The following is a 51,741-nucleotide window of genomic DNA, read 5'->3' on the forward strand; positions in this document are numbered from 1 at the left end:
CGCAGCCAACTCCTCACTCAGCACACACGGTCAACGAAACGACCGATCAAGAAGACACGCCATCACGGACCGCACATGACCAAGCACTACTAGGGGTGGTGCCCGCGGGCTGCTCCTGGCGGCGGGCCTGCTGAGGGATCACCAGCCCGAACTGCGCGGCAGCTGCCGCGCCGCGGTACGCGGCGGCCGCCGCCCGCAACAGCGCCGCGCACCGTGCCGCCGCACGGTCGTCTCGGGTGAATCCGGATATCGCGGCAGCGGTGGAGCGACAGACCGCCGCGCTGCGGGAGCTGTCCCGCCGCGCGTTCCTCGAGCCCGACGTCGTCGCGGACGATGCGCCGGGCCCCGAGTGCACCGGTACCGCCGGGGTCGTCCCGCCGTTGGAACGGGCCGTGTGACTCGCGAAGCAGCAAGGTCTGCGCTCGGGCGGTCGCGCCGTCCAGAGAATCGACTCGCGTTGCGCGCTGAACCGGGCTGCTGCTGGGTCGTCATCTACCGCCTCGTACGGCGCCTTCTACTTCTTCGCCCGCCCGTTGATGTTCGCCGGAGTCGTTGTTGGTGCTTCTGCACCTGATGTGGGTCGCGCCTCCTTCACGACGGCGGGGTTTGTCCCCGACGCTGATCGAGGACGCGGCCGCGACCAGAATCCGCAGCACGGTAGGAGTGCTGGTATCGACGCTCCATACCGTCTCCGGTACGGGCCAGGATCCCTGCGATTCCTTCTGGCCGGGGGCGGATCCCTTCGCCGGCGTGGAGGGGCCGGGCAACTGTCCGTCTGTGTCTGCTCGTACCACCAGGCTGCGGCGTCGTTCTCGCCGAGGGACAGGCGGTGCAGATACAGGCAGTAGGACGCGGCCCTGTCTCCGGCTCCGGAGGCGTACTGCCACCACGACCGGGCCCCGTCCTCCGACTCGGCGAGCTGGAGGATGCAGCCCAGCACCCGGGCTCCGCCCGGATCGGGCAGTGCCCCACTCTGCCCTCACGCCGACCGGCAGCCGGTCCAGGTCGGCGAGCACCGCGAGGCGGGCTGCTTCAGCAGTGTGCTCGGGCAGCGGGCTGGTGGCGATGTCCTCCATCACCATGCGGGTGACCAGGTGGGCCCGGTTGTCGCCGGCACCCCGTCTGCACCAGGCCACCGCAGAGCTCGCCGCGCTCGGGCGCACCCTGCCCTGGTCCGTGGAGCCGCACGAACGCTGGCCAGGGAAGGAGCATTCACACACTGGTGAGGTCACGGTCGGCCGGCCACCATCGCCTGGCTGGATGGACGAGCAGAAGGCGACCGTCGGCGGGCTCCGCCAGGAGTGCCTGCCCCTGTCGGAAACCGTCAGTACCCACCCGTACTGGAAGTCGCTCACCGGCGAGGAGCTGGTGAAACGGCGGATGGAACTCAAGTCGACCACTCGGCTGGAGGCTGTGCCCGCAGCCGGCGCAGCCCGACCCCGGGGCCCCTGCGGCGAGACCGGAAGGCCGGATGGCCGTGCCCGCCCCGTTCCTCCGGACAGAAGCGCTCGCCCCTTCGCCCTCGGCGCCCGTTCCCGGAGCGCCGGAAGGTTCAGGACCGAACCAGGGCAGAGGCCCCGATGGCGGCCACCGGGATGTACCGGAACGGTACGGTACGGGCATGGCTCTGACTGACGAGAATACTGAGGTGACGCAGTCCATCACCTACCGCGTGGCGGAGAGTGAGAGGGACAAGTCCGCCGTCATCAAAGGCGAGTTCACCTCGGACAGCGTCTTTGAAGTGGTGGGATCCGAGAGCGGATTCACCATCCGGCCCGCCCGACTGGTCCCGCCGGTCCACAAGGTCTTCCCCGACGACGAGCCCGACGACGATGACACGTCACGGGACGGGCGCCGGTTCGTTGCGCTGGATGGCGATCACGTGTGCGGCTATGTGGACACGGAGTACGAGCCCTGGAACCGGCGGCTGATCATTGCTGACATCGAGGTGGCCGGACCGTACCAGGGCCGGGGAATCGGGCGCACGCTGATGAGCCACGCCATGGAGCGGGCCCGGGAATGTGGCGCAGGGCATGTGTGGCTGGAAGTGACGAACATCAACGCCCCGGCCATCCGTATCTACCAGCGGATGGGCTTCAGCTTCTGCGGCCTGGACACATCCCTCTACAGCGGTACCGTGTCCGAGGGGGAGACCGCGCTGTACATGAGTCGCTGCCTTGGCTGAACCCGCCCCTTCCTGGACGGTTGCCGGTGAAGATCGAAGGTCCTTCACCGACAACCGGCGCACGGTCAGTCCGTCTCGCTGCCCGATGCCGCGAGCGCGTGCCAGAGCAGCCCCGACGTGGCCCAGGCCGAGGTCTCGTCGCCGAACCACTCCTGGGCCGACCTGACCGTCAGCGGTGACCTCTCGTTCCTCGACGCTTCGCGCAGGCGCCCCATTTCGTCGGTGGTGAGCCGCACGGTGACCAGACCCGTCCTGCGCAGCGAGGAATCACGGTCCGGCTGCGACGAGCGGTGGGTCCGGGAAAAGCGGTCGAAGAACGGCAAGCGGCCCGGGCCGCCGGTGCACGACGACCTAGTCCGGCGTGACTTCACCGCGAGCGCGGTGAACGTGCTGTGGCTGACCGACACCATCGAACACGCCACCGATGAGGGCAAGGTGTGCCTGTGCGCGGTCAAGGACGCCTTCTCCGGCCGGATCATCGGCTACTCCATCAGCAGCCGGATGCAGGCACAGCTCGCGGTGAACGCGCTGAACAACACGGTCGCACGGAGGGGAGACTCGGCCGGCTGCGTCGTCCACTCGGATCGCGGGCCGCCCGGTACACCGCGGCCGCCTTCGCCGACGTCTGCAGCTGGCACGGCATCCGTCGCAGCACGGGCCGGGTCGGCCCGAGCTATGGCAATGCCCTCGCCGAGTCGTTCTTCCAGGGCCTCAAGCGCGAGTTGCTCCACGGGAGGAGCTGGACCTCCAAGGCACAGACCCGGCTCGAGCTGTTCCGCCGGCTGTCGTACTACAACCGGCGCCGTCGGCATTCCGCGCTCAGCTACCTCACACCAGCCGAGTTCGAACAGCAACTGATCACGTCACGTACGCTGTCACTCGTTGCACGAAACCCGGTGTCCACTCCCGGGGATCAACATCAGTCGGCGCGATCGGCGTCCTGGTCGACAACGCCGGGCAGGTCATCTGGGCGCCGACCGAGGAGAGGAAGGTCTCCGACTACGACGCGATGTTCGCCAGCAACGTCCGCACACCGTTCTTCCTCGTGGCGGCTTTCGCCCCGGCGATGACGGCGAAGGGATCAGGAAGCCTGATCAACATCGGCAGCATGGCCGGCAGCCCCGGCCTGGCCACCGGCGCCGCGTACGGCGCGACCAAGGCCGCGTTGGTGTCACTGACGCGAGGCTGGAACGGCCGAGTACAGCGGCCGCGGCGTCCGCTTCAACACCGTCGCCCCCCGGCCCCGTCTACACCCGCCCCGAGGCTCGCGACCTGTTCGACGCACTCGCCGAGACCACTGCGATGAAGCGGGCGGCCGAGCCCGCCGAGATCGCCGAAGTCGTCGCATTCCTCGCCTCGCCGAAGGCCGGCTACGTCACCGGCGCGACCGTCGCCGCACCGCCATCTGAGCCCGCCCGCTCTGACAGGAAAGCTCGTGAGCAACGCCGCGTGCGGCCTGAGCGTCGACGCCGACGACGAGAGACTCGCCCACTTCTGGTCGAGGCACCCGGGAGGGATGTTGCCTCAGGTGCGAGCCCCGGATTCGCCACACCCGACCCGTGCGGGGCACCCCGCAAGGAGGGCCACCGTACGCACCGCGCGCGGGGTGGGGCGACGCGTCGGCCCCTATACGTCGCGGGCGATGGTGATGAATCGTTCGAGTTCGCCGGGGATGTCGGGGCCGGTGGGCTGGTAGGCGATTTCGGTGATGCCGTCCCGGGCGTAGGCGCTGAGCCTGTCGCGGATGCGGTCGGGGATACCGGTAACGGTGGTGGAGGTGATGGCCTGCCAGCTTCCTGCGTTCCAGGCAGCGATGTCGGCCGCGTTGAGGTCGGTGAGGTGCTGGTCGTGCACGGCCAAGTGGCGTTGGGCGCGGGGATGGGCGGTGATGGCGTCGAGCCAGGCTTTTCCGCCGGGCAGGGCGGTGGGGTCGCCGCCGAATTCGTAGGCGGCGTGGTGGGCCAGAGCGTTGCCGGGTCCGGCGGCGGCGCGGACGCGCAGGGAGTCGAGTGGTTCGTCCTCGCCCAGGACGGTGCCGTGGATGGCCAGGGCAGCCCAGGTGAATTCGTGGGCGTGGGTGGTCTCGCCGTTGACGCTGAAGAGGCCGTCAGCGATCTCGCGGGTGACAGCGAGACCTTTGGGGCCGAGCGCGGAGACCAGCACCGGAATGTCGATGGGGCGCTGCGGTGCGTTCGTGTCGGGATGCATCATGCGCATGGGGGCCCCGTCCCATTCCACAGTCTCACCGCGCAGCAGACCGCGTACCGTCCGGACGTAGGCACCGAGATAGGACCAGGTGGCCGGAGGTGCGCCGAGGGCGCGCGTGCCGTTGAAGCCAGTGCCGAAGGCGAGGGTCACTCGGCCGGGTGCGAGGGCGGCGAGGGTGGCGGCGCCGGAGGCGTTGACCATCGGATGGCGCAGTGTCGGGACGAGGACACCGGGGGCGAGGCCGATGCGATGGGTGCGTTCGGCGGCCAGTGCCAGCATCGCCCACACGTCGGGGCTTTGGGCGGGAGTGTCGTGAAGCCAGGCGCGGTGGTAGCCCAACTGATCGGCGACGGCGATGTGTTCGGGCGAGTGCAGGGATGTGGCGAACTGACAGGAGATGTCCATCGGCCAGGCTCCTTGGACTGGAAGGAAATTTCCAGTTGCGTTATCAGATTTGCGCTCTGCCGCCATCAACGAAAAGTTCGATTCCCGTGACGAAGCTGGAGTCGTCCGAGGCCAGGAAAAGCGCCGCCTTGGCGACTTCGTCGGGCTCCCCCATGCGGCCCATCGGGATGGTGGACGCAATCCTCTCGATGGCGTCCTGGGGCTGCGCCGCCACAAGCGGCGTTTCGATCGGGCCAGGGCTGAGGACGTTGGACCGGATACGGCGATCCTTCAGCTCTACCGTCCATCCTCGAACGAAATTTCGGATGGCAGCCTTGCTGGCGCCGTAGACCGAGAACCCGGGGGTTCCTTTGACGCTCGCAACGGATCCCGCGAGAATGACAGAAGCTCTGTCATTCAATAGCGGTAGGGCCTTCTGTACCGTAAAGAGCGCCCCCTTCACGTTGATGTCGAAAATTTTGTCGAAATGGTCTTCCGTGATGTCTTCCAGCGAAGCGAACTCACCCAGACCGGCGTTGGCGAAAACGACATCGATCCGACCCTTCGCCTTGACGGTCTCGTAGAGGCGGTCAAGGTCGGCCAGTTCGGCGACGTCGCCCTGAACGCCGGTTACGTTGCCGCCGATTGCCTGTACGCCTTCATCGAGTTCTTTCTGGCGGCGGCCCGTGATGAAGACATAGGCGCCCTCTCTGACGAAGAGCTTCGCTGTGGCCAGCCCGATCCCTGTGGTGCCACCGGTGATGACCGCAATCTTTCCCTGCAGCTTGCCCATGGTTACTGCTCCCGATAGTGGCGGATACGGATGGTCGGACGGCCCGGGTTCGCCCCGGAGGATGTAATCATCATTCGGAAAGATCAGGTTGAGTCGATACACCCACGCCCAATGGCGAATTAATCCACCGAGCGGCTGCAGGTCCGGACCCCGCTCCGCGATGGTTCTCCCGGGTGGTCATGGGGGCGGGATCATCCGGGGCGGGTAGTCAGGGATCTGTACCACCAGTTCCTTTCCCCTACTCGCCCCTTTGAGGAGCCGTCGTGAAATTCGGGGTCTCGACCTTCATCACCGACCAGGGCATCAGCCCGACCTCGCTCGGAACCGCCCTTGAGGAACGCACATTCGACTCGTTGTTCATCGCCGAGCACAGCCATATCCCGGCGAGCCGCGAGACGCCCTACCCGGGGGGTGGTGAGCTGCCGGAGATCTACTACCGCACCCTCGATCCCTTCGTGGCCCTGACCGCGATCGGTGTGGTGACCGAGCGACTGCTACTGGGGACCGGCATCGCGCTGATCCCGCAGCGCGACCCGATCATCACGGCGAAGGAGGTGGCCTCACTCGACCTGGTCTCCGGTGGCCGCGTGATTCTCGGCGTCGGTGTCGGCTGGAACCGTGAGGAGATGAGGAACCACGGCACCGACCCCTCCACCCGCGGCCGGCTCGCCGACGAGCGGCTGCGTGCCATGCGGGAGCTGTGGACCGCGGAGAAGGCCGAGTTCCACGGCGAGTTCGTGAACTTCGATCCGGTCTTCGCCTGGCCCAAGCCCGTGCAGCGCCCCCACCCACCGATCTACGTCGGCGGCGGCGAGGGCGCGTTCCGACGGGTGGCGCAGCTCGGCGACGCGTGGCTGGCCAACAGCGTGTCGCCGCAGGAGCTCGGTCCGCAGATCCAGCGGCTGCGCGCCGTCGCCGACCGCGAGGTGCCGGTGACGGTGTACGCGGCTCCCGACGATCCCGAGCAGATCGAGGGCTACATCGGTCTGGGGGTCGAGCGGCTGCTGTTCTATGTACCGACGATGCCTGAACGGGAGACGCTGGAGTACCTGGACCAACTGGCCGAAGTCGCTGCCCGGTACCGCTGAGGCGCCAGGAATGCGGGACCGGTTTGCGATTCCGTACCGCCGTAACTATCGAGGTGGGGTGCGATGCCCGCTCTGACGGGAGCCGAGGCCCGGGAGCGGTTCGCCGCGGTGCGCATCGCCCACCTCGCGACGGCCGACACGGAGGGCCGCCCGCACCTGGTTCCGGTGGTGTTCGCTCTGGACGGCGACACGGTGATGCTGGCCGTGGACCACAAACCGAAGCGGACGACGCGGCTGAAACGTCTGGCCAACATCACCTCCAACCCGTCGGTCTGTCTGCTCACCGACCACTACGAGGATGACTGGGACCGCCTGTGGTGGGCCCGGGCCGATGGCGAAGCCCGAGTGCTTCCGCCGGCGGACCGGTCCCCCGAAGCGGTCCGCTGCATCAGCCTACTCACGGCGAAGTACCAGCAGTACGCCGACCGGCCACCCGGCGGACCGGTGGTCGAGGTCTCGGTCCTGCGCTGGAGCGGCTGGCGGGCGTCGTGACAGCACGTCGTCAGAGAGTGCGAGCACTTCGGCCTTCAAATCCAGGAGGCGGGCCGGGCCCCTGCGGGCGAGCAGCCGCGCTGTCGCGCGCCTGATGCCGACTTCGGCGTGAAGCGGATCTGCCGGGTTCTGGGCGTCTCCCGCTCCGGCTACTACCAGCACCGGGCCACTGCGGACGCCCGCGCCGAACAAGCCGTCGAGGAAGAGCGAACAGTGTCGGAGATCCGACAGATCCATGCCGACCACCAGGGCACCTATGGCGCCCTGCGCGTCCATGCCGAACCCCGTTCCCGCGGGAGAGGGATCAACCGCAAGCGCGTGAGCAGACCGATGAGGATCAACCGCATCGCCGGACGGCACCTGCGGCACAAGAAGCGCATGACCATTCAGGACAAGACTGCCCCGCCTGTGCCGGACCTGGTGATGCGTGACCTCACGGCGCATATGCAACACCAAGTGGTGCGGCGACATGACGTACGTCGCCGTCGCTCGACCTGGGCATTCGCCACGGCCATCGACATCTGCCCGCGGCGCGTGATCGGCTGGTCGATCGCGGACCACATGCGCACCTCGCTGGTCACCGACGCGATCGAGATGGCCGTGGCCGCCCGCGGCGGGCAGGTCCGCGGCGTCGTCTTTCACACGGACAGGGGCGCGCGATATGGATCGGCCGCCCTCGCCGAGTCGTTCTTCCAGGGCCTCAAGCGCGAGTTGCTGCACGGAAGGCGCTGGACCTCGAAGGCGCAGACACGGCTGGAGCTGTTCAGGTGGCTGTCGTACTACAACCGGCGCCGCCGCCACTCAGCCCTCGGCTACCTCTCGCCGGCCGAGTACGAACAGCAATTGCTCACGTCACGTACGCTGTCACTCGTCGCGTGAAACCCGGTGTCCACCCCCGGGGATCAACCTCACAGGGCCGACCTCAAGCCGGACCCTGAGAATCGCCCACCAGAAGAACAACGCGACGCCGACGGCCAGCCCCGACCACAGCCCAGCCAACCGCGCCGTCTCCGCTCCCGGAGAAGAAACCCACCCAGCCCAACCGAAGAGCGCCTTCACCCCTACGACAGCCGGGATCACATAGCCCGCCACGCGAGCCGCCCCACCCACCCGCCACACCGGCACCGAGTCCCCACCCTGGTCATCCATGCCCGCATTGTGAGCCACACAGCTTGACCAAACACATAGGGGCACCCCCACCCAGGGGCGCCAGGCCCCCGAACCGACCCAGTGTTCCCAGATGTGCGTTGGTCACGCGCCTGCGGTGTCCCGGATCTTCCTGACCCGGTTGCGGTGTGCGGTCTGCTTCGCGCGGTTGCCGCAGATCGCCATGCTGCACCACCTGCGGACGCGCCCGCGGGTGTGGTCAACGAACATGAGTGTGCATGCCGGGCCTTCGCAGGCCTTGACGTCGGAGAAGTCCTCCTCGCTGAGGAGTCTCGCCAGCGCTTCGCCGATGGGCAGCAACAATGAGTCCGGTGAGCGCCAACGGCGTGTCCTCCGCAGTTGGAAACCTGGTCCGTTCTGCTGTTTCGCGAAGTCGAGTTGGAAGAATCCCTCGTCTCCTGCGAGCAGTCGGTTCAGGGGCGCCAGTTCTGCCAGGGTCTCCGCCTCCAGGGGCCTGCCCTTGTGTTCGCGGACGAATGTTCGGAACTCCTCGCGGAGGCTCCGCGCCTGGGCGGCGACTGTGTCGAGCTCGCCGGGCATGGCCTGCTCCCGCAGTGACGCGAGTGTGTTGGGTGAAACCAGCTCCGCCTGCCCCAGCCAAGCCAGCAGGCCGACGCCGTCCTCGATCCAGTCGATCTGTGTGCCGACAGGTGTCGCGACCGAGTTGAGGAAGTCCAGACCTGGAGAATCGGCCAGGAAAAGAGCCGGAGTGTGTGGGGCCATCCTGGCTGCCCTTCCCGTGCGTGAGTGTGTGGCGTCAGCGGTGGAACGCGGCAGTAACCCCCCTGAGCCGCTTTGACAAGTTACCACGACGCTCGTAACCTCGAAATTGAGATCAGGGCGGTTACTTCTTAGAGTACGCCAACTCGCCGAGCAGGCCGTCCCGGAAGGGACAGTCAATGTCTGAGAGCAACGTCGGAGTGGTGCTGGCCCACGGGGCGTGGACCGACGGGTCAAGCTGGAACAAGGTGATCGCCGGGCTCGGATCCGAAGAGGTGAAGGCGGTTGCCGCGCCGCTGCCGCTGACCTCACTGGCCGACGACATCACGGCGCTCGACCGGACACTGGAATTGGTCGACGGTCCGGTGGTGCTGGTCGGTCACGCCTACGCCGGCGCGGTCATCGCCTCGACGAACGACGAGAAGGTCGCCGCACTGGTGTACATCGCCGCACTCGCACCGGAACAGGGCGAGACGGTGGCCGATGTCTTCTACCGAGCGGAGCCGCACCCCCAGGCACCCAGGATCGCCCCCGATCGCCACGAACTGATCTGGCTGCCCGAGGATGCCTTCGCCAACGCATTCGCCCAGAACGCCTCGGGGCAGGAGCAGGCACAACTGGCCGCTACGCAGCGGCCCCTCGCGGCTGCGGCCATCGGAGTCCCGGTGGGGCGTCCGGCCTGGAAGGACCGGCCCAGCTGGTTCCTGGTGGCCGAGGAGGACCGCATGACCCCCCGGACACCCAGCGGTTCATGGCCCGGCGGATGAAGGCCCGGGTGCGCACGGCCCGCGTCGATCACCTTCCCATGCTCACGGCGCCGGGAGCGGTCGTCGACATCGTGATGGAAGCCGTGCGCGAGGTCGGGTCGGAGAGGTGTCGGATCCGGCGAAGGTGGCGGTCATCCGAAAACGCACAGGCGGATAACCCTTCAAGCGCCGTTTGAACAGTCATTGATGGAGTCGATTTCAGTAGTTCTCGCGGCCACGCTCCGTTGGCTGCCCAGAAAAAAGGGGGAACGTCATGGTTGACATTGCATACCGCACGGCTGACGTGGACGGCCTGAAGGTGTTCTACCGGGAAGCCGGGGCACCGGATGCGCCCACGCTGGTCCTGCTGCACGGTTTCCCCTCCTCGAGCCACATGTTCCGCGAGCTGATACCCCTGCTCGCCGACAGGTTCCACATCGTCGCCCCTGACCTGCCCGGCTTCGGCAAGTCGGACATGCCCCCACGAGACGACTTCGACTACAGCTTCGAACACATCACGGATGTGATCGACCGTCTGACGGAGGTACTGAGCCTGGATCGCTTCGCACTGTATGTGTTCGACTACGGCGCGCCGGTCGGATTCCGGATCGCCGCCCGCCATCCCGAGCGGATCAGCGCGATCGTGTCGCAGAACGGCAACGCGTACCAGGAAGGCCTGAGCGAGAACTGGAATCCGGTGCAGGCGTACTGGAGGGCCCCGTCGACAGCCAACCGGGAAGCGATCCGGACGCTCGTACAGCCGGAGACGACGGTCTGGCAGTACCAGCACGGCGTGCCCGACGAAACGCGGGTCAGCCCGGACGGCTACGAGCTGGACAACCACTACCTCGCGCGCACCGGCGCGGACGAGATCCAGCTCGATCTCTTCCTCGACTACGCGAGTAACGTCGCTTTGTGCCCCACATTCCAGGAGTACTTCCGGACCAGGAGGCCGCGACTGCTCGCGGTGTGGGGCAGGAACGATCCGTTCTTCCTGCCCGCCGGGGCCGAAGCCTTCAAGCGCGACATCCCCGAAGCCGACGTGCGATTCGTCGACACCGGCCACTTCGCCCTGGAAACCCATGTCGAGGAGATCGCGACGGCGATTCGCGGCTTCCTCACCAGCTAGGCAGCGAGCGGTCGGTGTGCGGATCGCGCACGGCAGGGGGCCCCGGTGACCACTGCTCGAGGCACTCGTCATCGACCTGGACCTGTCGGACCGGGCGGCGGCCGCAACGGTGGTCGGGCAAACCCTCGATGCCTTCAAACGCATCGACACTCTGGTCAACATCGCAGGTGCGGTCCCCCAGATCGATCTCTTCGAGATGACGGACGAGCAGTGGGACGCGGGCCTGGGCCTCAAGCTACACGGGGCCCGGCGACTGACGATCGAGGCATGGCCGGCGCTGACCGAGACCAAGGGTTCCGTCGTGCTGATGTCGGGTAACTCCGCCATCTTTCCCAAGGCGCCCTACGCGGCGGTGGGCACGATCAACGCGGCGATCACCGCCCTCGCGAAGGCCTTCTCCGACCGTGGCATTGCCGACGGCGTCCAGGTCAACAGCGTCATGCCGGGCGCTGTCATGACGGATCGCCGCCGCTCGTACCTCGAGCACTGGGCGCCCATCCACGGCATGACCGTCGAGGAAGCGACCGACAAGTTCCCGCAGAAGGCCGAGATCGGACGCTACGGCCGCCGAGTCGCGCACCGCAGTCTCGGTCAGATCGAAATCCTTGGCGATCTGACCGACCGAGCGGTCACCGCGTCGGCCCAGTTCGACGACCTCGGCTTTGAACTCCGGCGTGAACGAGCGGCGACGGCGAGGCCTCTTCTTCCCCATGCTCTCCATGATGGACATCCTCCCGGGGGCTGAACCCCTGATCTCGAATGTCCGTCAAAGCGGATCAAGTTCACTCCGAAGCCGTCCTGGCTACCGGTCTCGCGCCGTCCGGCCTGCCGGAGCAGGTCGCCCCCGCCCGGTTTCAGGCCGGACGGGGGCGCCTTTGTCATACAGGGACGTCAACTCACAGAGCTACGGAGATCACGGAGCGAGGAGGTGGCCTGCGGCAACCGCCGACGCCACCGTCCCTCCGGTCACCACCGCCGAGGCCGCGTACAGCGGAACCCTTGGCGCCCACTTCCGCAGCGTCCTGGAGCGGGAGACGCGGTCCAGTAGGGCGTCCCGGCCACGCAACACGATCAGGCCGACGCCTGTGAGCGTCAGCGCCATGCCGAGGCCGAAGGCGACAACCATCGCAAGGGCGATGCCGACCTTGTCGGTCAGCAGGCCGGTGAGCAGGACGAGGAAGGCGGATGGCGAGGGGAGCAGGCCGCCCGACGCGCCGAGAAGCACGAGGCCTCGCCAGGTGAGGAGGGACGGGGCATCCGGGATGTGATGGCTGTGTCCGTGATCGTGCCCATGCCCATGCCCGTGTCCATGTCCATGTCCATGTCCATGTCCGTGATCGTGATCAGGCCCGTGATGGGAATGGTGGTGGCTTCGGTGGCGCAGATGCCGCCGCAGCAGGCTCACCCCCACCCCGGCCACCACCAGCGCGGCGATCAGCTGGAGCCACCCCGTCAGCGCCGCGATGTCCGGCGTGCTGTTCGCCGCCAGCCACCAGCCGACCGCCAGCGCGGCGACCGAGAACGTGTGCATCACTGCGACGATCCCGCCCAGCCACACCGCGTCGCGCGGCCTGCCCTTGGCGCCCACCAGATACCCGGCGGCCAGCGACTTCCCGTGCCCCGGCGCGCAGGCGTGGAGCGCACCCACGGCCGCGGCCACGAGCAGAGCCAGCGGGAGGGCCGCGCCGTGGTCGAGCAGTGAGGTCAGGTCGGTTGTCCAGGCCCGCCAGCCCGAAGCGGCCGGTGAAGCCACGGCGGTCCCCGCGGCCGCCGGTTTCAGGGTCAGCGTCCGCGTCGGCTCCTGCGCCGTGTGCAGCCCGCCGGAGCCCGTGCCCGTCACCGACAGTGTCCGGTACGCCGGGTCGACGTCCGCCAGCGCCGTGACCGTCAGTTCGATGCGGTCGACCGGCCGCGGGCAGACGAAGTGGAGCTTCACGCCGTCCGCCCGGTTCACACGGCAGGGGCGGCCGTCCTGGCGTACGACGATGTGCGAGCGCAGATAGCCCGCCTCGTCACCGCCGGACTCGTTCTTCAGGACGGCGATGTCGTCCCGCTGCGCGGACCAGGTCGCGTCGACGGCGGTGCCCGCCGCCTCGATCTTCACGACGGGAGGGGTTCCGAAGGGGTGCGCCTGCGCCGTCCCCGCGCTGCCCAGGAGCAGCGTGAGGACGGCAGCCAGCAGGAGCAGCACCCCGCTGCGAGGTGATCGCACGGTGGTGCTTCCCCTCTACTTCCGGCGTGCGGCGAGCGCGTGGACTGTGCCGTCGTCCGTGAGGGCGAAGACCCAGTCACCGCTCACGGAGAGGGCCGAGGCCACTCCCGCGCCGAGGTTGTACGAGGCGACCTGCGTCCCGCTTGCCCGGTCCAGTACGAGCAGGCGACCGTCCCACGTCCCGACGTACACATGGGACTTCGTCACCAGCGGGTGCATGGTCGGCGAACCGGCACCGGACGAACAGCCCATGGCGACCCGCCACTTGTCGTCCAGCGGGCTCTCCCCCGCTAGATAGCCGGACTTGGTCTCCCACACCGGCTTCGACGGATCGGTCGCACCCGTGTCGTACGCGCGTACGACGCCGTCCCGGCCCGCGACATAGGCTATGTCGCCCCGCACGGCCGGACTGGTGAGCGGAGCGCGCCCCGGCTCGCAGGTGCTGCCGCCGCCCAGCTTGGACTCCCAGGTCACCGCGCCCGTCTTCGGGTCGTGTCCGCGGACGCCGTACGCCGTGAACGTCACCAGCTTCGCCTCGCCCGTGGCCGGGTCGGTCAGGACGGGCGAGGAGTGGCTGTCGATGTCGCCCGCGGTGTCCTTCACCCACAGCCGGGTGCAGGTCGCGAGGTCCATGCCGATGACGGTGTTGCTCGACATGGACTGCAGGTAGGCGGTGTTGGAGCCGGGCTCCCGGATCACTGTGCTGTGGGCCTGACCCCAGGAGAACGCGGCGTCGAAGCCGCCGGGCAGCATCCCGCCGGTCTCGGCGTCCCGGCAGCGGACCGTGTAGGCGTCCTGGTAGACGGCGACCGAGCGGCTCTCCGCGCCCGCCAGCGCGAAGACGCTGACAGGTCCGCCCGCGCGGCCGTATCGGCGCACGGTGTCCCCGTGGGTCTCCTCTCGGTCGATCGACTGCCAGGCTATGCGGCCACTCGCCGCGTCCAGCGCGTAGATCCGGCCGACGCCGGTGGTCAGATAGACCATGCCGCCGTGGAGCGTCGGCGCCGACTCGGCATCACCGTCCAGGTACGTACGCCACAGCTCACGCCCGGAGGCGATGTCGTACGCGAGCATCATGCTGTACGGCGAGTCGAAGGCGCGGGACGAGACAATGAGCTTGTCGTCCGCGACCACCGAGCCGTTGAGGTTGAACTGCTCACCGGTGTGGCGGGCCCACCTGAGGTCGAGCTTCGCGCCGGGCTCGTCGCCGCTCGCGGACCGCCCGGCCTCGTCGCCTCCCTGCCGCAGCCAGTCCTGCCCGGTCCTGGGCTTCGCGAGCTCGGAGTCGCGCACGATCTCGAAGGTGTTCTTCATGGCGGGGAACCGCTTGCCCCGGGTGTCGTACGCGACCGACTCGGCGGTGTACGTGCCGGGCCGCAGCCCGTGCAGTGTGCCGCTCGCCCGTGTCCAGGCCCCGCGTGCGTCGGGGCATGGCTCCGGCGTGCCACCGGCCGGGGTGTAGCAGTTCTCGATGCCGGGTCGGGACGCCCCCTTGCCGAAGCGCACGTCCTGACGCTTCACCGGGTAACCTCGGCTGTCGCGGACGGTGAGTACCGCCTTGACAGGCGTGCGGCCGTCATCCTCCGCGTACACCTCGACGGGCACCGCGGCCTTGGCGCCGTGCACGCTGCCCTGCGCGGGGCTGACCAGCGCGGCGTCGTCGTCGATTTCGAACTGCCGGTGGATGCCGGTCACATGGCCGGTGTCCTCGTTGCGGTGCGTGCGCGGATCGTCCGTGATCGCGCTGAAGTCGAGCACCTTGTAGTCGGGGTGGGCACCGTCGATGCCGTACGTGCCCTGGTTGTTGATCTCGACGGACCGTTCGAAGGCGCCGCGCCGGAACTCGGCCTGCTGGTTGTGACCGGCGGCGACCATCCGTACGTCGTACTCGGCGAGCTCGTCGATCGTCGGCTGCATGCCGGCGCCCGGGCCCCACTGGGTGAACAGAGAGCGGTGAGCGAAGACGAACACCTGCTTGCCGACGGCGTGCCGGGCGAGGTCCCGACGCAGCCACTCGAGCTGCGGCTTCAGCCCGCTCGCGTCGTAGTTGTCCTCGAGGACGACGATGTGGCGGCCGTCGCGATCGAAGCTGTACCACTCGGGGCCAATGTTGCGGCGGTAGTACTCCATGCTGCCGGCGTATCCCTGGGAGGTCGCCGTGCCGCCGAAGTCGTGGTTGCCCATCACCGGATAGAAGGGGTGACCGAGCCGCCCCTCCTCGAGGCCCTTGCTGAACATGTCGTACCCGCCCTGGCGGCGCGGCTCGTCGGCGTAGTCCGTGACGGTGAGGTCACCGGTCGCGATCTGCATCGTCGCGCCGTCGACTTCGGACATCGCCTGGACCTGGCCGGTCCACTGGGGCAGGGCGCCCCGGGCCTGGGCGTCGGAGGTGTTGCTGACTTCGGGGTCGGAGTTCATGACCCACTTCTCGGTGGGATTCGAGGCGTTGCGGTCGGGTACGAGCGCGAAGTCGACGCCTCTGCCGCCGGTCTCGGGGACCTTGTGGAAGAACTGCGGGATGTAGTCCTTGCGCAGCGCGGGCGTGTATCCGTCGGGCGAGACGATGCTGACGAGGTCGGTCTCACGCCGCTTCGGGTCGATCTGCAGACTGTACGAGCCGTCCGCGCCGGTCGTGGTCCACCCGGCGCCGTCGGTGACGTCGATGCCGGGCATGGGCTGCTCGCCCCTGTCCCGCTCGCCGTTGCCGTTACGGTCCTTGAAGACGGTGCCCGCAACGGTGACGGTGTCGACCGGATCCGCACTGTCGTCGGCGAAGGCCGCCTCGGGCGCGAGGAAGGACAGCGCGACGGCTCCGGCAATCGCCAGCTGCCGGCGCCGCCGGTTACGGCGCAGTCCGCGGGCGAGGAACGGCAGTCGCCAGGCAACGAGCAGCAGTACGACACCGGCTGCCGCGACAAGCGCGACTGTGAGCCAGGGGAACGACGGCAGGGCGTGCGCGCCGCGGACGTCGACGAGCGGGGCGGCGGCAGAGGCGTCGACCGCCGTGCCGTCGAACTCGACGACGACCTGGGTCAGTCCGCCCTTGGCGATGAGCGGGCTCAGGTCGAGCGAGTCGACGCGGCAGCTCCACGCCAGCTCGATGACGACTCCGCCGGGCACGCCGCCGTTGTCACCGGGCACGCCCGAGCCGGTGGCCGGGCAGGGGGCCGAGAGCAGCCCGGCCGCCCACGCACCGGCCTGCTCGGGAGCCACGACGGCGTTGTGCACGATGAGGCGACCGCTGGTGACGTTGTCACCGGGCGCGACTACGAGTTCCGCATGCTCGCGCGTGACATGCGCGGACGCGGCCTGGGCGCCGATGCCCAGCACGAGGAACAGCAGCGCGAGGGCGAGCCCGGCTGTTCTGCATATGTGTTTCATAAAGCGGACGTTAATGATCCGCTGTTCGGTTACCGGTCGGTCCTGAGTGACTTCACGGAGCCGCCCGGAAATGTTCAGCGTCCCGTTCATGGCCGTTGCGTCACGCGGGGCGCTCAAGACGTGCCACCAGCGCTTTCATGTCCTCGATGACAGGGGGCCTTGAGACCTGAGAGGTCGACGCTGGTAAGGCGGGCTGTCGGATCCGGGAGGTCGCTCGCGAACGGCCTGCCAGGAGTACGGCACAGGCCCGACCCTCCGACAGATCGAAGAACCGGGCCGCACTCAGCACAATCAGCTGCCCTGCGCGAAGATGCCGGCGCCAGGCCCGCTCTCGTCGTCCCCAGCAGGTGCGACACCCCCGCTCCCGGGCGCGGCGGCTGTGGCTGTGGTGGGTGTGGCGGCGTGGGCGGTGTTGGCTACGCCGCTGGCAAGGGTGAGGGCGGTTACTGATGCGGCGATGAGCTTTCGTGTACGCACGTGGTCGTCTCCCCGTGAAGCGCTTGGCCGCGGACTTGTCCCGGCGGCTCTGCACGAGGATGTCCAGCACGTTACCGTCCTGGTCAACGGCCCGCCACAGGTACTGCCGCTCACCGTTGATGGTGATGAAGACCTCACCCAGATGCCCCTTGTCGCCGGGCCGGGGGCGTCGGCGCCGGAGTTCGCGGGCATATTCAGGCCCGGACTTCGCGCACCACTGCCGGACGGTCTCGTAAGAGACGACGACGCCGCGCTCAAGCATGCGCTCCTCGACCTCGCGGAAACCGAGTGGGAAGCGGTGGTACAGCCACACACAGCGGGCGATGAACTCCACCGGGTACCGGAAGCCCTTGTACGACGGCGCCCCAGACTCCACGAGCAGTCCCTCCCCGGCCGTCCCACGATCAACCCGACAATCGGCCCCCGGCAGACCCTCGGCAAGTTGACAGTGCCTGGACGAGGACTCCCCTGTTTTCGGGCCTGTGGCGTACAAGCTGAAGCTCAGTGAGGCGGCCGACGTCCTCCAGGAGCTCCTGGACCTGCGCCGCTTGCTCGGGCTCGATCGGGGCGTAGGAATTCAGTCACTCCGGGGGTTTACCGGGCGGGGTTCCCGGTCGGTACCGCCCGGTGGGGTCAGGCGTCGCAGGTGTCGAGCATCCGGGACAGGGCTTCGGCCTCGGCGGCGTCGGCGGCGAGTTGGTAGTTGGCCTTCACACTGATCCAGGCGCGGCTGTAGGTGCATCTCACCATCACCCGGGACAGTGTCCTCGTCCACCAGGGCCATCACGCCCTGGCCCGCCCCGACACCGCCGAACCGAGGATGACGACCGCAGCGGGCCCGGACGGCGCCATGGGCTGGGCCGTCGTCCGCGAACGCACGTACACCCCCGCCGAGATGAGCACCCTGGGACAGAAGACCCTCGCCCGGGGCACGGAACTCGCCGCCCGCCACGACCAGGAGCGGCACCAGGCCGAGGCGGAAGTGTAGCGGTACAGCTCCCGGCTGGAGTGTCTGAGGGCCCGTCCGTGCGGACAGGCCCTCAAGCGGTGCGCGGGGCGGTTTACGCGGCGAAGCCGATGTCGGTGACGTACTCGTACTGGCCCCACTGCGCTCCGAGGTCGGGGAGGACGTCGGTGGTCCATGCGTCGTCGAGGCCCTGATGGTCGCCCGCAGCCCAGGAGCCGACCATGCGGCCCCAGCGGCGGATATTCATCGTGCGTACTCGACCAGCCGCTGGAGTGGTCGTGCGACCTGGGACTGGTTCAGGGGGTGCATCTCCACACTGGTTCCGCCGCCCGCGTTGAGACGTCGCAGGGGTGGTTGTCGACGTTCTGGCGGCGCACGGTGCGGTAGGCGTTGTCGATGCGTTCGAAGTTGGCTCTCGACGGGCGGCGTTTGCCGGCCTGCCAGGCTTTCAGGATGCGGTCGGTGACGGTGAGGCCGGCCTCCCGTGCGGCAGAGCGGCTGTTGGTGGTCTTGGTGAGGTAGTTGAGGCGGGCGGCCAGGCCGCGCTTCTCAGTGACGGGGGGTGCTGATCCCGCCGGCGAGGTCGTCCAGGCGGCGCATCACGGCGTCACTGCCCTTGATACCGCGGGCACCGAACTTCCCGAAGTGAACGTTTTTCTCCGGCATAGCTTGCACCCCTTTCCTTGAATTTCCTTATGCTGCTTGTTAGTTGAGATTCCAATCCTGTTGAGCCCTATACGTGGGTTGTAGTTGTTTCTGGTGGCTAATCCTGAACCACTATCCCGTGGCGGGCGTGGCGGGCCCTACGCCGGGCTTCTCTCGCTTCCGCCTCCGCTCCTCCCGGGCCTGGCCACCTGGGCGGCCGCGCGGCACGGCCAGGGTCAGTGACCGGCCCTTCCTGTCCTGGCGTTCCGTATGCCGTGGACGGCGGCACCGAGGACGAGGACCGCAGTACCCGAGACAACGGCGCTTGCGGGCAGGGCGAAGGCGAGGGCCCCGCACCCGGCCAGGCCGATGACGGGCACGAGGCGGTGAGACCGGCCCTCCTCGGTCGTGAGGGTCCAGGCAGAGGCATTGGCGATGGCGTAGTAGACGAGGACACCGAAGGAGGACAAGCCGATCGCACCGCGTACGTCCGTGGTCGCGCAGAGGAGGGCGACGGCGGCGCCCACGGCCAGTTCGGCGCGGTGGGGAACCCCGAAGCGGGGGTGGGCGGCGGCCAGGGCGTGCGGCAGATACCGGTCGCGGGCCATGGCCAGGACGGTGCGGGAGATCCCGAGGATCAGCGCGAGCAGCGAGCCGAGTGCGGCGACGCCCCCGCCCGCGCGGACGACGGGTAGAAGCCAGTCGGCGCCCGCGGCGCGTGCGGTGTCCGACTGCGGTGCGGCGGCGTCCGCCAGCCCGGCTGGGCCGAGCACCGTCAGGGCGGCGACGGCAACGAGGGCGTAGACGGCGAGGGTGATGCCGAGTGCGATCGAGAGGGCACGCGGGATGGTGCGGGCGGGGTCGCGGACTTTCTCTCCGAGGGTGGCGATACGGGCGTACCCCGCGAAGGCGAAGAACAGCAGCCCCAAGGCCTGGAGCACCCCGCCGACCGAGGTGTCCGAGGCGATGTCCAGCCTCGTGGCGTCCGCTCCGGCCGACGTCAGGGTCGTGACCGCCACGGTGGCGAGCACGGTCACGACGACCCTGACGATGGCGCGGGTGACGAACGCGGACTTCTGCCCTCCGGAGTAGTTCAGCGCGGTCAGTGCCACCACTGCGGCCACGGCCACCGCGCGGGTCTGGCCGGGCCAGAGGTAGCCGCTGACAGTCATGGCCATGGCCGCGCAGGAGGCCGTCTTGCCGACCACGAACGCCCAGCCGGCCAGGTAGCCCCGGAAGGCGCGTGGACAGCGCGCCGCCGTCGTACAAGGGGCACCGGTACCCGGTGGAGATCATCGCGCACTGCGTGTGGCTGTACTTCCGTTTCCTGTCGTTTCGAATACCACACCGAGATGACCACCCGCTTCGCGATCTGGGACGAGATCACCGGCGCCACCGCCCTGCCCACCACAGCGTGAACCAGGCCCCCACCCGACCCCTGCACACCCTGACGCGCCCTCAATCGATCAACACCACACCAACGTGACAACGCCGCCCAAACAAACGGAAGCCGTCGCTTCAGTCGTACTGGTGCACCTACAGCCGTGCCTGGATCAGTATGAAGGCCAACTACCGGCTCACCGCCAACCCGGCCGAGGCCGAAGCCCTGTCCCGGATGCTCGACACCTGCGACGCCTGACCCCACCCGGCACCACCGACCGGTGCGCCGCGATCGGCCCTGCAGCCGCGGGGCCCGTGATCGACGGCCTCGGCGCGAGCAACGGGTTCTGGATCGCGGCCATCGCAGGCGCAGCACTACTGTTCCCCGCCGTGGTCCTGAGACGCGCCCCTGCCCCGCACAATCGCCGCGCCCTGCGCGAGCTCCGCATCCAGACCGTCCTGGAACAAAGTGGTGACGGCGAACGCGGCCGTCGTTCCCCGTAACACATCGGTGAGCGAGGCCGCGTCGAAGCAGATCCCCGGAGGCGACCTCCGTTCCTACGGACGCCGGCGCTGCGGCCTGCCCGCTGCCGGGATCACGCACCACGGCACGCACTGCACCCCGGCCTCCAGCGGCGCGGCGACCGCGCCGCCCTGACCGCCGGTCGCGCCCAGCACCGCCTACGGGCAGCCGTCCGGCGTCCGGCACGGACAGGCGCGGCGCGTCGCGCGGACCCGATGCCGTTGTCTCTGCCGGCTCGGCGTTGACAAAGCCGGGCCATCGACTCATGACGGCGACGGTCTGAACATCCCTGGCTGTATTTGACCGTTGAAGACTCTGATCGAACCGCCCCTTCGGCTAAAACTGGCCGTTTCATGGGCGGGCAACAACTCATACACGTATCGGCGCCACACTGATGAACCATGCCCCACTCAAGCACCACAGCCAACAGCATCAGCCGCCGGTATCTGCTGGCCGCCTCGGGCGCACTCGCACTCACCGCCGCCTGCGGTTCCAACACCGGCCGTGCCGGCGGAGCGGGCAATCGCCCCGCCCTCGACCAGTGGTACCACCAGTACGGCGAGGCCGGGACCGAACAGGCGGTGAAACGATATGCGGCCGCCTACCGCAAGGCGGAGATCACGATCGAATGGCGGCCCGGCAACTATGACCAGCAGACGGCCGCGGCACTGCTGACCAAGAACGCACCCGACGTCTTCGAGGGCAGTCCGACCCTGGACCAGATCCGGGGTGGGCAGGTCGCCGACCTCACCGACCTCCTGGACGACGTACGTGATGACTTCAACCCCGCGGTCCTCACCCCCAAGACGTACAAGGGCAAGGTCTACGGGATCCCCCAGGCCATCGACATGCAGATGCTCTATTACCGAAAGAGCCTGCTCGCCGCGGCCGGAGTCCGGCCACCGCAGACCCTTGACGAACTGGTCGACACGGCAAGGGCCCTGACGACCAAGGATGTCAAAGGCCTCTTCCTCGGCAACGACGGGGGAGCCGGCGTGCTCGGCGCCACCCCGCTTCGCGCCGCAGGCCTGGAACTGGTGACCTCCGACGGAGCGGTCGGATTCGACGACCCGCAAGCCGCCAGGACCCTCGGCAAGCTCCATCGATTCCACAAGGACGATTCCCTGCTGCTCGGAGCCCCCACCGACTGGTCCGACCCGTCCGCGTTCCTCCAGGGCCTGACCGCCATGCAGTGGACAGGACTGTGGGCCCTCCCACAGATCGAGAAGGCGCTGGGCGACGACTTCGGCGTCCTGCCCTTTCCCCGCGACGGGGCACAGGGCAGGCCTTCGGTACCGGTCGGCGCCTACGGGGCGGCCGTCAGCGCGCACAGCAGCCACATCGACGCGGCGAAGGCATATGTGAAGTGGCTATGGGTGGAACGGACCGACTACCAGGAAGACTTCGCACTGTCCTACGGCTTCCACATTCCCGCCCGGATCTCGCTGGCGAGGAAGGCAGCCGGACTCGCCAAGGGCGCGGCGGCCGAAGCCGTCCGCTTCACGACCGAACACGGCTACGCACAGCCCCTGTTGTGGACCGACCGGAGCCAGACCGCCTACCAGGACGCCCTGAGCCGGATCATCACCGAAGGCGCCGCCCCGGACGCCCAGATCAGGGCGGTCGTCGCGACGGCGAACGCCGAGCTGAAGCGGGTGCGGTCATAGCCACGCAGACAACTGAAGGCGCCAGAAGACCGCTGGGACGGCGACTGCTGGGTCCCCAGAACCGCTACCTGTGGTTCTGGATCTTCGTCGGCCCCTTCGCCGCCGGGCTCGCCCTCTTCACGTACGTACCGCTGCTGTGGAGCGTGTGGCTCAGCTTCTTCGACGCCCACAACACGGTGACACCGACCGACTTCGTGGGCCTGGACAACTACTCCGAGATCCTTGGCGACCCGTCCTTCATCTCCAGTCTCGTCACCTTCGTCGTCTTCTCGCTCTTCATCGTTCCGGCCACCTACGGGCTCTCGCTCGCCCTCGCTCTGATGGTCGCCAGACTGCGCTTCGCCCAGGCGTTCTTCCGGTCGGTCTTCTTCCTGCCGACCGCTTGCTCGTACGTCGTCGCCGCAATGATCTGGAAGCTGTCGATCTTCAACGGGGTACGGTTCGGACTGGCGAACACGGTGCTGGGATGGTTCGGCGGCTCGGACATCGCCTGGCTGTCGACCACCAGCCCACCCTGGTACTGGCTGGTCATCGTGACCGTGCGCCTGTGGCTCCAGGCAGGCTTCTACATGGTGATCCTGCTGGCCGGACTCCAGCGAATCCCACGCACCCTCTACGAGGCGGCGGCCGTCGACGGCGCCCGCCCCGGCTGGCAGGTCTTCAGGCACATCACCTTCCCGCAACTGCGTGCGACCTCCGTTGCCGTCACCCTGCTCCTGGTGATCAACGCCTTCCAGGCCTTCGACGAGTTCTACAACCTGCTGTCGACGGCACGCGGCTACCCGCCCTACGCCAGGCCGCCCCTGGTCTACCTGTACTACGTGGCGCTGGGGCAGGGACAGAACCTGGGCCTCGGTAGCGCGGGCGCGGTGATCCTCGCACTGATCATCGCGGTCGTGGCGGTGGTACAGGCACGCTGGTTCGGTCTCGGACGCCAGGAGGACTGACGTATGCGACAGCACTCGACGGTTCAACCAACGGGGCTCTCCACGGCCCATGCCTTCCGACGGCTCGCGCGCGGACTGCGGCTCGTGCTGCTCATCGCGCTCGCCATGCTCTTCCTCGTCCCGTTCTACCTACTGGTACGCAACGGCCTGGCCACCGAAGCGGACATCACCGGGGCGGACTGGACGTTCTTCCCGCACAGCCTCCAGTGGGGCAACCTGCGGGAACTGTTCAACGACAGCAGTGTCCCCATGCTGCACGCCCTGTGGAATTCGGCCGTGATCGCCGTCCTCACGACCATCGGCACCCTGCTGCTCGCCTCGATGGCCGGATACGGGCTGGCCCGCATCGAGTATCCCTATGCGAGCCAGGTCTTCTACGCGTTCCTGGTCACCCTGATGATCCCGTCCGCCGTCACTTTTGTCCCGAGCTTCGTCCTCGTTTCGTCGCTCGGCTGGATCTCCACCCTGCGCGGACTGATCGTCCCCACCCTCTTCAGCGCGTTCGCAGCCTTCCTCTTCCGGCAGTACTTCCTCGGCTTTCCCCGGGAGCTGGAGGACGCGGCCAGGGTCGACGGGCTCGGCTACTGGCGTACGTACTGGCGGATCGTCGTCCCCAACACACGGCCGGTCTTCGCCGCCGTGGGGGCGATCGTCTTCATCGGCTCGTGGAACTCGTTCCTCTGGCCACTGGTGATCGGCCAGCAGCGCGACGCCTGGACCGTGCAGGTCGCTCTCGCAACCTTCACCACGGCTCAGACGGTCAACCTGCACGAGCTGTTCATCGCAGCCGCCGTGTCGATCCTGCCCCTGCTGGTGGTCTTCCTGGTTCTCCAGCGCCACATCGTCGCGGGCGCGGAGCGCTCCGGCATCGATGAATGATCAAGAGCCCGGGGCGCCGGCCCGGACCATCGCCCGCACCGGGGTCAACGGTCGGCGATGTCCTCGCGGAGGCCGTCGGAGAATTCCCACCACGACAGCGGTAGCCAGTCGCCGTTGATGAAGGCATCGACAGTTGCACCGCGACCGCGGACAGTCACCGTCGTTCCCGGCGGGTACATGGTGCCGGACAGGCCGGGCACTGGGACGAGCAGGGTCCCGAGGCGTTGTGCAGCCACTTTGCGCCCTCCCTTTTCGATTTCGGCGCGATGTCAGAGCAGTGGATATTCATCCATTCATCGCGATATTACCGGGTTGTCCATCGGTTCAAGCCGGAGAATCATGAGAGATGAGTCACGCGAAATACAGCAGTCGGGGGCGGGTGAAAAAGCGTGCATCGCCGAGCGGAGGTGGCAGCCATGAAGGCCGTCGTATACAAAGAACCGTTCACCGTGGCGGTCGAAGACGTCGAAAAGCCCAGGATCCAGCACCCGAACGACGTGATCGTAAAGATCACCTCCACCGCGATATGCGGCTCGGACCTGCACATGTACGAGGGCCGTACCGCAGCCGAGCCCGGCATCGTCTTCGGTCACGAGAACATGGGGATCATCGACGAAACCGGTCAGGGCGTCACCTCGCTCAAGGCGGGCGACCGCGTGGTCATGCCCTTCAATGTCGCCTGCGGGTTCTGCGCCAATTGCGTCGAGGGATTCACCGGATTCTGTCAGACCGTCAATCCTGGCTTTGCGGGAGGTGCTTACGGATATGTCGCCATGGGACCCTGGCCAGGCGGTCAGGCTGAATACCTGCGCGTTCCGTACGCCGACTTCAACTGTCTGAAGCTGCCGCCGGGAAACGAGCATGAGACCGACTTCATGCTGCTTGCCGACATCTTCCCCACCGGCTACCACGGCTGTGAACTCGCCGGGGTCCGCCCAGGTGAGAGCGTCGCCGTGTACGGCGGCGGGCCGGTCGGGCTCATGGCCGCCTACTCGGCCCTGTTGCGCGGCGCGAAGAAGGTCTTCGTCGTGGACCGCGTTCCCGAGCGGCTGGAAAAGGCCCGGGAGATCGGTGCGATTCCGGTCAACTTCGCCGAGGGCGACCCCGTGGAGCAGATCAAGGAGCAGACCGAAGGCATCGGCACGGACAAGGGCGTCGATGCCGTCGGCTACCAGGCGGCGGCGCGCGGCACCGACCACGAGGAACCGGCGACAGTCCTGAACTCGCTCGTCGGTACGGTCCGGGCCACCGGGGCGCTCGGCGTGCCAGGCCTCTACGTTCCGTCCGACCCCGGAGGCCCCGACGAGCAGGCCAAGCACGGCATGCTGCTCGTCTCGATCGGCAAGCTCTTCGAGAAGGGCCTACGCATGGGTACGGGGCAGTGCAACGTGAAGCGCTACAACCGGTACCTGCGCGACATGATCATTGAGGGCCGGGCGCAGCCGAACTTCGTCGTCTCGCATGAACTGCCCCTGGACCAGGCGCCCTCGGCATACGACAAGTTCGACAAGCGGATCGAGGGCTACACGAAGGTCGTGCTGCACCCGTAGCGGGAGATCCGGCGGTGAGCCATCGACCAGCTCCAGCGCCGCATCACCACACTGGAACAGGAGCTTGCAGACAAGCAGGGCACACTCGACGAGCGAACCGAGGAACTCAAGCGTCCCGGCAGCCAACTGCGAGCTCACCCGATCCCTGAACCACTGTTGCGCAGGTGCCGCCCTGCTCTCCCTGCGGCGTGGGAACTGGATCACCTCCGGGACGTCCTCCAGGCCCTGCGCCGTGCACAGGCGGGCGAGCCGGGCACCAGTGATCTGTCCGACCTGATCCAGGGCCTCCAGGAAGGTCCGCTGCGCTGCACCGTCGATCAGTGCTTCGCCGATCTGCAGCGTGTGGTGGCCGTGCTGGCCCTGGGCGGTCCCGCCGTGCGCACGGTGGCCACTGCTCTCGCCCTCGGCCTGCCGCACGGCCTCGCCGTCCGTGAGTCGTACGACCAGGTCAAGGCCAGCGGCGGCCGGCGTGTACTGCTGACACAGGAGTCGCTGTTTCGTGTGACTGAGCGCGCTACTTGGCCAGCCTGACCAAGTAGCGCGCTCAGGGTTCCGCGCCGCGCACATCGCTCGCAGGGAGCGGACTTCAGAGCGGTGTTAGGTCAGCCGGCCCAGCGGATCGGACTTGCTTGAGCACATGGAGTTCCGACTTCTGCGAGGTCGGCCACATGTCGACGAGGTACCCCGGTCCGGCTGGTCCGGATGACGACGCTTCTGGAAGGGGAGGCGGTCCGCGCACGTCGCCTACCGCACGGCGACGTGATCCCCGGTCGACGACTTCGCCCCGGAGGTGGAGTTCCCGTAGTACGTCCACCGCCATGTCCCCGGCCCGGTGGCCTTCACCGTGGTCTTGAGCGCCCCCGTTCTACTCGACGTTGCTTTCTTGACCGTTGTGTACGAGGAGGCGCCCGCCGCCTTGAACTGCAGGCTGACCGTGCGACCCGCGTACCCCTGGTACGTGTGGGTGTCCCAGTTCGCGCGTGTAACCCGCCCGGTCACGGTGATCGTCTTCCCTTTCGCGACCGGCTCCGGCGAGGCGTTGACAGTGACGCGTGTGGCCCGCTTGACCTGCAACGGGAGGTCCTTGTCGTCAGTGTCGTGCGCGTCGCCGGCGAGAAAGACCCGAGCAGCAGTCCGCCAGGTGCCGGCGTCCTCGTTCCCGAAGTCATGGTTCCGCGGGTCGATGTACAGCCATTCCCCGAAGTCGCAGACTCCTTTCGCCCTGTCCACGACCTTGCAGTCGCTGGTGATGATGGAGCTGTGCAGGGTGTCCCCAGTGTCGGGCTTCCCCCGGTAGGGGAACACCGTCGGCCCGAAGTCGTATCTGAGTTTGGTCGTCATCCGGAAGACCGCATGCACCTCGACCTCCTCCTTGACCCCGATCACGATCGGCTTCCCGCCGTTCACCGAGACCCGGGTGAAGGAGACCCCGCCCTCCGCCGCCCCAGCCGGCACCGCCGCCACCCCTGTGAACACGACCGCCGCTCCACCGGCCACCACCGCTTTCCACATCGTCTTCCCCATCTTCGAGCTCGCCCTTTCCTCTGCAGCCTGGACCGAACGCGCAGGCGCACCGGCCGGAGGTTCTTCCTCTCGGCTGACTGTCGGACAGGAGAGGGCTGTACGCGGTTGTACGCAGTGCGGCAACGATTTGATCACCACGGCATCTCCCGGGTTCGGTTCCCGGGAGGGGGCCCCGACGGCTTCACGGAGGATCCGGTGATCAGCCTTCCGCGTTCCTGCCTCCGCAGCAGACCAGGTACGCCCGAAATTGGTGCATTCACCGCGCCGGGTCCCTGTTCTGCCTCTGAGCCGTGACACGGTAGTTGGAACCGCCAAGGCGTGCTGACCTGACCGTTCTCCACGTGGGTGACACGCTTGTTGGAACTGATTTGTCAAGCTTCTTGGAACCAAGCGCTCAGTTGTCATTCTTGTTGGAACCGCTTCCGAAGATCGCTCTCCTTCGACTACGCCGCCGAGGACCACTGGCTCGCCAACCACTGCTGACAGCAGTTCCCCGCGCCTCTGGGCGGTGCCTCAGCTCCAGTCGAAGGTCAGCAGCGCGAGCCGCTCGACGGGCTCGAAGAACAGCAGAATCGAGTCGGCGCCCGTGCGTCGGTAGTGCCAGCCCGGCACCGACGCCACAAAGTGGAACGGGTTTCCGGCCGAACTGACCGGCCACGCGCTGTTGTCGTCGTACTCAACGTGGAACAGATCGGCCCAGAGCGGTCCGGGCGGAGTACGGGAACTGGCCGTGCACTGGGACGGCGAGGAGTTCGTCGTCACCGAGCCCGAGGCACGGCTCTGAAGCAGGCGGTAGGCCCGACCGGAGCGCTGGCGGTTCCTGTCGGCGCGGCCCGCTCCACCGTGGCCGGGCCGACCACGGCTCAGGGCGGCGTCTTTGTGATGCGATCAGGCCCGCCCCGCACAAGCATCGGACTACGGGCAGTGGCCCGGCCGCATCCTGCCCCGGTCTGAACGGGGGAAAGCCCCTATCCCGGCGCGCCGGTCCTCTTCCCGGCCCATGCCCGCCAGGGGGCCTGGAGGTACGCATGCCGCGGCCGTTGTGGACCGGTGCCATTTCCTTTGGCCTGGTCAGTTCTCTGAACTTTGGGGCCGTTCCGTCCCAAAGCCTCTGAGCTGCAGCTCTCTGAAACCGAATTGGTGATGCCAGAGGAATCACAGCAAGATATTCCTAAAAGAGCGAGAGCCGCTCCGCCTGCCGCCTCTGTACTGTGACTTCGCATGACCGATACCGAGATCGAGATCACCGCAGACCTGGTGCGCGACCTGCTGCAGGAGCAACATCCAGACCTTGCGGGGCTGGCCATCCGTGAGGTGGCGGGCGGCTGGGGCAACCAAATGTGGCGCCTCGGTGACGAGTTGGCCGTGCGCATGCAGCGCATGGACCCCACCCCGGAGCTCCAGCTCAACGAGCGGCGGTGGCTACCCGTGCTGGCCCCACGCCTGCCGCTCCCGGTGCCGACCCCGGTGCGGCTCGGCGAACCGTCCGAGCGCTTCCCCAAGCACTGGACCGTGATGACGTGGGTTCCCGGCGAGCCGCTGGACCACGGCTCGATCAGCCGCGGCGCCCACGCGGCCGACACGCTGGCGGGCTTCCTCCAGGCGCTCCATGTGGAGGCGCCCGCCGAGGCGCCAACTACTACGGACCGCGGTGCCCATCCCAGGAACTGCACGGACGGTTTCGAGAACTTCTTCCAGGCCGTTGCCCCCGACGACATCGCTGCCGACGTCCGGGCCGTCTGGGACGACGCTGTTGCGGCCCACGCGTGGGAGGGCCCGCCGGTGTGGGTGCACGGCGACCTCCATCCCGCGAACGTCGTCGTCTCGGACGGAACGCTCTCGGGCATCGTCGACTTCGGTTGCATGTTCGCCGGCGATCCGGCGTGGGACCTCGCTGCCGCATGGGTGCTGCTACCCGCGGGCACGGCCTCACGGTTCTTCGACATGTACGCGCATGCAGACGAGGCGGCGATCCGGCGCGCCCGCGGGCTGGCCGCTATGAAGAGCCTCTTCCTGATGCTCATGGGGCAGAACGGAGATCGGGGCCTTCCCGGCGGCAAGCCGAACTGGGGACCTGTAGGCCGGGCGGCACTTGATCGTGTTCTGAAGGGCGTTTAGTGCACGCTTCCTTGAACTTGTTCTCGATCTTGTTTGAGGGCCATGCGGCAGCCACCTTCGTGGGTTCATCGATCACCACGCGTGGTGGGGATGCCAAGGTCCACGGCCGTATGCTGCCCGTGGCTCCGATCAAGCTGACGGAGCTTCTCCAGCGCCAGCCAGGCTGACCTGGAGACCATCGACCTCGCCGAGCCAGCCTTCCGTCTCAGCTTCGGCGATTCGGGCGATCAAGTTGTCACGGACCTCGGCAAGCCGTGCCCGTTGGGCCGGGTCAGGTCTGAGGAGCGAGCATCTGACGCAAGCGTGTTCGTGGATGCAGGTGGTGCCGTAGGCGCGGGCGCAGGTGCCGACCGAGAGTTCGCGGCGTTCGAAGTGGCCAAGGAAGTCTTCCCATTCCGCGTCGGTGGGGGTGCGGTACTCCTCGGCCGGGCGCAGTGCTCGGCGGCGCGAGATGAAGGCGCGGTGGACCTCGATGGTCTCGGCGGGGTAGACGGCGTGGTGGCCCATGGTGGTGTTGATGTCGGCGTGACCGGCGATGGCCTGGGCGATGTGAGGCGGCAGGCCGGTCCGGACGGCGTCGGTGATGAGCATGCGGCGGAAGTCGTGCAGGGCGAAAGCCAGCGGTTGGCCGACAGAGTCGGTGAGGCCGATAAAGGCCAGGACCTCGCCCAGCGTTCGGCGGATGAGTTCGCCGCTCATGCGCGAGTTTTCACCACCGCGGTCGTACTGGAACAGCAGCAGTGCCGGCGGATTCCAGGTGCGTTCTGAGTAGTCGTAGGCGGCAAGGAGCGGAATCGTGCCGTCGTGGGAGTCGCGGACGCGACGGATGACCGTGGACAGGACGTCGGCCAGTTCGGGGCTGACGAGCAGGACTCGTTCCTTGGTCCGTCTTGGACGGAGCGATCTGCAGCAGGGGGACTATCTCGCCGGTGGTGGGCAGCCGGTACTGGATCACCGCGTGATGGCTGACCTCCAGCGTCTCCTCGATGCGGGCACCGGTGTGGCGCAGGAACTCGACCGCAGCCCTGGCCCAGAACGCCCGTTGCTCGGCCAGGTCGAAGTGGAGAAGGTTCCCGCCGGCATCCCGGGCGGCGGCGCTATCGCCGTTCGTGGTGCGGACGAACATCGCATCGCGAATGCGGAAGGTTTCGCCGGGCTGTACGGAGAGAAGGGACTCCAGGCAGGCCCGCCGGTAACGGTGGTGGTCAGCAGCGGCCTTCGCGAACGCCTCCAGGGCCGGAAGGCGTTCACGGTCCGCTGATCCATCTGAGCCTTGACCTGCTTGACCCGCTTGCGGTCCGTGGTCTCGGTTTCCTTGATCGGGCACGGCGCGGCCCACGGCCCCCAGCGGCCCGGTTCCTCCACCGCCCAGCGGGCGATGTCCAGGTAGAAGGCGCGCAGCGCGATGAACAGCATGGCCCGGTCGGCGCACTCGACAACTGTCTCCTCGACAGTGCCGTCCGGGCGTTTGCGTAGCTGGACGCGGGTCCTGAGGCGCTCCTTCCACCCAGTCGCGACCCCGGGGGCCAGGTCGAGGGGGCCGATGCCGGGGTGGTGACGTTCCAGGTCCGACCAGAAGTTACGGGTCAGGGCGCGGGCGAGATTGTCCAGCGTGTGCTGTAGTCCAGGCGGGGCCGTCGCTCTTCCAGGTAATCGATCAACAACGCACGGATCGGCTCGCAGGCCACACCGTGGCGGTCGACGAGCTGTTCGCAGCTGAGCTGTCCGGTGACCCGGTCGAGGAATCGGAGCGTCACCGGGGCGTCGGGCGGCAGGTTCCCCAGGTCTCGCAGCCACGAGTAGGAGAGTTTGCTGCCCGCTCTGTCGATGCCGGACTTGCGCAACTCGATGGCGTACTCGAAGGCGTCGCGGTCTGCGGCGGAATGAAACCCACCACTTCAGGGGGCGAATCTCCGGTCTCAAGCACGGTCCGGAAGGTAGCAGAAAGCGCCTCTGACCTGTGAATATTCCCCTGGTAGTTCAGTCAACGGCACGATCCCGATCGAGGTGGTCAGCGCGGCTGAGAACCGCTCGGTTCATTTCCACCAGGTGCATCTGGAGGACATGGGCCGGGTCCGTACTCGCAAGGTCTGCTCGATCGAGGACGAGGTCGTACCGCACGAGGAGATCGGCAAGGGCTACGAGGTCGCGAAGGACGAGGTTGTCTCGGTCACAGTTGAAGAGCTCGACGAGATGCCGCTGCCGACCGCGAAGGCGATCGAGATCGTGCCGTTCGTCGACGCCGACAGCATCGACCCGATCCGGATCAGCGACAACTACTACCTCGCGATCGACGGACAGGTCGCGGCCAAGCCGTACACCTTGCTCCGCAAGGCGCTGGAGCGCTCGGACAAGGTCGCCGTCGCCCAATTCGCGTGGCACAACCGCGAAAGACCCCGGGGCTGCCGCTCATGCCCGATCGAGCCTGCTTGAAGGGTACGGGCTGCTACTCGGTCGGCGACGACACCCTGTGGGGCGTCAACCGGCGCCGCAGGGGCATCGCCCCCACCTGGGCCGCGCTCAGGTCGATCCGAGCAGCACTTCCGGACGGCGCCCCGATCTACGAACGCCTCCTGGGCGAACCCGATCGAAGCGCGCTTCGGGCCGCTGCGGCAGTTCACCCTCGCCAACTCCCACCACCCCGACCACACCGTCCAGACCTGGGCGCTGCACCGCTACCTGCGCCGGCGCAACCAAAACGCCCGCCACCCGGACATCCTCGCCGCTCAGCGCCGCGAGCGCGCACGCATCCGCAGCGAAAGGCGCCCGATGGGGCGGCCGGCCGCTCTCAGCCGCAACTTGACCACCCATCCGGCGATCGTTTGGCTCAGCCAGCATGAGCCTCTCGGACTTTGTCCGCTGCCAGGTGGAGTTCGTATGGCCCCCAACAGTCAGCAGCGAGCGTCGCGACCAGGACTCCGCAGGTGCAGGCCTGGTTCATCCCACCGCTCGGGCTTGGGCCACAGCATGCGAACCCGCTGCTCGGGTGCAGCGCGAGCTCACCGGCGTCGTCTGGGTGGAGGACGAAGTTGCCGCGCGGGCCTGCGGAGGTGAGCGAACCACGTTCGTCGTCCATCCACGGACCGCGCGGGTATGCAGGCCCATCCGTCTCGGCTGGGATGAAGGGTGGCCCCCACGGCTCCGTCTCAACCGCGTAGCAGCCCCTGGGCATTGTCGCCGGAGCACGTCGGTCCTCGGCGGCCTCCTGATCCGGATTCCGAGCAGGAGCTTCCGGGACCGCGGACAGCAGACTCAGCACACCTGTGAGCTCATTGCCACATTCCCGGCACTCGAACATCGTCATCCCGGCTTCGTATCCCGCGAGGGCGTCATCAGGCAACCGGATTCCGCATCCCGACGAGGCAGCCGACCGCTCGCTCAGCCGTCTGACCGTCCAACCCGGTGATCGTTTCCGGTCACAGCACGAGTGTCCGCAGAGGCCGTGTGCATTCGGAGTCGTGTCGTGATTGGGAAGACGGGTTTTGACGCCGCGTTCGCGACGATGGGGGCAGTGCGTGTTGCATTCCAGCCTCACTGGTGTGATGCAGCTCCCTCTATTGATCGCGGGTGAGTGGGCGGGACGCCGTTGCGGGAGCCCCGCGCCCTCGGTCAGCTCCAGATCATGCAGATCCGGCGTGCGAAGTTGACGTATCCGATGCGCTGGAAAGCGTTCGCCATGGGGGTGTTACCGAGATCCGTGGCTGCCCGGATGCGGGGGACATCCTGCGCACTGAGGATCCGGGTGCCTTCGGCAAGGATCTCGTCGATGTAGCCGTTGCCCCGGTGTTCGGGGAGTACGGCGAGGTATCCGATGACGGGGTTGTAGTCGTTGCGGGCCGGGGTGACGAACCCCACCGGCTCGCCGTCCGGCAGTGTCGCGATCCGCCACCAGTCCTGCGGGCTCCGGAAGTGCGCGAGCTCCTCCTCGTAGTGTCTGGCCGCCGCTTCGCGGGGGGACATCCGGGTCAGGTCGTCCCTGCTGTGCGCGTCCAGCGTCCCGTCCAGGACCCGAGTCATCAGGGCGAGGATCTCCTCGGTGCCGCGGACCGGCCGGAACGCCAGGCGCCCCTTCGGCTCGGGGAGTGGCGTCCCGGGACGCCACTCCAGAAGCAGCCGTTCGACGAACTGGCGGGCGCCGGTCCGTTCTAGGGCGAGCATGCGGTCCTCGACGATGCGCCCGGTCACTCCACCCTTGCGCCAATCGGGTGGGACGGCTCGGTTGTACTCGGGTGGACGGGCGTCGGCTGGGACCACTGCGGCCGTGGCAGCCCGCAGCAGCCGCACGCCGATGTCCACGCGATCACGATCCGCGCTGCTGTCGTCGATGTCGAAAATATCCAAAAGGAACGGTGTGTCGTCTCCGGCCCGCCCCCACCATGCGACCCTGGCCAGTAGGCGCTCGCCGCGAAGGGCGACCCACATCCATTCCGGACGTCGGCGGCCGACGGCAAGGTCGTCCGCCAATTCCTCGTTGAGGATGTAAGGGAGTTGGGAGAAGAGGACGAGTTCTTCGCGTCCGGTGATCGGACGCATGGTCAGGCTGTTCTGTTCCACGGTCAAGGCACGCTCCGGCGAAGGCGCCCGTCCGCTCCGAGGTCAGATGTGGTCCTCACCCCGGGAGGACACAAGCGCGGTGATCAGGGGAATCATGGGCTTATCCCTCCTCTCGCTGTCGTGGCCCCTCACTCTCGTGGTGGGGGTTCCGCCGTAAGGTCTAGCCAAGCGCCACCCCGTCCGCAAGCCCTTTTCGATCGCCCCGCGTCCGACAGTGCCCAGTGCACTCCGGTGTGTCAGCTGCACGTTCCGATTACTGTGGTGGCGCCGGTACTTGTCGAAGTCGTAGCCGCGGTCGGCGAACAGCCGCGGAGGTCGGTGACGTGGCCGGCCGCGCAGTCCGCGAATGTGGGGTATGGCGTCCAGCAGGGGCGTGAGCTGGGTGCGTCGTGACGGTTTCCGCTGGTCAGAGAGACGGCAAGGGAAGTGCCGTGTCGGTTGACGATGATGTGGTGCTTGCTGCCGGGCCGGGCACGGTCGACCGGCGAAGGTCCGGTGTGAGCCCCCTTTGAGCGCCCTGCCGTGCGAACCGTCGATCGCAGCGTCATCCATCTCCAGCAGACCTTCTCTGCGTAGTTCTGCAAGCAGGACCTCATGCAGGCGGGGCCGTACGCCAGCCTCGGTCCAGTCCCCCAGGCGCCGCCAGGCCGTCACCCCACTGCAGCCGACCAGCTCTGTGGGTACATCCCGCCAGCTCACACTCTTGCGCAGCACGTAAACGATGCCCCGGAGGGCAGCACGGTCATCGGCGGGCAACCGCCCGGGATACCGCTGCCGACGAGGCGGACAAACCGGCAGCAGCGGGGCTACGCGCTCCCACAAGTCATCAGGCACAAGATCAGCAGACACCCGGCAGATCCTGCCGACGCACTCATCACAGTTCCGCCACGCGGTGACTCCACCCAGGCCGACGCCACCTGCAGCCGTCCGCCCAGTAAGAAGAACAACCGCGTGGCCATCCTCGCAGAGCAAGTCGACGGCGTCATCGGCGTCGATACCCACCGCGACACCCTTGCGGCAGCAGCCGTCGGTCCCATCGGCGCCGTACTGGCCAGCACCGATTCACCCGCCAACGCCCGCGGATACCGCCGCCTGTTGGACTTCGCCCGCGAGCAAGTACCCGGGCGGCGCTGCTGGGCCCTGGAGGGTACCGGCAGCTACGGCGCCGGCCTCGCAGCCCTTCTCGACCAAGCAGGCGAGTGCGTCGTCGAGGTCTGCCGGCCCAAGCGGTTGCCCAATCGGGGCGGGCGCAAGACGGACATGCTCGACGCCATCCGGGCCGCGAAGGAGGCGCCGGCCACCGAGCATGTGATCCAACCCAGGCTTCGCGGCGAACGCGAGGCCCTGCGGGTCCTCCTCGCCCCCGTCACGGCGCTGTCCTCGCCTCCACCGCCGCGATCAACCAGCTCAAGGCCCTGATCGTCTCCGCGCCGGATGGTCTCCGCGCCGAGCTACGGAAGCTCAAGCGCCCGGCCCAGATCGCCTACTGTGCTCAACTTCGGGACCGTCCGGCACAGAGCCTTGAGCACCGGATGACGGCGCGGGCCCTGCGGTCCACCACTCAGCGCATCCAAGCCCAGGCCGAGGCCAAGGATCTCAAGAAGGACATCCACGCCCTGGTCGCAGAGCTGGCTCCGGAGCTCCTCGGCCTGCTCGGCGTCGGTCCGATCACCGCGGCTCAGATCCTGGTCAGCCGGTCCCACCAGGGACGATTTCGTTCCGAAGCGGCCTTCGCGTCCTTTGCCGGCGTCTCGCCTGTTCCCGCATCGTCCGGACTCACGAACAGGCACCGGCTCAACCGCAGCGGAGACCGGCAGCCCAACCGGGCCTTGCACACCATCACCTTGATCCGCATGCGGCTCGACCCCGCCACGAAGGCGTACGTCGCTCGGAGGATCACTGAGGGAAAGACCGTCCGCGACGCGCAGCGATGCCTCAAGCGCGTCATCTGCCGCCGACTCTTCAAGACCTCGAACGGATCGACCGCCCCACGCCCAGGAGCATCGTGGACCTTGATCAAGCGGCTTGACACGACATAGCAGCCTCGGGGGCGCCGGCGCTCGCGCTGATGCACGCGCAACCACGGAATCCCGGCTCGGTGAACGACAGCCCCTGTCCCTCGAACGCGCCGACCAGGCGCTCTTTCGGGGTGTCGTCACGCGCTTCGAGCACGTGTGCCATGCGCTCGGCGGTCGCGGCATGCCGCGCCTGGAGGTAGGCCCGGACCAGGCCGTCCCTGCTGCCGAACGTGCTGTACAGCGTTGCCTCCGCGACTCCGGCGTGCTGGATGACTCGATCGATCCCGACCGATTGGACGCCCTCGGCGTAGAACAGCTCGCTGCCGGCAGCCGTGCCCGTGCGGCCACGCCGCGTTCCCGTGTGAGGGCGCCTTCGTGGACATACGGAAGCAGTATCCGACGGCTGTGAAGCACGAAGACAACCTCGGCGTGCATTCCGCTACCGCCTTGGTCACCAGTGTTACGTTCGGCACCGGCCGGGCGGCCGCCAAGCGGCTGGCCGATGCCGAACGTCCGTCATCGTGACCGGGCGCAACGCCCAGCGCGGAGTGAGACCGTCAGTCGAGACGGGCGAGTTCGCCGTGGAGGCGGCCTGTCACCGAAAGCGGGACTGCCCTCAGCTGCGCGCGGTGGCACGCAGGCGCAGGCCGACAGTGGCGAGACCTTCGAAGGTGGCGACCTGGTAGCTGGGTTCTGGTCCGGGCAGCTCGCTCAAGTGATAGCAGCGGGCGGTCTGCGCAGTCAGGAGCGTCAGCATCGCCATGGCCAGAGCGGCTCCCTCGCAGCCATGCGGCCCGGTACCGAAGGAGAGAAAGACCCCGGATTTCGCCGGCGAGCCCGAATCATCGAGCCAGCGCTCGGGCTGGAACTCGTCCGGCTCGGGGTGTTCCCGTGCGTCGCGCTGGGCGGTGTAGGGGCAGACGAGAACGGTGGACCCGGCGTCGATGGTGTAGTCGGCGATCTGAGTCCGCCGCGTGGCGCGCCGGGTCAGTAGCCAGCTCGGGGGGTGCAGTCGGAGCACCTCGAGTACCAGTGCCTGGGTGTATTGCAGGCTGTCGAGGTGGGTGCTGGTCGTCGCGGCCGGGTCTGCGGGCAGCAAGGCGGCTTCGGCCGCGACGCGGCCCGCTGCCTGGGGGTACCGGGCCAGATGGAGCAGAATCCATCCGGCTGCCCGGGAAGGTGTCTCGAAGGTGGCGACGGTGATTCCGGGGAGAGGGTCGAGGATGGCCTCTTCCGGCAGTAGGCCATAGCGGGAGGAGGGCCGGAGCATCTGTCCCAGCACGTCGTCACCGAGCCGGCCCGATGAACGGCGTCGGCGGACGATGGGCCGCAAGGCGTCGACGAAGGCGACTTGCTGCCGTGTGCGGAACCGCCGTGCCGGTGTGGGGACCCAGGGCGGCCATACCCAGCGCGAGGGGCGTACGAGCACCTCACGGGCCAGGAAGAGCTGTGAGGCAAAGGGCAGCAGGGTGGGAGCGTCTTCGGAGAAGAGGTAGCGCACGCCGATCTCTGCCAGAGCGTGCCGGACCGGGGGCAGAATCTCGATGTCCTGGCCCGTGGGCCACTGGTCAGCAAATTGAGCGGTCCTGGGCGCTATCTCACCGATCCGGGCTGCAACCGCCTGCGGGCGCAGTCCGCGCATGCGGGCGGCGTGAGCGTGCACACGCTCCTCAGGCGTCGCTGCTCCACTCGACCGCTTCAACGGTGGAAAGAGAGGCGAGGGTGGCTTGGTGAAGTCCTGCCCGCGGTGCAGGACTGCTTCACACGGCCCAGCCGTAGCGGCTACGTAGACACCCGGCTCCAGTTGCCAGACGTCCCCGCACTCGGCGGCGCCACGGCGCGCCAGTGCCAGTCGGTCGCGGCTCCATGCCGCGAAGCTGCCTTCGGGCAACCGCGGCGGCTCATTCATTCGGCCCATGGGATCGCCCCTGACTCTCGTACCTGTCCAGGCCGAAATCGTCGGCAGCGTTACTAGGAGCCGGCGGGCGCCCGGGGGCTCCCGCCGGCAGTGCGGTCAGACCCGGTTGTCGCCGCCTTACGCACCCCAGTCGTGTTCCCCGTACGCACCGTAGTGGCGGGTGAAGGACAGCTTGCCGAGCAGCTTGGCGATCATGATGCGCTCCTCTCGCCTGTCTGAGCCCTCCCAGCCGAGGGCTCAGCAAAGAAGTTCTCGCCAGCACCAACGACCACACATCCCATATTTCCACTCATGCCATATATGTCACTTTCAGAGCATCAGTCGCACACGTGGATATGAGGCGCGTACTTGCGGGCTGGGCCCGCAGCCAGCCATCGTCGCCCCGGTGCTGGATGTCAGAGCCGCCCCCGGCCGCGAGGTGTGGCGACGCCGGTCACCTCAAGACCGGGGGCACCAACGCCCCGCACGGCGGTCGCCCCCTGTCATCACCGACGACACGCTGCACACCGTGCTCCGCGGCCGCTCCGGCGGCGAGTCCGTCGATCAGATCCAGCCCGACCTGATCATCCCCACCGGCAAGCGCAAGGGTCAGAGAAGCAGGGGCCTTGACCCCGGATCTTGAACACGTCCATGCGGCTCGGGTCGGCTTGGACACAGTGGAGCGGATCGCGGACCGTCTTCGGATTCCCGGTGCCTTTCTGGGGCTTGCTGGGCGACCCGGGGAGGACACCGCCATCGCCCCCAGCACGGAGCCACCTGATGGAGATGATCCGGTGCGCGCCGCGAGCTGCTGCGCGGCGCGCTGGCCGCGGGCCTGACCGGTGCGGCGCTCACCGCCCTGACCGATACCCACACCTCCTTCGACCAGACTCTCGCCACCCACCCGGCCGACCTGTCCGACCTGGAGGCCGCCGCGGAGAGCTACGGCTACCACGGCCAGGCCCCCGCACGGGTCCTGGCCGACCTGGTCACCGATTTCGCCGACATCCGCCCGCTGCTGGGCATCCCGCAGCCCGTCGCCACACGGGTGAGGCTGTGCCCCGCCGCCGGGCAGATGGCGGGCATGACCGCGATCGTGCTGCACGACCTCGGCAGCCGACGCGAGGCCCGCGCCCGGTTCGCCACCGCCGCCCACGCCGCCGGTGAATCCGGCGGCCGCCAACTGCACGCATGGGTGCTGGCCCGCGAGGTGATGGCGGGGTTGAACTACGGCTCCCCCAAAGCCGCGGCGGGCCTGGCCGAACAGGCCCGCCGTGTCGCCGGAACCTCACCGACCGCCGCCGCAACCCTGGCCGCCGCCCGCGCCTACACCCTCTCCCACCAACCCGACCAGGCCCGCAATGCGCTGGCCGTCGCCGACCGGCTGATGGAACAACTCAGCGGCGAGCAGCGGGCCGACACCTGGTTCGGGCACTGCGAGCAGAAGCACCATGTCCACCTCTCCCACGCGCTCACCGATCTGGGCGACACCGGGCGGACCCGCGAAAGCCAGGACCGCGCGCTCGAACTGTCCGCCCCGACCAGCAGCATGACCCGCACCCTGCTGACCATCGACGGCGCAGCCTGCGCCCACCACGACGGCGGCATCGAGCAGGCGTACCGCCGCGCCGCCGCCGCTCTGGACGTCCTCCCGGCCGGCTACCGCACCGGCCTCATCCACGCCCGCGCCACGGACCTGTACCAGTCAATCCCCGCCCAGCACCACCGCGAGCCCGCCGTGCGAGCCCTCCACAACGCCCTCGCCTGAAGCCAGCGCAAGGCGCGACGCGCGCGGCACCGCCGGACCGGGCACGCCCGCAGACACCCGCCCGGACGAACGACGCACAGGGCTGGCTGAACCCGGCGCACCGGTGAGCCTGTCTTCGATCCCTGGCGAGCGTTTACCCGGCTCGGAATTCGAACAGGGCCTTCGAAGTGTGGTGAGGGCCGAGCAGACACAAGATCGGTATCGCTGTCACGGGCAGCGCGTCGACCGGGTTCAGGATCCGAGGCGCCGACCAAGATCATTCTCGCGAACAGCGCTGTGGACCGGGGAGGGCTGGCATCGATCCTGTCCAGTGGGCTACGTTGTGCGGCGATGACTACCGGGACGGCATTGCGCCACACACGGATTGGTGACCCGGCGCTCCCCTGAGCGCCGTACGGGCCGGAACTGGCCCGCTGTTGGATCGAGGATCCGGCGCTGCTGCGCGGGCTCCGCCTCCTGTCGTGTTGATCACAGCTCGACACGTCAACCACGACAGGAGAACTCATGCCCACCAAGATGCTGCACATCCCCACCGCGGACGGCCAGGCCGACGCTTTCGCCGCCTTCCCCGATCGTGGCGAGCGGCACCCCGGCGTGCTGATGTACGCGGACGGCTTCGGCATCCGGCCCGTGCTGCGGGAGCTGGCCCACGAACTGGCCGGGCACGGGTACTACGTGCTCGTCCCCAACCTCTTCTACCGGCACGGCCCGGCACCGGTGATCGAACTTCCCGAGTACATCGGAGAAGAGGTCCGGCCCGCGGTCTTCGCCCAGCTGATGCCCTTGATCGAGGCGCACACCACCGAACGTGTCCTGAGCGACGCCGACGCCTATCTCAGGTTCCTCACCACCCAGCCCGAGGTCGGCACCGGACCGGTCGCGGTGACCGGCTACTGCATAGGCGGCCTCCTGGCGATGCGCACCGCCGCGGCCCACCCCGGCCAGGTGGCCGCCGTCGCCGCATTCCACGGCCCCGTGGGCGCTGACGGGCCCGACAGCCTCGCCAAGCTAACCGCCCAGGTCCACCTCGGCCACGCCGAAGGCGACATGACGCCCGAGGCCCTGGGCGAGCTCAACCAGGCCCTGGACGCCGCGGGGGTCGGCTACACCTCCGAGATCTACCCCGGCACCATCCACGGCTTCACCATGTCCGACACCGACGCCTTCAACCCCGCCGCGCTGCAGCGCCATTGGGACCGCCTGCTGCCTCTCCTCGACCGCACCCTGGCCAACATCTGAGGCTCCGGCTCGGAAACCAACCCGAAGCACATGGCTCCCCAGTCCTAGCGATGTTTCGAAGCCGGTGTGAGGGCGGGCGCAGCCCGCCCTCACCGGTTGGGGAGCCATTGATTGATGACGGCGATGCGGATGTGCACGCTTCGCTGGGTGGGCTGACAGGGGCCCTGACCCCCGATTCTGGACCAGCTCAACGGCCTCCTGCGACGCCTGGTCCGGAAAGCTGAAGGCCGGGATGCCGAGCCGAGCGCCTGCATCCTTGACGCCCAGAGCATCAAGACCTCAGCCAACGTGCCCGCTGCCGGGCAGGGCATCGACGCGGGCAAGAAGATCGCAGGCCGCAGGCGCCACATCGGCGTCGACACGCTCGGACTTCTCCTGGCCGTGTTGGTCACCGCCGCCAGCGTCTCCGACAACGTCGGCGGCATACATGTGCTCTCGAACATCGCTGCCGACCACCCCCGCATCACCAAGGCGTGGGCCGACACCGGTTACCGCACGAAGGTCATCGACCACGGCGCCCACCTGGGCATCGATGTCGAAGTCACCCGCCGCGACCCCGCCCAGAAGGGCTTCAAGGTGATTCCACGGCGCTGGGTCGTCGAGCTGACCTTCGGCCGGCTCATGCACCACCGCCGCCTCGCCCGCGATTACGAGACCCACCCGCACCGCTCCGAAGCCATGATCCGCCTCGCAATGATCGACCTGATGAGCCGCAGGCTCACCCGGGAGTCGACTCCGAACTGGAAGGACTCTTTGAGTGGATGGAGGCGGTCACAACAACAGTGTTGCGGATCGAGGCGCTTCCGGCGACTCCGATTCCGCCCCGCCCGCTCGCCCGCCCTCTTACGGAACGAACTTGTTGTTCCGCCCAGCCCTCGGCTACCGGGCGCGCCCACAGACTGCGGCCGTTGATCGTGGCCCCGCGCCGGGGGCACGTCGCGCTGATTGCGGGCGAGGTAGGCGCCCTAAAAGTGAGACTGACGGCCGATGTCTCCTGAGGGTCCGGCTGCCACCAGAACAACAGGCAGGGCTGACTTCATGTCTCCAGCCTTGCCCGACTTCGACCGAGGCGGGAGGCACCGCCCAAATACAGGGTGGCACTGGGCAGCGTGTCGCTCACCGCGATGTTGTCGGTCCGGCCGGGGCCGTCGGGAGAGACGTCTCGCGCTCCGCTCACAGGCCGGGTGCCTGGAAGCCGTTCAGGTACCAGAGGGCGGCGGCGTACCAGATCAGGGCGATCGCGGTGACGAGGGTACCTCCAGCCAGAGGGAGTGCCCAGCCGGGCCAGTGGCGGTGGCGGACCACAATGACCTTGGCGACGAAGGCCCCGTAGAGGAAGCAGCCGGTGAGCGAGTGCAGCGCCACCCGGGTGTCGGTCAACTGGACGCCGTAGGTGGTGATGCAGTGCTGAGCGATGGGGAGGGAGAGGAGGAAGGCGGTCAGACCGATGAGGCGGTGCGTCGTGTTGACCCGGTGCGGTGCGGTTCGCAGTGCGGGCAGGCGGCCGTACATCCAGAGGGCGAGAAGTAGCTGAATCAGCGCCAGGCCCAGCAGTGCGGAGCCGAGTTGAGCCTTGAGTAGTCTGGCGTCGTCGCCGCGCTGCCCGAAGAGGCTGTTCTCGTAGGCGGGGGTGTGCACCCGGCCGTACCAGTAGAGGCCGACCGTGACCGCCACGGGCAGCAGCATCCACAGGACGTCGTAGAGCCGTCGGTGGTTGGCAGGGTGAGCGAGGTCGTCCACGTGATCAGCCGCCCCCGCTCCCGATTTTGCCGCCCTGGAGCTGGACGGCACACCACGTGATGCCGAGCGCAGCACTGGGAGTGCCGGTGGTGCGGACTGACGTGTGGAGGTCGGGCCGCACTCGGCTGGTCTCGTCGTGGTGCGGCCGGGTGCGACGGTGTCGCCAGACCTTGGGTGCCTGCCAGACCGCGACAGTCAGCAGGGTGAGCGTCTCGGCGATGAGGCTGAGCAGCGCCTGCGGGGCGGGCTGCAGGCCGCGTTCGGTGAACCCGAACAATCCGATGGTGCGGAATGTGGCGAACCCGGCGAGGGCGCCAATGGCGATTGCGGCGACGGCGATTCGGAGTAGCAGAGGTGCCGCCAACAGGAGAAGCGCGGCAACTGCGAAGGCGGCGCTGGGCTGCAGCAGGAACAACGGGCCGATGACGTGGATGAAGCGGTATCCGTCGATGTAGAGCTGGGCGTGGATGTATCCGCTTGCCGCGAGCGTGGCGGCGAGCATCAAACGCAGTGCGAGGGTGGGCAGGCTCCGGGGGTTCATGTGAGTTTCGTGTCCTTGACCGCCAGTGCGTGGCTGCCCTGCCGATAGTTGACGGTGCGGATGCCAAGTGCGTCCTTGAGTCGTCCGGCGGGCAGCACCTGCGGAATGGGGCCTGGGCCGTGGCCGGGTTTGGGAAACGGGTAGCAGGTGGGAGCGGCCGAGTGGAAGGTGATGTTGCCCTCGGTCTTGGTGAACAGCTGGTGGACATGGCCGTTGAGGCACGTGACCGAGGAGAAACGGCGCAGCATCGACAGCACCTGCACGGCATCGTCGGTGCCCCAGCCCCACTTCGGATACATCGCGAACAGCGGGATGTGGCTGAAGACGACGATCGGGGTGTCCGATGACAGGCCGGCGATGTCCTTGCGGACGAAATCGATCTGATCGCTGCCCAGGTGGCCGAGTTGCTCAAGGTGCAGAGTGTTGACCAGCGCGATGAAGTGCACACCATGAGTGTCGAAGCTGTACCAGCCGTCGCCGAGGGTGTTTTTGGCGAAAGCTTGTCGGTATGCGCGTCCGTTGTCTCCGATCGAGTCGTGCTCGCCCGGCACGGTGAAGATCCGGTCCGTGCGCAGCTGCGACAGCATCTGCTTGACCTGGTCGAACTGGGCGGGGGTGGAAAGGTGTGTCAGATCGCCGCTGTGCATGACGAAGTCGGGTCGGAACCCGAGTGAGTTGATCTGGGTGAGCGCTGCGCTGAACGTTCCGGCGACATTCATGTTGGGCGGGCCATGGAAGCCGATGTGGCTGTCGGATACCTGCACGAATCGCAGGTCTGCGCTGCCCGCCGGGGTGGGGTCCGACGAGCCGGGGATATGGCTGATCACCTCTCCCCCGGTGACTGTCAGGATGACGGCGCCACCGAACCAGGCGGAGTGCCGCATGAGCTGACGGCGGTTCATGCCGTGCTCGCCGTCGCCGTCGGAGTCGTGTGTGGGTTCGGTCATGGGGTCACCTCCACGGTGGCGGTCATGAACGGGTGGATGGTGCAGTAGTAGGGGTAGGTGCCGGGTTTGGTGAAGGTGTAGCTGTAGGTGTCGTTGGTGGCCAGGCCTGCCGACTTCAGCGGCCCGCCCGATCCTTGTTTGCTGGTGACGGTGTGAGTGTCGGGGTCGGTGTTGGTCCAGGTCACCTTCGTGCCCGCCTTGACCGTCAGTTTGGCCGGGGAGAACGCAAAGTTCTTGATCGTCACCGCGTTGGCGGCCGCCGGAGCGGACGATTGGCTGGTGGTAGGTGAGGTCGAGGGCGTGATTGGTGGTGGGCTGACCGTACCGCCCGTTCCGGAGGCACCGGGCGTTCCAGGCAGGGTCTGGCCAGTGCCGGGACTCAGTGCGCCCGATGGTTTGGGGTGTGACGATCCGCCGCACGCACTGAGCAGTCCCAGTACTCCGGCAACGGCGACAGCGGCCAGGCACGTGCGTGACCGCCGGACCAGCACAGAGGAGTTCGCATTCATGGTCATCGTTCCTTCTACGCGTTTCCCGCCGCTAGGGCGGGTGTGATCCAAGACCGATCCGGGATTGGCCTGTTTCAGGCAGATAGACGACCGGGTCATGCCCCCTCGGGAGGTATTTGAAGGGGGCGCAACCCGGTGGGTTACTTTAGGCGGGGGTCAGTAGATTCCATTCAGCAAAACGAATTCCACCGTGAAGTCTTCGTTGTTTCACTGTGACGGCGGGTAGCAGTACGTCTGGAGTCAGGAGAGTCTCTGCGGTGTCCGTACCGGGCCGCAGGCGAAGGCGGACAAGCACTGCACTTCGACCCGACCGAAGACCCGCTGCACCGTCAGCCGATGCACACACCGGTGGCGTCATGCGCGCCGGAGCCGCGATCACCTGTCGGTCCGACGCACCCCGGGTCATGTGATCCGAGGACTCGGCGGCTCACATCGTGTACGGGACCGGGTGTGCCGCTGATCGAACCAGTAAGCGCGTAGCTACGGGATCGAACTCGAATCCACCGCGTCGATCGACCGCAACGCCCAGGAAGCCGCGGAGTGCCACCCTCTCGGCTGTTGGGTGCGCTGGACGCGGTGCCGAGCGGGGCTACCGGGGCTCCCCGCCGTTCCCCGTGGCTTGGGGAGGTCGTTGGTGGAGCGACTGGTGGGGGCGGTTCCGCCGATGCCGCGACCCTGGCGTTGTTGTGTCGATCGAGGAGGCTGCGGACCGAACGGCGGTCCCGATCGGGTGGTCGTGGGACAACCGACGCATGGCGGAAGGGCCTCTCGGTAGCCCGAAGTTGTTGAAGCCGTTCGAGGTTCCAGGAGGCCCTGGTGCCGTAGTCCTCCGTGCCGGTCCGGGTGGAGTCCAACTCGGCTGCCCGATCGCATGATTGCCTCGCGCATGTGTATGGGGACGCGGGCAACCGTCCGTATCCGCAACGCCGGGGTCCATCGGACCTGACCGATGCGGAGCTGGCTGAAGCGCCGCGACCGCCCGGAGCGAGCGGGCATGAAACAGGGGACTCAGCCTCGCTGGGGCATCGCCGGCTTGCCCACCCCTGCGGGTGGGCGCCCGACGGGCCCGTGAAACGGCCCGCGGCCATACGTCACCCGGCAGTCAGGGGTTCCAGCGGCAAATCCGGGTCGGCGAGCCTGTCCCGGTCGATCTGCTCGCCGGAGCGGACCAGGTGCTGGATCGCGTCGTTGACGTCCCAGATGTTGACGATCATGCCGGCCGGGACGCGACCGGCAGCCAGCCAGAAGGCGATGAACTTCCGGCTTGCGAGATCACCGCGCACCACCACGTCCTCGTAACTACCGGGCTCGGCGTGGCCCGCGTACTCCATGCCCAGGTCGTACCGGTCGGTGAAGAAGTACGGGACGCGGTCGTAGAACGCGGGCCCGCCCTGGACGACCGCACCCGCCTCGCACACACCGAGGACCTGCCGGACGAGACCGCCCCGACCTGCGCCGGCTTCCCGACCCGCGCCACAGCATGGTTCGCCGCACGAGGCATCACCGTCGAACGTGTCCTGACCGACAACCCCTGGGCCTACACCAAGAACGCCTGGCGCCAGACCTGCCGCGACCTGGGCATCAGCCCGCGTTGGACCCTCCCCTGGCATCCCCGGACCAACGGCAAGGTCGAACGATTCCACCGCACCCTGCTCGACGCATGGGCCCACCAACGGCCTTACACCTCGGACACCGAACGGCAAGCAGCGTTCTCCGACTGGCTGGACTGGTACAACTACCACCGACCACACACCGGAATCGGCGGTCAGACCCCAGCAAGCCGCGTCACCAACCTGTCCGGACAACACAACTTGAGCGTGTCTCATTATGAGTCAGTTGATCAACTGATCGGCGACCCCCTGAAGGCTCGCCCTCGGACCGAGAGACGATCGCCTCCCGCCTGTCGGTGACCCATTCGAGCGTTGTTTGCCGACCGTGCCTTCGCCCTCGATGGTCGGACTGCTGTGGCGGCTAGCGTGGACGCACCACCCAGGTGTGGGTGTACCTCACACGCCCCAGAACGACCGTTCGAGCGCTCTGGTGGTATCCCGGCGGGCGAGCAATAGAAGGGCCTGACATGTCCAACCACTTCACCGGCCTCAGCCTTGGGCCACCACTTGGCGATCAGCGTCTCGATCTGTGCGACCTATATGCCTTCGGGGCACCCGGCAATCCGAGCAGGACCGTTCTCATCCTCAACGCCAATCCCAACGCAGATGCCATGCACCCCGACGCCGTATACCGCCTGAACATTGACAACGACGGCGATTACCTGACCGACGGCGCCTTCAGCTGGGTCTTCAGTCCCCCGGCATCCGACGGCTCGCAGACCTACAGCGTCTTCATGGCAACCGGTGCGGATTCCCGCAGGCCCGAGGCGGTCGGAACCAAGATCATTTCGGACGCCGCCGTCTCCTTCGGCCCCCAGGCCAACGTGGTCAGCAGCGGCGACTACAAGGTGGCCGCCGGTAGCCGCAGCGATGCCTTTTTCTTCGACTTCGACGGAATCAAGAATCTGTTCGACACCAGCGGCAACCGGAATTTCACCGCGCCACATCTGGGCGGAGAGTCCCCGTGGACCGGCGTTGACTCCAACAGCACGGCCAACGTCTTCTCCATGGCCATCGAACTGCCGACCGCGGAGCTGGCCCCCAAGCCCGAGCTGCACATCTGGGGCCGGTGCAGCGTCCAACGCGACGGCGAACTCGTCCACGCGGACCGGGCCGGGCACCCGTCAATGAGCAGCTTCTTCAACACCGACGACACGAAGGAGGAGTACAACGCCAGCGAGCCGGTTGACGACCGGGCCAGATGGACGGACCAGTTCGTCCACCTATTGGGCCACACCGGCGGCTACTCGCGTGAGGAGGCAATCACCGCGCTCGACGAGCACGGCCTCCTGCCGGACGTGCTGCACTTCGACCCGTCCAAGCCTGCCGCGTACCCGAATGGCCGGACATTCACGGAAGACGTCATCGACATCCGCGTCGCGTTCCTCACCAAGAACGAGGCGCCGCCCACCGGTCTGACGCCGCACACCGACACCCTGGACCGGTTCCCGTACCTCGGCAACCCGCACCCGGCAACCACTTCCTGACGGATCCCGGCGCGACGCACCCGGGGCTCCGGCGCCTGGTCCTCACCGCCGTCACCCCATACATCGACCACGCCAGATCGCTCCGAGGCGCCGCGCTTTGCGTGCCGGCAGGACCCAGCGTCATGAGAATCGCCTGCGCCCCGCTCTCGCCTCGCGCCGCCACAGCCGCCGTCTCCAGCCCTTCGACGACTGCTCCCTGCTGGCGCCCCGCGATGATCTGCGGTGCCAGCCGCGTCGCGTCGTCCAGGACGGCGGACTGCTTGGCGGACAGACCGGGATGTGTCTTCCGGTAGTTCGCGAAGTGCGCCACCCACAGATCACTCCGAGCCGAAGCGGACAGCGCGTCGTAAACGGCGCGCCGATATGCCGCGGGGTAGGAGGCGAACTCGGAGTAGCCGGAGGGCAGCCGGCCGAGGTTGACCTTCACCCATCGCGACGCCTTACTGCCCTCGGCGCGGGTCACAGCCTGCGCGGGTGAGGCTGCCAGGCCGCCGGTGACCAGAAATGTTCCCAGGGCCAACCCCGGCACGGCCTTGAGGATTCCTGGGCGGCTCGGGGGCCGCAGCACATCGAGGTCGCGGAGCGCACGCACCACCCGCAGCGAGTCCGACGACCCCAACAGCCACGCCAGGCGGAGGGACAGTGCGGTTCCAGTCCAGGCCCGCACCTGGTCGCCGTTGACCGCAAACAGGGTCGGGGCCACTCGGCCCCTCCCCCACAGGTCCCCGTGCGGCGGGCCAGCCTCGCTGTCGTCGCCCTGGACCGCTTGGAGGTCCTCGTCCGCAACCGGCTCAAACGACTCCAGTACCGGCCCGAAACCCTCGACGGCTTCATTGCCGGCACCGGCCTCACCCTCGGCAACCCGACCTCACCCTGACAGGCCGAAGTCAGTAGCCTCACGGCCCGGCCGGGCGGCCTCCCGCAGCGGGTGGCTCGCCCGACCGGTCAGGGCTTTCCTGCCGATGTGCTTGCTCGGGGGGTGTCCAAGATCTTGGCGAACTCCGGCACGTCGCGCTGATGCCTCGTCACCCTCCGAGTGTGTGCCCTTCCGTCCGCCGGGTGGCGTGCGGGTCTCACATGGTTGCGATGCCCGGGTCACTCACACCGGCTTGACCGTTCTCGACGTGCCCGGCCAGGCGCCGCAGGTATCCGGCGTTGCCCTCGACGACGACCGTCAGGTCGTACCAGCGCTCGGTGGCGCGCAGGTCGATGCTCTGCACGGCTGTGGCGCCTGCGCGGACCGTGTAAGTTTGGCGCTCGCCGCCGTACGCGTTGGTCACGGTGAGGTGCGCGTCGGCGGTCGACGGGTTGGTCAGGGTGAGCTTCAGGTTGCCGGCGTCGTGGCGTGCCGTCACCTCCGGCTCAGCGGCTTTGTTGTTGCCCTTGAAGGTGCGCAGGAAGCCGTTCGGGCCGTGGGCCGTGAGGTCGTAACTGCCGCCGGAGTACACCGAGTTCCAGCTGTCGAAAACGGGCTTTCCGGCTGCCGCAGTGTACGTCCACGGGCCGTCGGTGCGCTTCAGCGAGCGCACCTGGAAGGCGGCGCCCGCCTGGTCCCCTGCACTGAACGTCAGCTTGTACTTACCGGTCGTGAGGTCTGCGGCCCCGTCGACGTAGGGAGCGTAGGAGAGCGGGCGGCTCGGCCGCGCCCCGGCCTCTTGCCGGGGCAGGGTGCCCTGGGCGGGTGGCCTCGGTACGTAGCTGTTGTGGCGGTCGCGGTCCGGAGGGGCGTAGCCCGCCGTGTCCGGCAGGTCGGCCGGGTCTGTGACCTTGAGGGAGAAGTCGAAGGCGGATGTGAGGTCACCGCAGATGGCGCGCCGCCATGGCGAGATGTTGGTCTCCTTCACCCCGAACCGGCTCTCCATGAAGCGCAGGATCGAGGTGTGGTCGAAGGTCTCGGAGCAGACGTATCCGCCGGTGGACCATGGCGAGACAACGATCATCGGGACGCGCTGTCCGAGGCCGTAGGGGCCTGCTGCGTATCCGATACCGCCCTTGTAGTGGTCGAGCGTGGTGTCGACGGTGGACAGGCCTTGGCCGGCGGAGGCCGGCGGGTAGGGCGGTACGACGTGGTCGAAGTAGCCGTCGTTCTCGTCGTATGTGATGAACAGGGCGGTCCTGCTCCATACGTCTGGGTTCGATGTGAGTGCGTCAAGGACGTGCGAGATGTACCAAGCGCCGTAGTTTGCAGGCCAGTTGGGGTGTTCGGAGAACGCTTCGGGGGCGGCGATCCAGGAGATCTGCGGGAGCCTGGCGGCCTTGACGTCGGCTTTGAGGATGTCGAAGTATCCGTCTCCCGCCTTGGCGTTCGTGCCGGTGCGGGCTTTTTCGTACAGGGGGTCGCCGGGCTTGGCGTTCCGGTAGTTGTTGAAGTACAGCAGGGAGTTGTCGCCGTAGTTGCCGCGGTATGCGTCGTTGATCCAGCCCCAGCCGCCGGCCGCGTCGAGGCCGTCACCGATGTCCTGGTACACCTTCCAGGAGATGCCTGCCTTCTCGAGGCGTTCGGCGTATGTCGTCCAGCCGTAGCCCGCTTCCTGGTTGCCGAGGACCGGGCCGCCGCCGGTGCCGTCGTTGCCGACGTGTCCGGAGAGCATGTAGTAGCGGTTCGGGTCGGTCGCACCCATGAACGAGCAGTGGTAGTCGTCGCAGATGGTGAATTTGTCGGCGAGGGCGTAGTGGAACGGGATGTCGTCCCGTGTCAGGTACGCCATGGTGCCGGTGCCTTTGGCGGGGATCCAGTTGTCGTACTTGCCGTTGTTGAACGCGCTGTGGCCGCCGGCCCAGTCGTGGTCGAGACCTGCGATGAACTGCATGCCCAGGTCGTCGGCATCCGGGTGGTAGGGCAGGGTCTCCTTGCCGCCGCTTGTCTGGTGCCATACCGGTTTGCCACTGGGCAGTACCACCGGGCGCGGGTCGCCGAAGCCCCGGACACCCTTCAGCGACCCGAAGTAATGATCGAAGGAACGGTTCTCCTGCATGAGGACGACGATGTGTTCGATGTCCTGGACGGTTCCGCTGCGGCGCGCCGCGGGGATGGCTGCGGCGCGGTCGATGGAGCCGGACAGGGCGGCGAACCCCGTGGTGGCTCCGGCGATTTGAAGGAAGCGACGCCGATTGATTTCGGTCATGGCTGTGGGGATCCTCCTGTTGCTTCGGTGATGTCGGTCCACGAAGAGGGGCAGACGGAGTATTCAAGAGGACCCGGGCTTGAGGAAAGTGGGCTGAGGTGACGGTCGCGCAAAATGTGGGCGGATGGTGTGCGGGACGTCAGCGCGTCGCCGCGCGTCGTGTCAGAAGTCCCGTTCCACTGCCCTCGGATCGGCCTCCGTTCGGTGGGCCCAGGCGTCGCACACCGTCATGGTCTGCTTCTTTTCCGATGTGTGTCGGTTGATGGTCCGCTCGACCTCGCTGCGGCGACGGTTGCACTCACGGTCGAAGCCGGTGGGTGTAGGACTTTCTCCAGCTCAGCCGGCAGCAGAGCCGTGCGGAGGGCCCACAGGACGTCGACCGGGCGCACCTGGCCGGTCTGCTGAACAAGGCGGCACCCGCCGGCAGTGAGGAGATCGGGGTGGTACGGGCGCTGTACGGCCCTGGGCAGCGCCAGCTGGAGCGGGCGCTGTGTTCATTCCTGCGGTCGCGGGACGGCTTGGGGGCCTTCGGCTCCCGGGCAACGGGGAGGGCCGCTGTGAGGCGATCGAGCCGGGCGCGGTTCTGGGCCCGGCGGGCGGCGCCTTCCAGGGGCGCGGTCAGGCATCACGAAGTGCTGTTGGTCACTCGATTGCTTCGATCGCGGCTCCGATCAGGGCGCGGGCCGGGGCTCCGAAGACGGCCAGCTGCTGGAGTTCGCCGAACGCCTTGGCGTACACGGCGATCCCGGAGGGGCGGGTGATGGCGATCTCGGCGGACAGGGTCTCGACCAGCAAGACCTCGGACGATGGGTCACGGCGCAGCGGCTTGGGTGGGCACAGCTGCTGCCCGTACAGCAGTCACACCCGTCCTCGCAGGTGCCTACGTACGCACCCGTCACGTCCGAGGCGCCCATACGCTCCGTGATCTCGACAGCAGGCGTGGGAGCACCCCGTTTCCGGTGGGGTGCTCCTCCCCATTTCCCGGCGATGGCCCCGTCAGGGGGTTGGCGTTGCGGGCTCGTGTCCCTAAGTGGTCGAGTTCGTAAGTCCTTCGGGGGTTGATCATGCTGCCAGCGCGACGGAGGATTCTTCTGGGTGATCGGCGGTGTGCCGGTCGAGCCTGG

General features: G+C 67.8%; 44 protein-coding genes and 16 pseudogenes. 32 read left to right on the forward strand and 28 right to left on the reverse strand.

Annotation, left to right across the window (positions count from 1 at the left end):
* The first annotated feature begins 260 nt into the window (after nucleotides 1-260).
* Nucleotides 261-398 (forward strand): hypothetical protein, encoded by a 138-nt coding sequence (locus tag ACFV8T_RS39780; protein WP_385337233.1) that lies wholly within the window; start codon nucleotides 261-263, stop codon nucleotides 396-398.
* A gap of 1,073 nt (nucleotides 399-1,471) precedes the next feature.
* Complete coding sequence (locus ACFV8T_RS39785) at nucleotides 1,472-2,185, forward strand: GNAT family N-acetyltransferase (protein WP_385337235.1); 714 nt, start codon at nucleotides 1,472-1,474, stop codon at nucleotides 2,183-2,185.
* A gap of 65 nt (nucleotides 2,186-2,250) precedes the next feature.
* Here ACFV8T_RS39785 and ACFV8T_RS39790 read toward each other — a convergent pair whose 3' ends face one another.
* Nucleotides 2,251-2,664, reverse strand: coding sequence for a hypothetical protein (locus tag ACFV8T_RS39790; RefSeq protein ID WP_385337344.1), 414 nt, complete (start codon nucleotides 2,662-2,664; stop codon nucleotides 2,251-2,253).
* On the opposite strand from ACFV8T_RS39790, the pseudogene ACFV8T_RS39795 reads away from it, so the two are divergent.
* The 4 genes and pseudogenes from ACFV8T_RS39795 to ACFV8T_RS39810 form a co-directional block, all read left to right on the forward strand.
* Nucleotides 2,621-2,734, forward strand: a pseudogene (locus ACFV8T_RS39795) (hypothetical protein); the annotation flags it as partial. The gene ACFV8T_RS39790 and the pseudogene ACFV8T_RS39795 overlap by 44 nt on opposite strands.
* A gap of 92 nt (nucleotides 2,735-2,826) precedes the next feature.
* Nucleotides 2,827-3,255: an integrase core domain-containing protein gene (locus tag ACFV8T_RS39800; protein WP_385337330.1), complete on the forward strand. Its 429-nt coding sequence runs from the start codon at nucleotides 2,827-2,829 to the stop codon at nucleotides 3,253-3,255.
* Entirely contained in the window at nucleotides 3,150-3,491 is a 342-nt protein-coding gene (locus ACFV8T_RS39805; protein ID WP_385337333.1) for an SDR family NAD(P)-dependent oxidoreductase, read from the forward strand. Before ACFV8T_RS39800 ends, ACFV8T_RS39805 begins: the two co-directional genes overlap by 106 nt.
* Nucleotides 3,455-3,565: pseudogene (locus tag ACFV8T_RS39810) on the forward strand (SDR family oxidoreductase); the annotation flags it as partial. The gene ACFV8T_RS39805 and the pseudogene ACFV8T_RS39810, both read left to right, overlap by 37 nt.
* A 246-nt stretch (nucleotides 3,566-3,811) precedes the next feature.
* On the opposite strand, the gene ACFV8T_RS39815 reads toward ACFV8T_RS39810, so the two are convergent.
* Together ACFV8T_RS39815 and ACFV8T_RS39820 are read right to left on the reverse strand one after the other, a co-directional pair.
* Nucleotides 3,812-4,798 (reverse strand): LLM class flavin-dependent oxidoreductase, encoded by a 987-nt coding sequence (locus ACFV8T_RS39815; protein ID WP_385337237.1) that lies wholly within the window; start codon nucleotides 4,796-4,798, stop codon nucleotides 3,812-3,814.
* A 43-nt stretch (nucleotides 4,799-4,841) separates the two neighbouring features.
* Nucleotides 4,842-5,570, reverse strand: a complete 729-nt coding sequence (locus tag ACFV8T_RS39820; RefSeq protein ID WP_385337240.1) for a glucose 1-dehydrogenase — start codon at nucleotides 5,568-5,570, stop codon at nucleotides 4,842-4,844.
* Between the two features lie 263 nt (nucleotides 5,571-5,833).
* Between ACFV8T_RS39820 and ACFV8T_RS39825 the strand changes: the two genes are divergently transcribed.
* The 3 genes and pseudogenes from ACFV8T_RS39825 to ACFV8T_RS39835 all read left to right on the forward strand — a co-directional run.
* A complete protein-coding gene (locus ACFV8T_RS39825) occupies nucleotides 5,834-6,658 on the forward strand; it encodes an LLM class F420-dependent oxidoreductase (RefSeq protein WP_385337243.1) in 825 nt (274 codons plus the stop codon).
* A 63-nt stretch (nucleotides 6,659-6,721) separates the two neighbouring features.
* Nucleotides 6,722-7,150 (forward strand): TIGR03668 family PPOX class F420-dependent oxidoreductase, encoded by a 429-nt coding sequence (locus ACFV8T_RS39830; RefSeq protein ID WP_385337246.1) that lies wholly within the window; start codon nucleotides 6,722-6,724, stop codon nucleotides 7,148-7,150.
* Between the two features lie 96 nt (nucleotides 7,151-7,246).
* Nucleotides 7,247-8,029: pseudogene (locus tag ACFV8T_RS39835) on the forward strand (IS3 family transposase); the annotation flags it as partial.
* A gap of 372 nt (nucleotides 8,030-8,401) precedes the next feature.
* On the opposite strand, the gene ACFV8T_RS39840 reads toward ACFV8T_RS39835, so the two are convergent.
* Nucleotides 8,402-9,040, reverse strand: coding sequence for a CGNR zinc finger domain-containing protein (locus ACFV8T_RS39840; protein ID WP_385337249.1), 639 nt, complete (start codon nucleotides 9,038-9,040; stop codon nucleotides 8,402-8,404).
* 176 nt (nucleotides 9,041-9,216) lie between these two features.
* Between ACFV8T_RS39840 and ACFV8T_RS39845 the strand changes: the two genes are divergently transcribed.
* The 3 genes and pseudogenes from ACFV8T_RS39845 to ACFV8T_RS39855 all read left to right on the forward strand — a co-directional run.
* Entirely contained in the window at nucleotides 9,217-9,804 is a 588-nt protein-coding gene (locus tag ACFV8T_RS39845; protein ID WP_385337251.1) for an alpha/beta fold hydrolase, read from the forward strand.
* 253 nt (nucleotides 9,805-10,057) lie between these two features.
* Nucleotides 10,058-10,912, forward strand: coding sequence for an alpha/beta fold hydrolase (locus ACFV8T_RS39850; RefSeq protein WP_385337253.1), 855 nt, complete (start codon nucleotides 10,058-10,060; stop codon nucleotides 10,910-10,912).
* A gap of 70 nt (nucleotides 10,913-10,982) precedes the next feature.
* Nucleotides 10,983-11,378, forward strand: a pseudogene (locus ACFV8T_RS39855) (SDR family oxidoreductase); the annotation flags it as partial.
* Between the two features lie 108 nt (nucleotides 11,379-11,486).
* Here the strand turns inward: ACFV8T_RS39855 and ACFV8T_RS39860 are convergent.
* From ACFV8T_RS39860 to ACFV8T_RS39880, 5 genes and pseudogenes are all read right to left on the reverse strand, one after another.
* Nucleotides 11,487-11,624: pseudogene (locus tag ACFV8T_RS39860) on the reverse strand (transposase); the annotation flags it as partial.
* 201 nt (nucleotides 11,625-11,825) lie between these two features.
* Nucleotides 11,826-13,124 carry a hypothetical protein gene (locus tag ACFV8T_RS39865; RefSeq protein WP_385337255.1) on the reverse strand — a complete coding sequence of 433 codons (1,299 nt, stop codon included), beginning with the start codon at nucleotides 13,122-13,124 and terminating at the stop codon, nucleotides 11,826-11,828.
* A 15-nt stretch (nucleotides 13,125-13,139) separates the two neighbouring features.
* Nucleotides 13,140-16,505: a PQQ-binding-like beta-propeller repeat protein gene (locus ACFV8T_RS39870; RefSeq protein ID WP_385337257.1), complete on the reverse strand. Its 3,366-nt coding sequence runs from the start codon at nucleotides 16,503-16,505 to the stop codon at nucleotides 13,140-13,142.
* 291 nt (nucleotides 16,506-16,796) lie between these two features.
* Nucleotides 16,797-16,982, reverse strand: coding sequence for a hypothetical protein (locus tag ACFV8T_RS39875; protein WP_385337347.1), 186 nt, complete (start codon nucleotides 16,980-16,982; stop codon nucleotides 16,797-16,799).
* Nucleotides 16,983-16,998: 16 nt separating this feature from the next.
* Nucleotides 16,999-17,358, reverse strand: a pseudogene (locus ACFV8T_RS39880) (IS6 family transposase); the annotation flags it as partial.
* Nucleotides 17,359-17,718: 360 nt separating this feature from the next.
* Between ACFV8T_RS39880 and ACFV8T_RS39885 the strand changes: the two are divergent.
* On the forward strand, nucleotides 17,719-17,970 hold the full coding sequence (locus ACFV8T_RS39885; protein ID WP_385337260.1) for a hypothetical protein: 252 nt from the start codon (nucleotides 17,719-17,721) through the stop codon (nucleotides 17,968-17,970).
* 73 nt (nucleotides 17,971-18,043) lie between these two features.
* Here the strand turns inward: ACFV8T_RS39885 and ACFV8T_RS39890 are convergent.
* Nucleotides 18,044-18,615: pseudogene (locus ACFV8T_RS39890) on the reverse strand (transcriptional regulator).
* 215 nt (nucleotides 18,616-18,830) lie between these two features.
* Nucleotides 18,831-19,832 (reverse strand): annotated as a pseudogene (locus ACFV8T_RS39895) (APC family permease); the annotation flags it as partial.
* 5 nt (nucleotides 19,833-19,837) lie between these two features.
* On the opposite strand from ACFV8T_RS39895, the pseudogene ACFV8T_RS39900 reads away from it, so the two are divergent.
* From ACFV8T_RS39900 to ACFV8T_RS39920, 5 genes and pseudogenes are all read left to right on the forward strand, one after another.
* Nucleotides 19,838-19,933, forward strand: a pseudogene (locus ACFV8T_RS39900) (IS6 family transposase); the annotation flags it as partial.
* A gap of 513 nt (nucleotides 19,934-20,446) precedes the next feature.
* A complete protein-coding gene (locus ACFV8T_RS39905; RefSeq protein ID WP_385337262.1) occupies nucleotides 20,447-20,632 on the forward strand; it encodes a hypothetical protein in 186 nt (61 codons plus the stop codon).
* 266 nt (nucleotides 20,633-20,898) lie between these two features.
* Nucleotides 20,899-22,164 (forward strand): ABC transporter substrate-binding protein, encoded by a 1,266-nt coding sequence (locus ACFV8T_RS39910; protein WP_385337265.1) that lies wholly within the window; start codon nucleotides 20,899-20,901, stop codon nucleotides 22,162-22,164.
* Nucleotides 22,165-22,196: 32 nt separating this feature from the next.
* Complete coding sequence (locus ACFV8T_RS39915; RefSeq protein ID WP_385337336.1) at nucleotides 22,197-23,111, forward strand: carbohydrate ABC transporter permease; 915 nt, start codon at nucleotides 22,197-22,199, stop codon at nucleotides 23,109-23,111.
* 3 nt (nucleotides 23,112-23,114) lie between these two features.
* Complete coding sequence (locus tag ACFV8T_RS39920; RefSeq protein ID WP_385337268.1) at nucleotides 23,115-23,990, forward strand: carbohydrate ABC transporter permease; 876 nt, start codon at nucleotides 23,115-23,117, stop codon at nucleotides 23,988-23,990.
* Between the two features lie 44 nt (nucleotides 23,991-24,034).
* Here ACFV8T_RS39920 and ACFV8T_RS39925 read toward each other — a convergent pair whose 3' ends face one another.
* On the reverse strand, nucleotides 24,035-24,226 hold the full coding sequence (locus tag ACFV8T_RS39925) for a hypothetical protein (protein WP_385337270.1): 192 nt from the start codon (nucleotides 24,224-24,226) through the stop codon (nucleotides 24,035-24,037).
* Nucleotides 24,227-24,406: 180 nt separating this feature from the next.
* Between ACFV8T_RS39925 and ACFV8T_RS39930 the strand changes: the two genes are divergently transcribed.
* Both ACFV8T_RS39930 and ACFV8T_RS39935 read left to right on the forward strand, forming a co-directional pair.
* On the forward strand, nucleotides 24,407-25,540 hold the full coding sequence (locus ACFV8T_RS39930) for a glutathione-independent formaldehyde dehydrogenase (protein ID WP_385337273.1): 1,134 nt from the start codon (nucleotides 24,407-24,409) through the stop codon (nucleotides 25,538-25,540).
* 156 nt (nucleotides 25,541-25,696) lie between these two features.
* Nucleotides 25,697-26,071 (forward strand): hypothetical protein, encoded by a 375-nt coding sequence (locus ACFV8T_RS39935; RefSeq protein WP_385337276.1) that lies wholly within the window; start codon nucleotides 25,697-25,699, stop codon nucleotides 26,069-26,071.
* A gap of 213 nt (nucleotides 26,072-26,284) precedes the next feature.
* Here ACFV8T_RS39935 and ACFV8T_RS39940 read toward each other — a convergent pair whose 3' ends face one another.
* Both ACFV8T_RS39940 and ACFV8T_RS39945 read right to left on the reverse strand, forming a co-directional pair.
* Nucleotides 26,285-27,064, reverse strand: a complete 780-nt coding sequence (locus ACFV8T_RS39940; protein ID WP_385337278.1) for a hypothetical protein — start codon at nucleotides 27,062-27,064, stop codon at nucleotides 26,285-26,287.
* A gap of 513 nt (nucleotides 27,065-27,577) precedes the next feature.
* Nucleotides 27,578-27,826 (reverse strand): hypothetical protein, encoded by a 249-nt coding sequence (locus ACFV8T_RS39945; RefSeq protein WP_385337281.1) that lies wholly within the window; start codon nucleotides 27,824-27,826, stop codon nucleotides 27,578-27,580.
* A gap of 459 nt (nucleotides 27,827-28,285) precedes the next feature.
* Between ACFV8T_RS39945 and ACFV8T_RS39950 the strand changes: the two genes are divergently transcribed.
* Nucleotides 28,286-29,182 (forward strand): aminoglycoside phosphotransferase family protein, encoded by an 897-nt coding sequence (locus tag ACFV8T_RS39950; protein WP_385337283.1) that lies wholly within the window; start codon nucleotides 28,286-28,288, stop codon nucleotides 29,180-29,182.
* A 129-nt stretch (nucleotides 29,183-29,311) separates the two neighbouring features.
* Here the strand turns inward: ACFV8T_RS39950 and ACFV8T_RS39955 are convergent, their stop codons facing one another.
* Nucleotides 29,312-29,881 carry an integrase gene (locus tag ACFV8T_RS39955; protein ID WP_385337286.1) on the reverse strand — a complete coding sequence of 190 codons (570 nt, stop codon included), beginning with the start codon at nucleotides 29,879-29,881 and terminating at the stop codon, nucleotides 29,312-29,314.
* Between the two features lie 181 nt (nucleotides 29,882-30,062).
* Here ACFV8T_RS39955 and ACFV8T_RS39960 point away from each other — a divergent pair, with 181 nt between their 5' ends.
* On the forward strand, nucleotides 30,063-30,443 hold the full coding sequence (locus ACFV8T_RS39960) for a hypothetical protein (RefSeq protein ID WP_385337288.1): 381 nt from the start codon (nucleotides 30,063-30,065) through the stop codon (nucleotides 30,441-30,443).
* A 325-nt stretch (nucleotides 30,444-30,768) separates the two neighbouring features.
* On the opposite strand, the gene ACFV8T_RS39965 is transcribed toward ACFV8T_RS39960, so the two are convergent.
* Nucleotides 30,769-31,026: a hypothetical protein gene (locus ACFV8T_RS39965; RefSeq protein WP_385337290.1), complete on the reverse strand. Its 258-nt coding sequence runs from the start codon at nucleotides 31,024-31,026 to the stop codon at nucleotides 30,769-30,771.
* Nucleotides 31,027-31,135: 109 nt separating this feature from the next.
* Between ACFV8T_RS39965 and ACFV8T_RS39970 the strand changes: the two are divergent.
* Together ACFV8T_RS39970 and ACFV8T_RS39975 are read left to right on the forward strand one after the other, a co-directional pair.
* A pseudogene (locus ACFV8T_RS39970) lies at nucleotides 31,136-31,576 on the forward strand (Ku protein); the annotation flags it as partial.
* Between the two features lie 47 nt (nucleotides 31,577-31,623).
* Nucleotides 31,624-31,985 (forward strand): annotated as a pseudogene (locus ACFV8T_RS39975) (IS630 family transposase); the annotation flags it as partial.
* Between the two features lie 806 nt (nucleotides 31,986-32,791).
* On the opposite strand, the gene ACFV8T_RS39980 reads toward ACFV8T_RS39975, so the two are convergent.
* Together ACFV8T_RS39980 and ACFV8T_RS39985 are read right to left on the reverse strand one after the other, a co-directional pair.
* Nucleotides 32,792-33,715, reverse strand: coding sequence for a GNAT family N-acetyltransferase (locus ACFV8T_RS39980; protein ID WP_385337339.1), 924 nt, complete (start codon nucleotides 33,713-33,715; stop codon nucleotides 32,792-32,794).
* A gap of 237 nt (nucleotides 33,716-33,952) precedes the next feature.
* Nucleotides 33,953-34,585, reverse strand: a pseudogene (locus ACFV8T_RS39985) (IS5 family transposase); the annotation flags it as partial.
* Nucleotides 34,586-34,687: 102 nt separating this feature from the next.
* Between ACFV8T_RS39985 and ACFV8T_RS39990 the strand changes: the two are divergent.
* Complete coding sequence (locus ACFV8T_RS39990; protein WP_385337293.1) at nucleotides 34,688-35,155, forward strand: transposase; 468 nt, start codon at nucleotides 34,688-34,690, stop codon at nucleotides 35,153-35,155.
* Between the two features lie 113 nt (nucleotides 35,156-35,268).
* Nucleotides 35,269-35,775, forward strand: a complete 507-nt coding sequence (locus ACFV8T_RS39995; RefSeq protein WP_385337295.1) for a transposase — start codon at nucleotides 35,269-35,271, stop codon at nucleotides 35,773-35,775.
* Here the strand turns inward: ACFV8T_RS39995 and ACFV8T_RS40000 are convergent.
* Nucleotides 35,753-36,073, reverse strand: a pseudogene (locus tag ACFV8T_RS40000) (TetR/AcrR family transcriptional regulator); the annotation flags it as partial. The gene ACFV8T_RS39995 and the pseudogene ACFV8T_RS40000 sit on opposite strands and share 23 nt — an antisense overlap.
* A 297-nt stretch (nucleotides 36,074-36,370) precedes the next feature.
* A complete protein-coding gene (locus tag ACFV8T_RS40005) occupies nucleotides 36,371-37,417 on the reverse strand; it encodes a cytochrome P450 (RefSeq protein ID WP_385337298.1) in 1,047 nt (348 codons plus the stop codon).
* 1,318 nt (nucleotides 37,418-38,735) lie between these two features.
* On the opposite strand from ACFV8T_RS40005, the gene ACFV8T_RS40010 reads away from it, so the two are divergent.
* From ACFV8T_RS40010 to ACFV8T_RS40020, 3 genes and pseudogenes are all read left to right on the forward strand, one after another.
* On the forward strand, nucleotides 38,736-39,419 hold the full coding sequence (locus ACFV8T_RS40010) for a hypothetical protein (RefSeq protein WP_385337301.1): 684 nt from the start codon (nucleotides 38,736-38,738) through the stop codon (nucleotides 39,417-39,419).
* A 504-nt stretch (nucleotides 39,420-39,923) separates the two neighbouring features.
* Nucleotides 39,924-40,658: a dienelactone hydrolase family protein gene (locus ACFV8T_RS40015; RefSeq protein WP_385337304.1), complete on the forward strand. Its 735-nt coding sequence runs from the start codon at nucleotides 39,924-39,926 to the stop codon at nucleotides 40,656-40,658.
* Between the two features lie 174 nt (nucleotides 40,659-40,832).
* Nucleotides 40,833-41,411: pseudogene (locus ACFV8T_RS40020) on the forward strand (transposase); the annotation flags it as partial.
* A gap of 420 nt (nucleotides 41,412-41,831) precedes the next feature.
* On the opposite strand, the gene ACFV8T_RS40025 reads toward ACFV8T_RS40020, so the two are convergent.
* The 5 genes from ACFV8T_RS40025 to ACFV8T_RS40045 form a co-directional block, all read right to left on the reverse strand.
* Nucleotides 41,832-42,398: a DUF6529 family protein gene (locus ACFV8T_RS40025; protein WP_385337307.1), complete on the reverse strand. Its 567-nt coding sequence runs from the start codon at nucleotides 42,396-42,398 to the stop codon at nucleotides 41,832-41,834.
* Between the two features lie 4 nt (nucleotides 42,399-42,402).
* Nucleotides 42,403-42,939 carry a hypothetical protein gene (locus ACFV8T_RS40030; RefSeq protein ID WP_385337310.1) on the reverse strand — a complete coding sequence of 179 codons (537 nt, stop codon included), beginning with the start codon at nucleotides 42,937-42,939 and terminating at the stop codon, nucleotides 42,403-42,405.
* The gene (locus ACFV8T_RS40035; protein ID WP_385337313.1) at nucleotides 42,936-43,886 is read right to left on the reverse strand and encodes a metallophosphoesterase family protein; all 951 of its coding nucleotides are present in this window, start codon (nucleotides 43,884-43,886) and stop codon (nucleotides 42,936-42,938) included. Before ACFV8T_RS40035 ends, ACFV8T_RS40030 begins: the two co-directional genes overlap by 4 nt.
* On the reverse strand, nucleotides 43,883-44,191 hold the full coding sequence (locus ACFV8T_RS40040; RefSeq protein WP_385337342.1) for a cupredoxin family copper-binding protein: 309 nt from the start codon (nucleotides 44,189-44,191) through the stop codon (nucleotides 43,883-43,885). Before ACFV8T_RS40040 ends, ACFV8T_RS40035 begins: the two co-directional genes overlap by 4 nt.
* Before the next feature lie 1,295 nt (nucleotides 44,192-45,486).
* Entirely contained in the window at nucleotides 45,487-45,813 is a 327-nt protein-coding gene (locus ACFV8T_RS40045) for an oxidoreductase C-terminal domain-containing protein (RefSeq protein WP_385337316.1), read from the reverse strand.
* Here ACFV8T_RS40045 and ACFV8T_RS40050 point away from each other — a divergent pair.
* Nucleotides 45,784-46,203: pseudogene (locus ACFV8T_RS40050) on the forward strand (integrase core domain-containing protein); the annotation flags it as partial. The gene ACFV8T_RS40045 and the pseudogene ACFV8T_RS40050 overlap by 30 nt on opposite strands.
* 269 nt (nucleotides 46,204-46,472) lie before the next feature.
* Nucleotides 46,473-47,492 carry a DUF4331 family protein gene (locus ACFV8T_RS40055; protein WP_385337319.1) on the forward strand — a complete coding sequence of 340 codons (1,020 nt, stop codon included), beginning with the start codon at nucleotides 46,473-46,475 and terminating at the stop codon, nucleotides 47,490-47,492.
* Here the strand turns inward: ACFV8T_RS40055 and ACFV8T_RS40060 are convergent.
* Complete coding sequence (locus ACFV8T_RS40060) at nucleotides 47,392-48,195, reverse strand: bacteriocin fulvocin C-related protein (protein ID WP_385337321.1); 804 nt, start codon at nucleotides 48,193-48,195, stop codon at nucleotides 47,392-47,394. The two genes, ACFV8T_RS40055 and ACFV8T_RS40060, sit on opposite strands and share 101 nt — an antisense overlap.
* A 33-nt stretch (nucleotides 48,196-48,228) precedes the next feature.
* Between ACFV8T_RS40060 and ACFV8T_RS40065 the strand changes: the two are divergent.
* Nucleotides 48,229-48,369, forward strand: a pseudogene (locus ACFV8T_RS40065) (IS630 family transposase); the annotation flags it as partial.
* A 196-nt stretch (nucleotides 48,370-48,565) separates the two neighbouring features.
* Here the strand turns inward: ACFV8T_RS40065 and ACFV8T_RS40070 are convergent.
* Nucleotides 48,566-50,617: a phosphocholine-specific phospholipase C gene (locus ACFV8T_RS40070; RefSeq protein WP_385337324.1), complete on the reverse strand. Its 2,052-nt coding sequence runs from the start codon at nucleotides 50,615-50,617 to the stop codon at nucleotides 48,566-48,568.
* Nucleotides 50,618-51,259: 642 nt separating this feature from the next.
* Nucleotides 51,260-51,412: a hypothetical protein gene (locus tag ACFV8T_RS40075; protein ID WP_385337327.1), complete on the reverse strand. Its 153-nt coding sequence runs from the start codon at nucleotides 51,410-51,412 to the stop codon at nucleotides 51,260-51,262.
* Nucleotides 51,413-51,741: the final 329 nt, after the last annotated feature.

Origin of the sequence: Streptomyces sp. NPDC059832 (assembly GCF_042731715.1) — a bacterium.
GTDB lineage: Bacteria > Actinomycetota > Actinomycetes > Streptomycetales > Streptomycetaceae > Streptomyces.

What these genes read in the sequence shown, in the direction of transcription:
- ACFV8T_RS39785 (WP_385337235.1), top strand. Translation starts at nt 1,472, where the DNA reads ATGGCCGTGCCCGCCCCGTTCCTCCGGACAGAAGCGCTCGCCCCTTCG.
- ACFV8T_RS39790 (WP_385337344.1), bottom strand. Translation starts at nt 2,664, where the DNA reads ATGATCCGGCCGGAGAAGGCGTCCTTGACCGCGCACAGGCACACCTTG.
- ACFV8T_RS39815 (WP_385337237.1), bottom strand. Translation starts at nt 4,798, where the DNA reads ATGGACATCTCCTGTCAGTTCGCCACATCCCTGCACTCGCCCGAACAC.
- ACFV8T_RS39820 (WP_385337240.1), bottom strand. Translation starts at nt 5,570, where the DNA reads ATGGGCAAGCTGCAGGGAAAGATTGCGGTCATCACCGGTGGCACCACA.
- ACFV8T_RS39830 (WP_385337246.1), top strand. Translation starts at nt 6,722, where the DNA reads ATGCCCGCTCTGACGGGAGCCGAGGCCCGGGAGCGGTTCGCCGCGGTG.
- ACFV8T_RS39840 (WP_385337249.1), bottom strand. Translation starts at nt 9,040, where the DNA reads ATGGCCCCACACACTCCGGCTCTTTTCCTGGCCGATTCTCCAGGTCTG.
- ACFV8T_RS39845 (WP_385337251.1), top strand. Translation starts at nt 9,217, where the DNA reads ATGTCTGAGAGCAACGTCGGAGTGGTGCTGGCCCACGGGGCGTGGACC.
- ACFV8T_RS39850 (WP_385337253.1), top strand. Translation starts at nt 10,058, where the DNA reads ATGGTTGACATTGCATACCGCACGGCTGACGTGGACGGCCTGAAGGTG.
- ACFV8T_RS39870 (WP_385337257.1), bottom strand. Translation starts at nt 16,505, where the DNA reads ATGAAACACATATGCAGAACAGCCGGGCTCGCCCTCGCGCTGCTGTTC.
- ACFV8T_RS39910 (WP_385337265.1), top strand. Translation starts at nt 20,899, where the DNA reads ATGCCCCACTCAAGCACCACAGCCAACAGCATCAGCCGCCGGTATCTG.
- ACFV8T_RS39920 (WP_385337268.1), top strand. Translation starts at nt 23,115, where the DNA reads ATGCGACAGCACTCGACGGTTCAACCAACGGGGCTCTCCACGGCCCAT.
- ACFV8T_RS39930 (WP_385337273.1), top strand. Translation starts at nt 24,407, where the DNA reads ATGAAGGCCGTCGTATACAAAGAACCGTTCACCGTGGCGGTCGAAGAC.
- ACFV8T_RS39940 (WP_385337278.1), bottom strand. Translation starts at nt 27,064, where the DNA reads ATGGGGAAGACGATGTGGAAAGCGGTGGTGGCCGGTGGAGCGGCGGTC.
- ACFV8T_RS39950 (WP_385337283.1), top strand. Translation starts at nt 28,286, where the DNA reads ATGACCGATACCGAGATCGAGATCACCGCAGACCTGGTGCGCGACCTG.
- ACFV8T_RS39955 (WP_385337286.1), bottom strand. Translation starts at nt 29,881, where the DNA reads ATGAGCGGCGAACTCATCCGCCGAACGCTGGGCGAGGTCCTGGCCTTT.
- ACFV8T_RS39980 (WP_385337339.1), bottom strand. Translation starts at nt 33,715, where the DNA reads ATGCGTCCGATCACCGGACGCGAAGAACTCGTCCTCTTCTCCCAACTC.
- ACFV8T_RS39995 (WP_385337295.1), top strand. Translation starts at nt 35,269, where the DNA reads ATGACGGCGCGGGCCCTGCGGTCCACCACTCAGCGCATCCAAGCCCAG.
- ACFV8T_RS40010 (WP_385337301.1), top strand. Translation starts at nt 38,736, where the DNA reads ATGACCGCGATCGTGCTGCACGACCTCGGCAGCCGACGCGAGGCCCGC.
- ACFV8T_RS40015 (WP_385337304.1), top strand. Translation starts at nt 39,924, where the DNA reads ATGCCCACCAAGATGCTGCACATCCCCACCGCGGACGGCCAGGCCGAC.
- ACFV8T_RS40030 (WP_385337310.1), bottom strand. Translation starts at nt 42,939, where the DNA reads ATGAACCCCCGGAGCCTGCCCACCCTCGCACTGCGTTTGATGCTCGCC.
- ACFV8T_RS40035 (WP_385337313.1), bottom strand. Translation starts at nt 43,886, where the DNA reads ATGACCGAACCCACACACGACTCCGACGGCGACGGCGAGCACGGCATG.
- ACFV8T_RS40055 (WP_385337319.1), top strand. Translation starts at nt 46,473, where the DNA reads ATGTCCAACCACTTCACCGGCCTCAGCCTTGGGCCACCACTTGGCGAT.
- ACFV8T_RS40070 (WP_385337324.1), bottom strand. Translation starts at nt 50,617, where the DNA reads ATGACCGAAATCAATCGGCGTCGCTTCCTTCAAATCGCCGGAGCCACC.